Genomic DNA, 48,811 nt, shown 5'->3' with positions numbered 1-48,811 from the left:
AGGGATTTAGGCGCTATGCTGTGCCCCTTTGGAGGGGCTACGGGGAGGTTCCACCCCCTTTAATTCCCCCGCCGGCGGGGGATACTGGATGCCTAAGCATAACGACACAGAAATGTGTCCACACGATAGGATAGCTATCGGGTCCCTATTCCCGTCAAACCAAATTCAACTTCTCACTTAGGAACCTTGATACTTCATTAAAATACCGCTTGCTATTATATCCCATTACCCACTGAATGCCCTTTCCTGCATTGGTTAAAAATACCTCATCAGCTTCATTCAAAATATCTGGATTGATCTGTGCCTCAACCAGCTCAATATCATTCTCCTTTGCAAGCCGCATTACCACCTGCCGCATTACTCCTGCTATACAACCTTCATTCAGGGCAGGTGTGTATAATTTTCTGTCGTAAACAACAAACACATTACTACTCATGGATTCACAAAGAAAACCATGGTGATTCAGGATAAGTACCTCATCAAGTGCATTCTGGTTTTTGTAAATACCAGCCAGCACATAAATCATCGCATTACAGGTCTTCAGGTTAGAAAGTGCGTTAAGGGGTTTTGGAATTTCATCATATACATCAATGATGAGCCCCTTCTTATTCAGAACATACTGACTTTCATCCAATTTCTGAATTTCAAGAACATAGCCAAATTTATTCGAAACAGGGCTGTATAAACCCTCTGAATCACGAAAAACTGTTAATCTGATCCTTGCATCAGCACCCGTCCTGTTTCTTCTTACCAGTTCCTCAACCTTCTCACGGATAAACCAGGTGTCAATTAAAGAACAATTATCAAACCTGAGCAGTTTCATACCCTTTTGAATACGGTCAATATGCATTTCGGGGAACTTCAATTTCCCTTTTATATAGCGCATAGATTCAAAAAGCCCATCCCCATAGCGAAAACCACGATTGTTTGCTTTAAATATCAGTTGATCAGCAGGAAGAATACTTCCGTTAAAATTAATATACTCGACACTCATATTTATTCCTTAATGTAGTTACGCCACTTCTCAAGCACTGCACTAAAATCAGCAGGTAGTTCTGTTTCAAAGTGAACAAATTTTCGGGTAGTAGGATGAATAAAACCTAAAGACTTAGCATGCAGAGCCTGTCTGGGCATTAACTCAAAGCAATTTTCAACAAACTGCCGGTATTTATTAAAAATAGTACCCTTTAAAATCCGGTCGCCGCCATAGGCGCTGTCATTAAATAATGGATGACCGATATGTTTCATATGCGCTCTGATCTGATGGGTCCGACCAGTTTCCAGTTCGCATTCTATGAGTGTAACATAATTGAATCGCTCCAGAACTTTATAATGGGTAACCGACCATTTTCCCTTTTCTTCATCATCATACACCGCCATCACTTTCCGGTCTTTGACACTCCGACCGATATAACCCTTAATTGTCCCGGCTTCGGCCAGGTCTCCCCATACAAGAGCAAGGTATTTGCGGGTGATGCTATGATCAAAGAACTGTTTGGCAAGAAAAGTGATCGCCCATTCGTTTTTGCTTACCAGCAAAAGGCCTGAGGTATCTTTATCGATCCGATGCACCAAACCTGGCCTTCCTTCATTTCCAGGCATTTGTGGTAATTGCTGAGCATGATACACGAGCGCGTTAACCAGAGTACCTGTATAATTATTGAAACCGGGATGAACAACCATTCCGGCAGCCTTATTGACCATAATGACGTCATCATCTTCATAAATGATGTCTATCGGGATATTTTCAGGGTAAACTTCGGTATCGCGGGGCGGATGCGGCAAAACCATTGAAATGACATCGAGCGGCTTCACCTTATAGCTAGCCTTTACAACTTTCTCATTCACTAAAACATTCCCGGCATCAATGGCATTCTGAATCCGGTTGCGGGAGGTATTCTCGGTACGAATAATCAGGAATTTATCCAGTCTCAATAATGACTGACCTTTATCCACAACGATTCGCAGGTGTTCATACAGGTCCTGCTCCTCTAATTCCTGATTATCCTCTATCATGCTGCAAAATTAAATCTTTGGAGGGAAAACGCGGCATAAACCTTCATCCATATTCCCAGGTATTTAATTTTTCGTTAAATCCTGAATTAACATCTATTTAAGACCAGCTTTAAACAAAAGACCTTAACTTTATATCGAAAAGACAAATATCCTGCTTATGAAAAATTACTTCCGCTTTATTTTTATTGGCTTATTCCTGGCCCTCCCCATCCTTGCATACTCTCAGAGTGATGTATCTGGTCTCATAAAATCGAGTCCTGCGGATGCTACCAAATTAGCTCAAGCCTACTTAAAGCCTCTTTTTAAAGGCTTAGGTGTAGGATTAAACTCCGGATGGAATAATACAGCACACTCTAAAAACCTTTTGAGGTTTGATCTTCGCTTTGGGATAACAGGTGCTGTAGTCCCGCAACCTGATGAGAGTTTTGACGTGACCAAAATTGGTTTATCTAATAATGTAAGACCAACTAATCCGGCACAAACAATAAGTCCGACACTATCCGGTTCCACGAATAATACTACCCAATTAACCGTTTATGATAATAATAATCAGGCATTAGAATCATTTACATTACCGGGAGGTACAGGTGTGGGACTGATTCCAGCACCACAACTGCAAGGTACTATCGGCTTATCCAGAGGCATTGAATTAAGTGTCAGAGCGATGCCTACAGTTAAGCTTGGCAGCGATTTTGGATCTATCGGAATGTTTGGAGGAGGCCTAAAAGTTGAGCTGATTCCCTTAATTTCAGGCATGGCTGATAAAATTCTTCCATTAGATATTGCTCTGGCTGCAGGTTACACACAATTCACTTATGAGGTGCCACTAAACGTACCGGCACCTGCGAATGCTATACCATCTTCAGCAACTCAACCCAGTAATTTCTCAAACCAAAGGGTAGAAGCCAAATTCTCAGGCATCAATACTGAATTAATTTTTTCAAAAAGAATCCTGCTCTTTACCCCATTTATAAGTGTGGGTCATAATTCTGCAAAGACCGATGCGGGGATGAAAGGCAATTACCCAATAATTAATGGAGTAACCCCACTGGGACAGAGAACCTATACTGTGTTTACTGACCCTATAAATATTAAGCAAACTGATATCAGTGGATTCCGGACGAATATTGGTTTTCAGTTAAATCTTGCCTTTTTCAGGATTTACGGTTCATACAGTATGGCTGAATATAATTCATTCAATGGGGGTCTTGGATTTGGCCTGGGAAAATAGATTCAAAAATCCCTGATGATCGATCTTCCAATATACAGTCCGATTGAAGAAATATTTAACCCGCTCTTCAGCTCAAAGGGAGTTCAGCTATTCATAAAAAGGGATGACATGATTCATCCCTTCATCTCTGGAAATAAATGGCGCAAGCTTAAATACATCCTTCTGGAGGCCAAAAAACTGCAGAAAAAGCATCTGGTAACCTTTGGCGGAGCCCATTCGAACCATCTGCTTGCTGCCGCCTGCGCTGCCGCAAAATTTGGCTTTAGCTGTACAGGAATAGTCCGTGGCGAAAATGTCGAAAATGAGACTCTTTTGTTATGCAGACTTTTCGGAATGCATTTGATCTTTGAAGATCGTGAAAGTTACCGCGATAAGCCCGCCCTGTTTAAAAAGCACTTCAATAATGATCCGGAAGCCTTTTTTATTGATGAAGGCGGATCAGGACCTTTTGCCGCAACAGGCTGTTCAGAACTGATTGATGAACTTACTGAACCCTATGACCATCTCTTTTGCGCTGCCGGAACCGGCACTACCGCTGCCGGCATTCTTTCAGGTATAAACAGAAAGTCAATGGCAACAAAAATGCATGTCATTCCTGTCCTGAAAGGATCAGATTTCCTGAAACAAGAGATTGAGAACCTCAGTAATGGAGCTTCCTTTGAATTTCACTCAGAATATCACTTTGGAGGATATGCGAAAACGAGTGATGAACTGTTGAACTTTATTAAAGATTTTACTAGTTCTACCGGCATTCTGATTGATCCTGTCTATACCGGAAAATTGCTTTATTCGATCTATGATCTGATCTCAAAAGATTATTTTGTAAGGGAATCGCGGATACTTGCGGTACATACCGGAGGAATTACCGGGGTACTGGGAATGGCAGACAGATTTAAATTCTGATTGTCCAATTTCAGGCAGAATCCTCTACTATTTGTATCGATTTTTCAGGGTCAAAACAGTTACTGAAAAAAACATCAGTTGAAAAAATAGCTTTAAACGTTTTAAACCTATTTTTCGAAAAAAACTTTGCAAAACCCCTAAATTTGCTCATTTGAGCGCATTTCAGTAATTTTGAGTATATCCTAACCAATATGTATAAACTATCAGTTTCACCAGAAAAAGTTCAGGAAACACTCAGCAAACATATCCTCGCCGATGGTTACGACCTTACTTTCGACATGGAAAAAAGCAATGGTGTTTATATCTATGACACAAAATATGAGCGTACACTATTAGATTTTTTTACCTGTTTCGCATCAGTTCCTTTGGGCTACAATCATCCCAAAATGGTAAATGATGAAGAGTTTAAAAAAAATCTGATGCTGGCTGCATTAACCAATCCTTCCAACTCAGATATCTATACCACCCAATACGCTCAGTTTGTTAAAACTTTCTCCCGGGTTGGCATTCCGGATTACCTGCCCCATGCTTTTTTTATCGCGGGTGGCGGACTTGCGATAGAGAATGCTCTTAAGGTAGCTATGGACTGGAAAGTTCAGAAAAATTTCCAGAAGGGCTATACCAGGGAACGTGGACATAAGGTGCTTCATTTTGAAAAGGCATTTCATGGCCGAACCGGTTATACGATGAGTTTAACCAATACAATTCCGGATAAAACTAAATGGTTTGCCCATTTTGATTGGCCAAGGGTGAGTGTTCCATCTATTCATTTTCCGTTTACAGATGAGGGCTATGGAGATCTGAAGAAAAGAGAAGCCCTTTCTCTGGCTCAGATTCGGCAGGCTTTTATTGACAACAAGGATGATATCTGTGCCATTATCATCGAACCTATTCAATCAGAAGGTGGTGACAATCATGTTCGTCAGGAGTTTCTTGAGCAATTAAGACTAATTTCGGATGAAAACGATTGCTTTTTAATCTATGATGAAGTTCAAACAGGTGTAGGTCTCTCGGGTAAATTCTGGACACATGAGCATTTTGGGGTAAAGGCTCGTCCTGATATCATAGCATTTGGCAAGAAAATGCAGGTCTGCGGAATTCTGGTTGGAAATAAAGTTGATGAAATTGAGACCAATGTATTCAGAGTACCCTCCCGGATTAATTCAACCTGGGGCGGTAATCTGGTGGACATGGTCAGGTCTACGCGCATTCTTGAAATCATTGAAGAAGATAATTTACTGAGTAATGCCAGCATCACCGGCAACTACTTACAGGAACGTCTGCGTAAGATCTCCGAAAAGCATGATAAAATATCTAATGTCAGAGGCCGGGGTTTACTTACTGCATTTGATTTTCAGAATAAGGGTATGCGTGACAGGTTCATCACAGCAGGAATGAAAAAGAATGTAATGTTTCTTGGTTGTGGTGAAAAGTCGATAAGATTCAGACCTGCTCTGATTATTGAAGAGAAACATATTGATGAAGGATTAGAGATACTGGAGAGTATTGTTCCTTCTTTATAAAATATAAAAACGGCCGTGGAAAGTTTTCCACGGCCGTTTTTTCAATTATAAATCTGCTTTCACCTCAGATCAAATATATTGTCAATGCCCAAAAGCTTCCTGCTTGTAAATCCCTCGGCATACTCGGCATCGATAGCCTTACCTAATTCGCGGGATCGGGCCTCGATCACTTTCAGAAAAGAAGGTGAAGATATATAGGTTTCCGTTTCATCACTATCCGGATCAAAAAACTGTGTCTTGAAGGCCCGTATACATTCCATTTTTTTGTCCCAGAAAGCAGTCACATCAATAAGGATATCAGGCTTAATATACCTGTCTTGTATATACTGAAGCAATAAACGGGGTCTGAATGCATTCTGATCTTTCCCATCTATTTCTGTTCTGATTTTTGGAAGTCCGGCAAGAAAAAATGCATCATTAACCAAATCTCCCCCCTTTCCGTGGTCAGGATGCCGGTCATGCAGTGCATTACTGAATACTATCTCGGGAGTATATTTCCTGATCATCTGAATGATCTTTAGCTGATGTTCCTCATCATTTTGAAAAAACCCATCTCTCATTCCCAAATTCTCCCGGACATGTAAGCCAAGAATCTGCGTTGATTCTGCTGTTTCTGCATCACGGGTTTCAGCGGTTCCACGGGTACCTAATTCGCCACGGGTTAAATCGACAACACCAACCTTTTTGCCGGCTGCTATATATTTCAGTATGGTTCCGGAACACCCGAGTTCTGCATCATCAGGATGTGCCGCAAAAACCAGCAGATCTAATTTCATAATTTCTCTGTAATCAATAATTTGTTGATTCTCTTTTTAATTCTTGAAGAATTGGGCTTTGTGAAAGGGTAAAAAAAATCTACAGTTTCGCCCCTGGTATTAATTAGATATTTATGAAAATTCCACCTGGGTGAAGCACCAACATTTCCGTTAAGCTTCTTGTCTGAAAGAAATTTATATAGCGGATGAGCATAATCACCTCTAACCCGGATCTTTTCAAAAACCGGGAAACTCACACCATAATTCTTTTCACAAAAATCACCCAAAGCAAAGCCCTCAAGAGGTTCTTGTCCACCAAAATCATTGGAAGGGAAAGCCAGAATTTCAAAATCCTCACCCTGATAATCTTTACGAAGGCTTTCGAGTTCCTTAAGCTGAGGTGTAAAACCACATTCGGAAGCTATATTTACTAGAAGCAATACCTTACCCTCATAAATACCTAAACTCATATGCTCACCATTCAGTTTTTGAACAGTGAACTGGTAAACCGACTTTTGATTCATAAATAACTATATGAGTAATATCCTGAAGACTGAATGATGGCTTCAATATCCCTGTCTTCCTGAGGATCATAGGTATTTTTAAGGTTATTGCCAAAAATTCTTGCTATTGATTGATAGAAGAAGGCGGTGATTCCACCTTTCATATCCTTTAGCAGGTCATAACTACTGGTACCGGTTTCCCTGTCAATCAATTTGATCAATATTCCACCCTGTGTTATAGTCAGATTTTTTACCTCGCGGTTAAACATATCTTTAATTTCTCCTTCAAATGCCTTAATCATCACCCTCTTTTCCTTTCTGCTCTTTATGTTAGCCAGATTCATTTGCAACTCCTGATACTTACGCCGGGCATACATTGCATAAGGTAAAACCTTTAACACATTATACCTCAATCGGTTAAACTTAGCCTTTTCTTCAGGTGATCTGAAGAGACGGGTATCAATAACAGTAACTTCAGGTATAACGATCCAGGGAATCAATTCATTGTCCACATTTGTAATTGAAACTCTGATTGTATCTTTCGGCCCCTTTATGGTCGGGTCATTTTTATACTGGGCATATGTCATTTTTGACATCAAAACCACACAAATAATTACCGATAGCCTTAAAAATTTCATAAATTTATGATCTACAAATTTACAGCTAAATTTTGTATATTTTAATACTTAAAGTTACGTAATGTAACCCGGCAAATACACTCAAGGCTTTAAAATATAGCTATTGCATGACAAAATGAAAGAAATTGTAATCGATCTGGAGGCTGAAAAGAAGGAAATACTCAAGCGGTACCGGGCTTTATTGCGTGCGTGTAAATCGACTATGCAAAAAGGCGATAAACGCATGATCCGACTTGCGTTTGACATGGCCCTTGAAAGCCATCAGAATATGCGCCGCAAATCCGGTGAGCCTTACATATATCATCCTATTGCTGTTGCTCAAATTGCGGCCGAGGAAATTGGTCTTGGAACCACATCCATTGTCTGTGCACTCTTGCATGATGTTGTAGAAGATACCGACATAACCCTGGATGATATTGAACGTGAGTTTGGAAAGAAAGTAACCAAAATCATTGACGGATTAACCAAAATATCCGGTGTTTTCGACTATAACAGTTCTCTGCAGGCTGAAAACTTCAGAAAAATGCTTCTTACTTTGGCCGATGATGTTAGGGTAATTCTGATCAAACTCGCTGATCGCCTGCATAATATGCGGACCATGGAATTTATGCCAAGGGATAAGCAGTTAAAAATCTCTTCTGAAACGGTATATCTCTACGCTCCTTTAGCCCACCGCTTAGGCCTTTATACCTTAAAATCAGAGCTTGAAGATCTTTCCATGAAATACATGGAGCCTGTAACTTATAAGTTCATTGCCCAGCAACTTAATGAGAAAAAAGCCGAAAGGGAGAACTTTATTAGGGATTTTATTACTCCGATTAAGGATATATTAAATGAACAGGGACTTGATGCGGATGTGTATGGAAGACCAAAATCAATTCATTCCATCTGGACAAAAATGCGCAAAAAGAATATTCCTTTTGACGAGGTATATGATCTCTTTGCGATACGAATAATCCTGAATAGCAAACCCGAAAATGAAAAGTCTGATTGCTGGAAAGCCTATTCGATAGTTACCGACTTATATCACCCAAATCCTGACAGGCTTCGGGACTGGATATCTTCACCACGCGCTAATGGCTACGAATCACTACACACAACTGTAATGGGTCCCAGGGGCCAATGGGTTGAGGTTCAGATCCGTACAACACGAATGAATGAGATTGCTGAGAAGGGATTTGCAGCGCATTGGAAATACAAGGAAGAACCTAATAACGATAGCGGACTCGACCAATGGATTCATAAAGTGAGGGAACTGCTTAGCAATCCCGAGGCAAACGCTCTGGACTTTCTGGATGATTTTAAAATGAACCTCTTTTCGGATGAGATCTTCATTTTTACTCCAAAAGGTTCATTAATTCAGTTGCCGGTAAATGCCACGGCTCTCGATTTTGCATTTGAGATCCATACGGATATCGGTGCAAGCTGTATTGGTGCGAAAGTGAACCACAAACTGGTACCTCTCTCTTATAAACTACAAAATGGTGATCAGGTTGAGATAATAACCTCCAGCAAACAATCACCTAAAGAAGACTGGCTTAATTTTGTTGTTACTGCAAAGGCTAAATCAAAAATTAAATCCTCCTTAAAAGAGGAAAAACGAAAAATCGCCGAAAATGGCAAAGAAATCCTGGAGCGGAAACTTAAGTCATTAAAAGTTACCTATAATTCAGACAATTTATATAAGCTATCTTACTATTTTAAGCTTTCATCAACACTGGATCTATTTTATAATGTTGCCCAGGGTATAATTGATGTTAAACAACTCAAGGAATTCGTTGCATCTGAAAAAATCGTCGAAAATAAGCCTGAAAAAATCGAATTTGTTCCAAATGAGCAATTTAACAAGAAAGTAAAGGGAGACGACAGTGATACTTTATTAATTGGTGAAGACCTTCAGAAACTGGATTACAAACTTTCTGCTTGTTGCAACCCGATTCCGGGGGATGATGTTTTTGGCTTTGTAACTGTGGGTGATGGGATCAAGATCCATCGTACCAACTGCCCGAATGCTGCCAAATTAATGGCAAACTACGGATACAGAATTGTCAAAGCCAAATGGAATTCACAAAAGGAACTTGCATTTTTAACCGGCCTTCATATAACTGGCATTGATGATGTCGGACTGATCAATAAGATCACAACCGTAATATCCAGTGATTTCAAAGTCAATATGCGTTCGATTACAGTGGATACTGATGATGGTATTTTTGAAGGCTCGATCATGGTATATGTAAACAACACAAAACACCTGGATAACCTCATTCTAAAACTTAAGGAAGTGGTAGGAGTAAGCTCTGTGACCCGATTTGACTCTCATGACGTAGATATGGTGAAGGCCTCCTGAATTAAATGCTGAATATTCTTATTTTTTGGATAAATTTGGGCGTCATTTAATCGCACTATGCCCGGTAAAGATACAATTGCACTTGTTATAAAAATTTTTGAGGCTTATCTGGAGAACAAAAGCCTACGAAAGACTCCTGAGCGCTATGCAATCCTGGAGGAAATATATTCGCGTAACGATCATTTTGATGTGGAATCTTTGTACATCCACATGAAGAATAAGAAGTACCGGGTAAGTCGTGCCACCGTGTATAATACCCTAGAACTTTTAGTATCCTGTGATCTGGTTACCAAGCATCAGTTTGGTAAGAACATGGCACAATTCGAAAAATCCTATGGCTACAAGCAGCATGATCATATAATTTGCATTGATTGCGGAAAAGTCGTGGAATTTTGTGATCCAAGGATACAGCAGATTCAAAGTATGATGGGTGATATTCTTAAATTTGATATCAAACATCATTCATTAAATTTATATGGAAATTGCTCTCGCCTTAAAGAAGGTAATTGCGATTCATTTGTTAATAAAAGTTAATCTAAACATACCTAATACCCCCCTATTTTAAATCATGACTGTTGACGTATTGCTAGGCCTCCAATGGGGCGACGAAGGAAAAGGAAAAATTGTTGATGTCTTAAGTCCGGAATATGACTTGATCGCCCGCTTTCAGGGCGGACCAAATGCCGGTCATACTTTGGAGTTTGATAATCAGAAATATGTGCTGAATACCATTCCTTCAGGAATATTCAACGATAAAGCGATGAATCTCATTGGTAATGGTGTGGTTATTGATCCTATCATCTTAAAAAAAGAGCTTGATAACCTTAAAAAAAATGGATTTGATCCGGTTGCAAGAAAAAAAATGGTTATTGCCCGTAAAGCCCATCTTATTCTGCCAACACATCAGCTTTTAGATGCCGCATCAGAAAGCAACATGGGCGAAAGCAAAATAGGCTCGACTTTAAAAGGCATTGGGCCAACCTATATGGATAAAACCGGCAGAAATGGTTTACGTGTGGGTGATACTATGCTGACTGATTTCCGCGAACGTTATATGCGTCTGGTGAACAAACACCGCTCGATTTTATCACATTACGGCGAGATTCCAGATTATTCTGAAAAAGAAGCTGCCTTCTTTGAAGCAGTTGAATTATTAAAAGCAATTCCACAGGTTGATAGTGAGCATTTTGTGAACCAATACCTGAGGGATGGTAAAAGAGTACTGGCAGAAGGTGCGCAGGGTACCATGCTCGATATAGACTTTGGCTCCTATCCTTTTGTCACCTCATCCAATACCACCACCGCCGGTGCATGCACCGGACTTGGAGTGGCCCCTAAAAATATTGGTCATGTGATTGGTATTTTTAAAGCATACTGCACACGGGTAGGAAGCGGCCCTTTTCCAACTGAGTTGGAGAATGAAACCGGTGAAGAACTCCGTAAAATTGGACATGAATTTGGTGCTACTACAGGTCGCCCCCGCCGTTGCGGATGGATAGACCTTCCGGCATTAAAATATGCGATCATGCTAAATGGTGTTTCTGAGATGGTGATGACCAAGGCTGATGTATTAAGCGGATTTGAGACCATTTATGCCTGCACTCATTACAAATACAATGGTGAAGTGGTCGATTACATGCCATATGATATCAACGCAATCAAAGCGGAACCTATATTCGAAGCTATTCCGGGATGGAAGGAAGATTTGACAGGCATTCGAGAAATTGATCAGATTCCTGAAAAATTGAAAAACTATATCACTTATCTTGAAAAGCATCTGGGCGTACCTATTAAATATCTTTCAGTAGGTCCGGATCGCGTTCAAACCCTGACTCTTTGTTAATTCAGGAATCAGGACGTCTTCGTGGTATTTATTTGATTTAAAGCATCTATGTTAAAGGTTTTTCATACTGATGATCCGGATACTTTTAAATCAAAAGCCTTATTTTGGGCAAATTCTTTCGATACAGCCTGTTATTTTGATTCAAATAATTTTTCAGATCCCTACTCAGCATTTGGGGTATATATTGGTGCAGGAAAGGCTGCTGAATTAAGCGATTCCGGCAAGAATTCATTTGCTGCTCTTGAAGAGTTTTTGACTAAAACCAAGGGCTATATTCCGGGTTATTTTTCATATGAACTTAAGAATGAGACAGAAGATCTTATATCCGAAAATCCGGATCACCTTTATTTTCCGAAAATTCATTTTTTTCTTCCAAAGCACAGCATACTGATCAAAAACAACGAGGTCAGTATCGTCAGTGATTCTGCTGATAAGATTTGGAACTTTATTCATCAAACTTCATTAAAACAGTCTGAAGAACCGGTATCAATACCGGCCATACTCAGCAGGTTTGAGCGAAACGAATACATTCAAACAGTCCAGGAAATACAGAGGCATATTCAGAGAGGAGATATTTATGAGATCAACTTTTGCCAGGAATTTTATGTAGAAAATGCGAAAATTGATCCATTAGAAGTTTTTATTGCACTTAACAAACTATCTCCAACCCCTTTTGCCAATTATTTTAAAATAAAGGGGCAATATATTATTTCGGCTACACCTGAGCGCTTTTTGAGCCGCAGAGGAAACAAACTCATCAGTCAGCCTATCAAGGGGACATCTTCCCGTAATTCTGATGCTACGAAAGATAAAAAGCAGAAAGAAGAACTGCTAAAGGATGAAAAAGAGCGTGCCGAAAACGTAATGATTGTTGATCTGGTTCGGAATGACCTCACAAAAAGTGCAAAGCCGGGGACAGTAAGAGTGGAGGAACTATTCGGTATATATAGTTTTAAACAAGTGCATCAGATGATTTCGACGGTAGTTTGTGAAGCAGATGAAAAACTCTCGAATGCCGGAATCATTGCAAATACTTTTCCGATGGGTTCGATGACCGGTGCGCCAAAAATAAGGGCTATGCAGCTGGCAGAAAAATATGAAAGAAGCAAGCGCGGGGTCTATTCAGGTGCTGTTGGTTATTTTGCTCCCAATGGTGATTTTGATTTCAATGTAGTAATCCGAACCATCCTTTACAATGCCAAACTGCAGTATCTTTCATTCCATGTTGGCAGTGCCATTACTCTGGATTCAGATCCGGAGAAAGAATATGAGGAATGTCTAGTGAAAGGAAAGGCAATCAGGGATGTTTTGAAACAAAATAATCCCTGATTGCCAATTTTTATTTCAATTTGCCACCAGTATAATATTGGCGTGCCTCAGGTAAAAGTTTTCTGATAGCAGCAATCCTGGTTTCATCACTTGGGTGTGAACTCAAAAATTCAGGTTGGGCACCACTGCTGCTCTTAGCAGCTGCCATACGCTCCCAGAATGTTACAGCACTATCAGGATTATATCCTGCCATTGCCATAAAAATGAGCCCTAAACGATCCGCTTCACTTTCCTGATTACGTGAATATTTCAACATTGCAAGCTGGCCCCCAATACCGTAAAGTTGGCCAATTACCTGTTGGGTACCTTGTGATGCTCCACCTACTGCAGCTCCCAGAATACCGCCTCCTGCCTGAGCAAGTGTCATCTGTGAGTATCTCTCATTAGCATGTTGTGCAATAGCGTGTGCTATTTCATGACCCATAACTGTTGCAAGTCCTGCTTCGTTTTGCGTAACAGGCAAAATACCTGAATAGATTGCCACTTTTCCTCCTGGCATACACCAGGCATTAATATCCTTACTTTCTACCAGAGTAAATTGATACCGGTAATTGTACTTATCCCCGAAACCATTGGCCTGCATGTAACGGTTTATTGCCGAGGCAAGTTTATTTCCGACTGTACTGACCCGCTGAGCATCCGTACCCCTTGAGATCACTTTAGTAGAAGGATCAGAAAGAAATTGATTATAGGCATTGGCAGCTTCATTTTGTAGAGCTGCATCATCCACCAGACTTAACTGGTTTCGACCTGTAAGCGGCACCTGAGAGCAGGAAAACAGGAAGATTCCGATCGCTGCTGCGATGATCAAGTTTAATTTTTTCATGGTTAAGAATTAAATAATGTGATTAATGAGCTTTTCTTTTAAACAGATCTACTCTGGACTCTTTTCCTTTTAGAAGTCGCTCGATATTTTTTTGATGTGTAACTAAAATCAGCACACAAATACACATTCCATAAAGCAGGACAGAACGTATTGGAGATTGAAATATGAAAATAATACTGAGGGGAAATGAAAACCCTGCCATTATGGAACTCAGTGATACATATTTGAAAATAAGCAAAAATACAACAAAGGTAAGAACGCAAAGCATCGCTGCCTCCGAGTGTACTGCCAATATCATACCAAATAATGTTGCAACCCCTTTCCCACCCCGAAAACCTGCAAAAACAGGAAATAAGTGGCCTAAAACTGCAGTTACCCCAAGGGCAAGCTGATAATTCACAAATTGCACTGAATTTTGGGGGCCGGTAACCGAAAGTCCGATGAGGTATGCGAGATTGGTTGCTGTGTAACCTTTAAAAATATCGAGAAACATCACAGCAAGGCCTGCCTTTTTACCCAAGACCCTAAAAGTATTGGTCGCTCCGGCATTCCCACTGCCATATTCACGAACATCTATTCCATAAAAAGCCTGACCAATCCATACGGCTGTAGGAATTGATCCGAAAAGATATGCAAGAATCAAGGCTGAGAGCGAGTAAATCGATATCATTCTTTACAATATTACAAATTCAATCAGGTCTATAAATGAAAAAATAAATTTATTTAGGGTTTGACTGCTTTCAGGCTCATGTCCAGACTTTTAACAGAATGTGTTAATGCACCCATAGAAACATAATCAACCCCACAATTGGCATACTCTAAAACATTATCCTCTGTGATGCCACCCGAGGCCTCTGTAATGTAAGATCCATTCACCAGATTTACAGCTTCTTTAAGTAAGGAGAAACTAAAGTTATCAAGTAAGATCCTATCGATTTGACCAAACTGCATTACTTCTTTCAACTCATCCAGATTTCTCACCTCCACTTCAACCGGGATGTTAATTTTATTTTCTTTTAAGTAATCCTGAGCAGATTTTATGGCATTACCGATACCTCCAGCATAATCAACATGATTATCCTTGATCAGAATCATATCATATAGGCCGAACCTGTGATTGACCCCTCCACCTATCTTGACAGCCAATTTTTCGAGATAACGAAGTCCTGGGGTAGTTTTACGGGTATCCAGCACTTTAGTCACGGTGCCTTCAAGGATTTTTACAATCCGATTGGTGGTGCTGGCAATACCACTCATTCTTTGCATAGTATTTAAAACCAAACGTTCGGCTTTGAGGATTGAATGAACACTCCCGCTCACATAAAATGCAATATCCCCGTGCTTTACAGTTTCACCATCCTGAATGAGAATATCAACCAGAAGTTTGGTATCAACTGCCTTAAATATTTCTATGGAAACATCAATACCTGCGATAATGCCCTTGTCTTTGATCAATAGCTTTGCTTTACCGCTCTGGCCTTCAGGGATAGTTGAAAGTGAAGTATGATCACCATCGCCAATATCCTCTGCCATAGCATTCGATATGAATGGCTCTAAAATTGCTTTGTCTAAATTCATTGTAATTGGTCAGGCAAAAATAGAAATACTTAATTACAATCCTTATTCTTTATCGTTTTCTATCGTAATGGTTTTGATCAAAAATTTATTGCCATTATTTGCCATGGATATGGACACCCTTAATTTGTCCTCCTTGGATTGTAAAGAGAGCACCCCAAATTTATAATTTGAACTGGAACTAAGCCTATGAACAACTTTTACTGAAACTGGTGTGTGCTTGGAAAAAAAATCGCGAAGAATTAATTCGGCCTGTGCTTTTGAGTACTCACCTTCTTCAGAAAGTATCTCCAATTCAATCACACTTGCAAAGTACCCTGCAATCTCTTTACTGTTTGAATCCTTGAAATAGCCTGTAAGCGTATCAAAAATATCCTTCTGCTGCACCTCAGCAGGCGTAAATGAAAAAAAACAAGAAATAATACTGATGATTAGAATTTTGGCTCTCATTTTTTTTAAATAATAGTACTAAAAGTATGCCACAAAACAAAAAAAGCAAATTTATTTAATTTGAGCGTATATTTGTTTTGTGAAAAATAAAAAAGCAATTCTTCTAATTCTCGATGGCTGGGGCTACGGAAATCATGATAAATCTGATGCAGTAAGTGTAGCTAATACACCTTTTTTCGATCATTTAATTAAGACCTACCCAAACTCTAAATTACAGGCTTCAGGAGAAGCGGTTGGCCTTCCTGCCGGACAAATGGGTAATTCGGAAGTTGGGCACATGAATCTGGGAGCTGGAAGGGTTATCTATCAGGAATTAGGACGTATAAATAAAGCTGTTAAAGACAATGAACTTAATGATCACCCGGTTCTGAAGGCAGCATTCAATTATGCATTAAATGCTAACAAAAATGTACACTTCATCGGACTTTTATCCAATGGAGGAGTTCATTCTCATATTGATCATTTGAAAGGTTTATGCGATGCTGCGAAAGCCAATCAGGTAAAAAATGTATTCATTCACGCTTTTATGGATGGGCGGGATACCGATCCGGCTTCTGGCTTAAAGTTTATACAGGAATTGAATGCACATCTTGATCATTCTGCTGGAACAATTGCCTCTGCAATCGGAAGGTATTATGCTATGGACAGGGATAATCGCTGGGAACGGGTTAAACTGGCCTATGACCTTATGGTTCACGGAACTGGTAAACCAAGCAATAATATTTCAGAAAGTATACAGCAGTCATATGACTCAGGAATTAGTGACGAATTTATCGATCCAATCGTAAAAACAGACAATGATGGTATACCTGTTGGCAAAATTGAACAAGGTGATGTAGTGATCTGTTTCAATTTCAGGACAGACCGGGGCAGGGAAATTACAAGCGCTTTAACCCAGCAATCCTTTCCTGAATACAACATGCAGGCCCTGGATCTCTACTATGTAACTATGACCACTTATGATGAAACATTTAAAAATGTTCATGTAGTATTTACCAAAGATGATCTTAACCAAACCCTTGGAGCCGTCCTGGAACAAAATCATAAAAATCAGATCAGGATTGCTGAAACAGAAAAATACCCACACGTAACTTTCTTCTTCTCGGGCGGCAGAGAACGGGAATTTAATAATGAGAGAAGAATTCTGATTCCTTCTCCTAAAGTTGCGACCTATGATCTTCAACCTGAGATGAGTGCCGCACAGATCGCAGGCACAATTTGTCCCGAACTTGAAAGTGGCTGGCCGGATTTCGTTTGTTTGAATTTTGCTAATCCGGATATGGTTGGACATACTGGCATATTCAGTGCAGTAGTGAAAGCGGTTGAAACAGTTGACCGATGTCTGGAGCAAGTTGTTAAATGCGGAATAAAAAACGGTTATTCATTCATTATTCTGGCAGATCATGGCAATGCAGATTACATGATCAATGAGGATGGCTCTCCTAATACCGCACATACTACAAACCTTGTTCCATGTATCTTGATTGATGAGGACTACAAACATATCAAAGACGGAAAACTGGGGGATATAGCGCCTACAATCCTGAAATTAATGAATATTCAATCACCGGAAATAATGAGCGGTGAAGTACTGGTTTCTTAATGTACCGCAAACTATTTATTCTGCTCCTTATTTTCAATTCCTCCTGCTCAAGCCGGGAAGAAATGAAAACAAAAACAGTGTTTTTTGATATCAAAGGATTTTTTGAAGCTGAAGTTAAACGTCTGACAAGCAAAAAATCAACTGTGAATAAAAGTGTCAGGCAGAATGACCAGGCAGAAATTAAAAAGAATCTTTCTGTAGACTGGGATAATGAACTTGCTCTTTTCATTGCTTCAGATATAATTAAGCCGGCCTGGAAAGATAGTTATAAGATTAGCGGAAATAGTCTTCATTTCAACTACATAGCAATTGATACGAATCTACGCACCAGATCTGTCGAAATAAAAAAGGACCAACAGGGACGGGCTGTTTTTTTCAAAATAAAGAATCTGACCCGTAGTAAGCTCTATGAATCTTCAGAAGAACTGACTTATATTCCTGATTCTATTTACACGATAAATAAAAGTCAGAGCGTTCGGTTTCTGGGGAATAACACTTATCAGATCAGTGGGATCGTTTTAAAATAAAATATACTTTCAGGACTCCTACTCCCTGCTATCCTGAAAAGCTGATAACTTCCTGTAAATGAATACATAATAAACCATTAATACAAGGAGCCCTGTAATGAAAAATACGGTTGCCAAGGGACGTAAAGTATCATCGTAATAAAACTCTCCCAACATCCAAATGGTATTAGCCATTATCCAAAAACACACCGCCAGATTGTGATAGAATTCAGAAACTATTTTTCTGAACTTAAAAGTGATGAAAAAAGCCAGAAATAGCGTTGGGAAGATCATTATTACACCTAACACGCGCATATCCAAAACCCAACAGGTATCTTTAAGCAACCAACAGGCTATATGAAGGTTTTCGAACTTTCTGATTGATTTAAGCATCTGATAATATTCTGTAATCCGAATATCCTTAATTTTTCAATAAAAAAAGAAAACCCGGACAAGGCCGGGTTTTTCTTTACGTTCTGATAAATATTATTTCAGATTCTGAAGGTAAATCTTTGCGTCTTCTAACTGAGTAATGATATCTCTGCGGTCGGGGGTAATTGACAATACTTTTTCAAAATCTGAAATGCAGGATCTGAAAGAACCTGTTGCTTTGTTCTTGTCGTACAAGCCAGGGATCTTTTGTCCCTTAAGCACACCGTAATCCCGGTAAGCTACTGCCCTGTTCTGATATAATTTAACATCATCGGCATTCAGATCAATTGCTTTAGAAAAATCCTTGATAGATGAAAGGAGTAATTTCTCTCTATCTGAATTTGCAATACCCTTAGTATCATTAGCCATAATATTACTGGCCTTTCCTCTGTAATAATACGCACTGTTATCTGAAGGCTTTATTGCAATTACTTTATTGAAGGTATTCACTGACTCTTTATACCTTCCAGAATGATAATAAGAATACCCTAACATGTACAAGGTATTTACATCAGTTGAGTCTTTAGCAAGTGCTTTTTCAAGGTTTGAAACTGCAGCTTTGAAATCCCCGTCAATTAGAGCCTTTTGGCCCATTTTGTGGTAAGCGGTCTGAGCGAAAGCAATATTCGCTGATAAAAGAATAATTAGTAAACCTGAAAATGATCTCATTTTAATTGGTGACAGTTTAAATTCGTAAGGAATAACGATCCTTTACATTTATTATTTTAAATGTACGAATTTAGTTTCTTGATAGAAAAAAACTATGCCAATTAAATAAATTTTGTCAGAACATTTGTCCGTATATTTCTTTTTATCTGCCTATTTTAACGATTACAGTGATTTGGCACATACCTTGCACTTTTAGTTTTCAGGCTGATTTAATCGGCTTTTGAGAAAATTCAACTGTCATAATGACGTTATTAAGATATAGATGAGTAACTACGATAACTTTGATTTCAACCGCACATTGCCTTTAATCAGTGAAGATACCGAGTTCTTTCCCCTGATGTCACAGGAAGATGAGGAGGAAATGAACAATGAAGAGACACCCGACATTTTGTCGATTCTGCCTTTACGCAATACGGTATTATTTCCAGGGGTTGTAATTCCAATCACGGTTGGCAGGGATAAATCTATCAAACTGATCAAAGATGCTTATCGCGGCGAAAGGATAATTGGTGTCGTGTCTCAAAAAGATGTAGGTATTGAGGATCCTGAATTCGAACAATTAAATCAGGTCGGTACTGTTGCACTTATCATCAAAATGCTTCAGATGCCTGATGGCAACACTACGGTGATTATTCAGGGTAAACAGCGCTTTCGTCTGAATGAAGAAGTGCAGAGCGATCCTTATATCAAGGCTAGTATCCAAAAATTTGAGGAAGTCCGCCCTAAAGCTGACAAAGAATTCAAGGCTCTAATGGCATCTATTAAAGAGATGGCCATGCAGATCATCCAGCTTTCTCCAAATATTCCAAGTGAAGCTGGTATTGCTATAAAAAACATTGAAAGTTCATCATTTCTGATCAACTTCATTTCTTCCAATATGAACGCTGAGGTTTCTGCAAAACAACAGATGCTGGAAGTTGCGAATCTCCATGACCGTGCAAAAATGGTTCTGGAGCATTTAACCCAGGAACTGCAGATGCAGGAACTAAAAAACCAGATCCAATCGAAAGTGCGGGTTGACCTCGACAAGCAGCAGCGCGATTATTTTCTGAATCAGCAGTTAAAAACCATTCAGGAAGAATTGGGGGGAAATTCCCCCGATCTGGAGATAGAAAATCTGAGAGATCGTGCCGCACTAAAAAAATGGAGTAAAGAAGCAGCAACCCATTTCAATAAAGAGGTTGAGAAACTGGCCAGAATGAATCCTGCGGCAGCAGACTACTCAATACAAATTAATTATCTGGAACTTCTCCTGGACCTTCCATGGAATGATTTTACAAAGGATAATTTTGATCTTAAACGGGCTTCTAAAATTCTAGAAAAAGATCATTATGGGCTTGATAAAGTTAAGCAGCGGATCATTGAATACCTCGCTGTTCTTAAATTAAAACACAATATGAAGGCTCCAATCCTTTGTCTTGTAGGCCCTCCGGGAGTTGGTAAAACCTCTCTTGGTAAATCGATTGCGAAGGCTCTGGGCAGAAAATATGTACGTATGGCTCTTGGTGGGATAAGGGATGAAGCCGAAATCAGGGGTCATCGTAAAACCTATATCGGTGCGATGCCTGGTCGTATTGTCCAATCCATAAAAAAAGCAGGCAGTTCAAACCCTGTATTCGTACTTGATGAAATTGATAAAGTTGGAAATGATTTTCGTGGGGATCCATCATCAGCCCTCCTTGAAGTACTTGACCCTGAGCAGAATAATGCATTCTATGATCACTATGTAGAAGTAGATTATGATCTATCAAGTGTTATGTTCATTGCAACTGCGAATTCCCTGAGTTCTATTCAACCGGCATTATTAGACCGGATGGAAATTATTGAGGTGAACGGTTATACCATAGAAGAAAAAATTGAGATTGCTAAACAGCATCTTTTACCAAAACAACGTGAACAACACGGCATAAAAGCGAAAGATATTAGTCTTAAAAATCAGGTTCTTGAAAAAGTAGTCGAAGATTATACAAGAGAATCAGGAGTTCGTGGACTTGAGAAGAAAATAGGTTCATTGGTACGTGGAATTGCGACAAAAATCGCAATGGATCTTGAATACAACCCTGTAGTCAGTAAAACTGATGTAGAAACTATTCTTGGGCCCCCGATCTACGACAAGGATCTATACGAAGGCAACGAAGTTGCCGGCGTGGTAACGGGTCTGGCATGGACCCAGGTAGGCGGGGATATTTTGTTTATTGAAGCAAGTCTGAGCCCAGGAAAAGGAAAATTATCACTCACAGGAAATCTGGGTGAAGTAATGAAAGAATCTGCTACAATCGCAATGGCCTATCTTCGTGCAAATGCCAGAAAATTCAATATTGATCATAGAGTATTTGATCAATGGGATGTCCATGTACATGTTCCAGCGGGTGCTACACCAAAAGACGGTCCATCTGCAGGAATTACTATGCTGACGGCATTGACATCAGCATTCACACAACATAAGGTTAAACCTCATCTGGCTATGACCGGTGAAATCACACTTCGTGGTAAGGTATTACCGGTTGGTGGTATCAAGGAAAAGATCCTGGCTGCAAAAAGAGCCAATATCAAGGAAATAATTTTATCTAAATCCAACAGAAAAGATATTCTGGAGATCAAGGAAGATTATATCAGGGATATGCAATTTCATTATGTCAGTGAAATGAAAGAAGTTATTGACCTGGCTTTATTTAAGGATAAGGTAAAGGATGCAATTGACCTGACTGTAAAAGAAACAGCCGGAAATCACACCAAATAAATAATCTTTGCATTCATAACAGGATTAAAACTGCAATTACAGTTTTAATCCTGCATATTCGGAGCTTTTGTTGAAATTGTGCCGGAACTAGAGAAAACATGATAATAAAACACAAAGTCTTCTTAATTACTATATTGTTTGTTTTCAATGCAGCAATTTCAAACGCACAAGAAAGCTCCTATAAAAGTGAATTTGGTTTTAGAAGTGAGAACGATTCCTATCTGGCACAAGGTCAGGACCGATATTACACCAACGGACTTTTTCTAAAATTCAGAACCGCGCTTGATCAGTCGGCGCTAAAAAACCCAAAGCTAAATAAAGTCATTTGGGAACTTGAAGCCGGACAAAAAATTTATAATCCTCAAACAGGTAGCATTCTGGATCCCGATTTCATTGACCGGCCTTTTGCAGCTTACCTCTATGGAGGCGGAGCGCTCAACTTTCTTTATAATTCAGAAAGTAATCTCAAACTTAGTATTCAGCTTGGAACGATTGGCCCATCAGCAAAAGGGAAAGAAGCTCAGGAGTTGCTTCACAGCACATTTGGTTTTTATGAAATTAATGGCTGGCAATGGCAGGTTAACAATGAATTCGGGATCAATTCAACCATAGAATTTAATAAGCTGATTAAGCGGCTGGAATCCGGAAAAACAGATTTCAGCCTTAACTCCTATATCAATGTCGGAAATACTTTTGCCGGAATAGGTGCCGGAATACTTTTCCGTACTGGGACGATAAATCCACTTCATAGCTCTGCAAGCACACAAAGTACCATTTCCAATAATTCCAGTACAAAGTTTGAAAAGGAGTTTTTTTTCTACGCAAAACCTATGCTTCATTATATTGCTTATGATGCAACAATTCAGGGTGGTATGTTTATAAATGATAAAGGCCCTGCAGTATTTGATATTAAACCTGTGGTGTTCAGCCAGCAAGCGGGTGCTGTTTTTTCAAAAAACCGTTGGACAGCCGACTTCTCTGTGATATTCAAATCAAGGGAAATTAAAAGCAGTGCAAAACCTCATCAATATGGCTCATTCGCCTTATTTTACAGGCTAGGTAAGGAATAATTAATCTTTAAAATAATCCCTTCTGCTGATTTTTTTCAAAGCATTCATGTGTTTAGACTTGAGCCTGCTTTCAATTGCTGACCGTTTGGGCTTTGTAGCCTTTCTGACCGCTGGCTGATATAGGGCATTTTTGATTAATTGCTGAAGTTTTACCAAACTTTTCTGCTTATTAAGTAACTGACTCCTCTCCTCCTCAGTAATAATCTGTAATATTCCTTCTGAATTTATCCTGTTGGCAAGTTTTTGTAATAAAAATTGCTTTTGCTCATCGGTGAATAGCAAAGATGCGCTGATATTCAAATTGAGCTCCACTTTTGAGGAAACCTTGTTCACATTCTGACCGCCCTTGCCACCACTTCTTGAGGTTTTGAAGCTAATCTCCTTTAATAGATTCTTTACCGGAAATTCCATGCTCAAAATTATGGATTCCCAAATCATAAACAGCATCCTATCCAGTTGTATTTCATAAATTATATCCTCCGGAAATCGAAAGCAAATTCTATTTTTGCAGGGATGAGCAAAAACATAGTCATAGCCATAGATGGTTATTCATCCTGCGGAAAGAGTACAATAGCAAAAGCCCTGGCTAAAAAACTGCATTTTATCTACATAGATACAGGCGCTATGTACCGTGCAGTAACCCTTTATTTCCTTCGGAATAAAATTGACCTGAATGATCCTCTTGCTGTAGTAAGTGCTCTGGATAATATCCACATTAACTTTGAATACCGTGATGAACAAACTTTTGTCTTTTTAAATGAGGAAGATATTTCTGAAGAAATAAGACAAATGCCTGTATCTGAAAAAGTGAGTCAGGTTAGCGCAATCAAAGCTGTACGTACCGAAATGGTCAGGCAGCAGCAAAGAATGGGTAAATCCAAAAACATTATTATGGATGGCCGTGATATAGGTACAGTAGTTTTTCCGGATGCCACATTAAAAATTTTCATGACTGCTGATCCGCAGATTCGTGCCGAAAGACGATATAAAGAACTGATCAATAAGGGAGAAAAAGTAAGTTTAGAAGAAATATATGCAAATCTTGCCCTCCGCGATCATCAGGATACCACAAGAGAGGAAAGCCCTTTAATACAAGCCGCAGATGCAATTGTGCTTGATAATTCAACTATTGACCAGGAAATGCAGCTGGAATTTGCTTTATCCTATATAAGACCATTATTGAGCAGTAAAAATACGGAACAATAGCTCTCAATTTAATTCAAGCCTGATTTTGAGGGCAATTAATGATGAATCCCGCCATCCTTAAGGTCTAAATATCCAATATCCTCAGCCTTAATAAAAATAAAGCATAGAAATGTTTTTTATTAAAAATCTTATTTTCTACCTTTGCAGTCCGATTTAATAATCGGAAAAAGGAGATAAATTAATTAATGGCCAAAAAACTAGAAGCCGAAAAGGAGTTGACTGCTAAACAAGCGGAGCTCCAGGGCGAAGAAACCACTACGGTTAAACAAAAGGAAACCATTGAATCAGAAGCTGATTCAGTGTCGATCGAAGAGATCAAATCAAAAACACTCATCACCCCTTCCGGCGATTTCGACTGGGATGCTGATGACAAAGGGTTCGGTAATTACAGTGCTGCAGACCGTGAAAAGTATGAAGAAATGTATGCCGGCACTTTCAACTCGATCAACAAAGGCGAGATTATCTCGGGAGTTGTTGTATCGATCAACAACAAAGATGTGGTATTGAACATCGGATTTAAGTCTGATGGTCTAGTGTCATTATCTGAATTCCGTGATACACCTGACTTGAAAATCGGTGACACCGTTGATGTATTTGTTGAATCACAGGAGGATGCTAACGGACAGTTGGTATTATCCCGTAAACGTGCCAAAACTCAACGTTCATGGGAAACCATCAATGAAGCTTTGGATCAGGACAAGATCATCACTGGTTTTGTTAAGAGCCGTACTAAAGGTGGATTAATTGTGGACATTATGGGTGTTGAAGCTTTCCTTCCAGGATCACAGATCGACATCAAACCTATCCGCGATTACGATATCTATGTAGGTAAAACAATGGAATTCAAGGTTGTTAAAATCAATCATGAGTTTAAAAACGTTGTAGTATCTCACAAAGTGTTGATTGAAGACGATTTAGAAAATCAAAAAACTGAGATCGTTGCGAAACTGGAAAAAGGACAAGTACTTGAAGGTACAGTTAAAAACATTACCGATTTCGGTGTGTTCATTGACCTTGGTGGCGTAGACGGTTTATTACACATAACTGATATTTCATGGGGCCGTATAGAGCATCCACGTGAAGTATTAAACCTTGATCAGAAGATCAATGTTGTTGTTTTAGACTTTGATGACGAGAAAAAACGTATCGCATTAGGATTAAAACAATTAACTCCACACCCTTGGGAAGCATTAGATACGGCATTAGAGATCGGATCTAAAGTTAAAGGTAGAATCGTAACTGTTGCAGATTACGGTGCATTCCTTGAAATCACTCCGGGTGTTGAAGGTTTGATTCACGTATCTGAAATGTCATGGTCTCAAAATCTTCGTAACCCACAGGAATTCCTGAAAGTTGGTGACGAGGTAGAAGCTCAGGTATTGACATTAGATCGTAACGAGCGTAAAATGAGCCTTGGTATCAAACAACTTACTCCTGATCCATGGAAAAACATCGGTGAGCGCTACCCAATCGGAAGCAAACACAAAGCTGTTGTTAAGAACATGACTAATTTTGGTGTATTTGTTGAAATCGAAGAAGGTATCGACGGATTGATTCATATTTCTGATCTCTCATGGTCTAAGAAAGTTAATCACCCTAATGAATTCACTAAAGTAGGTGAAGAATTGGATGTGGTTGTTTTAGAACTTGATGAGGCTAACCGTAAACTGAGCTTAGGCCACAAACAGTTAGAAGAAAATCCTTGGGAAACTTTTGAAACCGTATTCACACTGGATTCTATCCACGAAGGTACTGTGTTAAAAGTAACTGATAAAGGTGCAATCATCGCTTTACCATATGGTGTTGAAGGATTTGCTCCTACAAAACACATGGTTAAAGAAGATGGCAGTTCAGTTAAAGCTGAGGAAACTGCAGAATTCAGAATCATTGAATTTAACAAAGACTCCAAGCGTATTGTAGTTTCTCATGCCCGTATCTGGGAAGAGGCTAAAGCTGAAGAGCGCAAAGAAGAGTTCAACGCTAAAAAGAAAGAAGCTAAAGCAACTACTACTGCCGTTAAAAAGGTAAAAGAGTCTGTTGAAAAATCAACTTTAGGTGATCTGGGTGTATTGGCACAATTAAAAGAGAAGATGGAAGGTGCGGAAAGCAAAGCCAAGAAAGCTAAGAAAACTGAAGAAGATGCAGCTGCAAGTACTGAAGTAGCAGAAGCTTCTGAAGAAAAAGCAGAATAAGCTAAATTCTTATAATCTTGAAAGCCCTGATGAAAATCAGGGCTTTTTTGTTTTATCTCATTTTTCCACCCGATAGCCATCGGTCTCAATTCTCCATTCTCCACTCTCAATTCCCCATTCCCTCTCCACACTTTATTCCATACAACAAAAACTTACCCATAAACTTTTAGCTTAATCCTTTCTGCTTTTATCTTTTTTCCCTACTTTTGCTCAAATTAAACCAAGATGCAAAAACTAACCTTGCTTGACGGTCCGAAATTCCAGATCACCATACAGCGCCTTTGCCATCAGTTAATTGAAAATCACAATCTTTTTGAAAACTCCGTCATACTCGGTATTCAGCCTCGGGGAATTTTTCTTGCAAAACGTATTGTTGAGGAATTAAAAATCAGTCTTCCTAAAGTTAAGATTGAAAGCGGAAACCTTGACATCACATTTTTCAGGGATGATTTCCGTCGTAAAGATGGATTATTGATACCCAGCAGTACAGAGATCGATTTTATTATTGAAGGTAAAAAGGTAATCCTGGTCGATGATGTATTATGGACCGGCAGAACAATCAGGGCAGCGATGGATGCATTGCAATCATTTGGGAGACCGGAAAAAGTAGAACTTCTCACTCTTGTTGACAGACGTTTTTCAAGACACCTGCCAATTGAAGCCGATTATATCGGAATTAAGGTTGACACCATCGCCTCACAGAAAGTTATAGTTAGCTGGAAAGAAACTGATCATGAGGACAAAGTTATCTTACTATCAGAAAAATAATGGCAGAAGCAATTCAAACATTAAGCACTAAACACCTGCTGGGTATAAAAGATCTCACCGTAAGAGATATTGAATTGATATTTGAAACTGCCGATACATTTAAGGATGTACTGAACAGACCCATAAAAAAGGTTCCCTCTCTACGTGATATTACCATTGCCAATATTTTCTTTGAAAACTCGACCCGTACACGCCTTTCCTTTGAGCTTGCTCAAAAGAGGCTTTCGGCTGATATAGTAAATTTCGCTGCTTCCTCCTCCTCCGTCAGTAAAGGAGAAACCCTAATCGATACTGTGAATAATATCCTGTCAATGAAAGTTGATATGGTTGTTATGAGACATCCCTACCCTGGTGCAGGAGTGTTTTTAAGCAAGCACGTTGATGCACAGATCGTGAATGCCGGTGATGGTGCGCATGAGCATCCAACGCAGGCACTTCTGGACGCATTTTCAATCAAAGAGCGGTATGGTGAGGTAAGAGGAAAAAAAATAGCAATAATTGGTGATGTACTTCATTCAAGAGTTGCACTGTCAAACATTCTGTGCCTTCACAAATTAGGTGCTGAGGTAATGGTCTGTGGTCCCAGCACTCTGATACCGAGGTATATTGAGACCTTGGGCGTAAAGGTTGAACATGACCTAATGAAGGCCTTAAACTGGTGCGATGTGGCAAACATGCTTCGTATACAACTCGAACGGCAGGATATAAAATACTTCCCATCTCTTAGGGAATACTCGATGATGTATGGTTTGAATAAGCAAATCCTTAATTCACTGGACAAGGAAATCACTGTAATGCATCCCGGCCCGATTAACCGCGGAGTGGAAATCACCAGCGATGTTGCCGACAGTAAACAGTCAATCATACTAGATCAGGTAGAAAACGGGGTAGCTATCAGAATGGCTGTCTTATATCTCCTGGCAAACCAGCGTAACAAATAATTCTATTTTTTCGATCTGATCTTTCTGATTTTTTGATCTTCAATAACATCAGTTATTATTTTTCGTTATAACTCTGTTTTCAACACATGTTAATTACTAATGTGAATAGCCTAAAGGCCTTTCCATTAAATTAGCGATAATTATTTTGGTTACTTATGCTCAGACAATACGCAATCTTCACTCTCCTGCTTACATTATTTGCTGCTCCTCTCCTTGCTCAAAATACCGCCTGGATTGAAATAAATCAGTTTTATAAAGGTGGGATAGAATTATTGGATCAGGGGAAATACGCCGCAGCATCACAACAGTTCAGTCGTGTCGGCCAATTTGAACAAACAAGCTCTGCCCGGCCAGAATCCAATCCAGACTTAAGTCTGCTGAAAGAAAATACTCAGTTCTATATTGCCTTGTGCGCACTTGAATTAGACAACAGTGATGCTGAATCGTTGTTTATTGATTTTATCGATAAATACCCTGCAAGTAATTATACAAAGCTTGCTTATTATCATCTTGGGAGATCTTATTTTACCAGGAAGAACTATCCTAAAGTAATCGAATGGTTAACAAAACTGGAGGGTAACAATATTTCGGGAAAAGAATCTTCTGAATACAGGTATAAACTGGCTTACTCCTATTTCGAGATCAAAGACAACGATAAAGCAAAACCAATATTTGCTGAACTGAGAAACGAGAAAAGCACCTATAACGAGCTTTCTATTTATTATTATGCTTACATCAGCTACCTGCAAAAAGATTACAAAACTGCTTTAACTGAGTTTGAAAGATTAAAGGGTTCAAAACCTTATGAAAGCAGCTATCCCTACTATATTTCGGCAATGTATTTTCTGGATCAGCGTTATGACGATGTTCTTAATTATGCCATACCCATATTAAAATCTACGAAACAACTTTATGAAACAGAAATGTTTCGGATAGTAGGGGCTTCATTTTTTGCAAAGTCTGATTACACCAATGCAGGTGTCTACTACAGAAGCTTTCAGAAGAACGATCAGGGCAAAACCCAGAATAATCAGGATAATTATCAGATTGGTTATACCTGGTATAAACTAAAAGATTATAAGAATGCAATTATTGAACTGGAAAAACTTGAAACAACAGATCAGTATTTCCAGAGTGGTATGATTGCTTTGGGAGAGTCATTTCTAAAGACAGGAAATAAGCAGGGCGCCAGAAGTGCCTTTTTTAAAGCCTCCAGATTAAGCTTTGATAAAAAATTACAGGAAGAAGGCTTATTCAATTATGCTAAATTATCCTATGAGCTTGATTTTCACCAGGTTGCTCTTGATGCTACCCAGCAATTTATTAAAACATACTCCTATTCAGATAAGCTTGATGAAGCTAAAATTCTTCTTGGCGAGATCTTGCTAACCACTAAAAATTACAAAGATGCAATCGATATTCTTGAGAGCATTCAGAACAGAAACAAGGAAGCCAATGCTGTTTATCAGAAGGTTACCTATTTCCGGGGACTTGAATATTATAATGAAAGGGCCTTTCAAAATGGGATTTCCATGTTTATGCGTTCAAATACCAATGTGATAGATAATGAGATTCATGCACTTTCAACTTACTGGCTTGCAGAAGCAATGTACGAGGTTAGAAAGTTTGGAGAATCTGTTGACAATTTTGAGAAGTTTATGAATCTTCCGGCTGCAAAAAGAACTGATGTTTACAATTTTGCTCATTATGCTCTGGCATATGCTGCATTTGAACATGAAAGCTATAGAAAAGCAGCAACCTACTTCAAACGCTTCCTGCAGGGAAATGAAAAAGATATCAATACAATCAATGATGCGGTGCTCCGACTTGCAGACTCCTATTTTGTACTAAAAGATTATGATGATGCTTTAGGTTATTATGACAGGATCATCTCCTACAAAACATCAAGTGAGGATTATGCAATGTTCCAACGGGGTATGATTCAGGGCTTACAAGGCCAGAATGACTTAAAAATTACTACTCATCAATTATTACTGCAGCAATTTCCGAAATCCAATTATTCGGATGATGCCGGATTTGAAATCGCATACACCTATTTTATCAAAGGCGATTACGAAATTGCTAAAACTGATCTTAGCGTATTAATAGAAAAATATCCCCGAAGCAGTTATGTGCCCAGAGCCCTATTTACCATTGGTCTGGTTGAGCTAAATCAGGATCAGGAGGAATCTGCCCTGGTTACCTTCAAGCGTGTGATTAGTGAGTACTCAACCACTGATGAAGCCAAACTGGCGCTCGAGTCCATCAAGAATATATATCTACAAAGATCAGATGCAGCAGGATTTCTGGATTACGCAAACAGCACCAGTATTGGAAACCTGAGTTCCTATGAACAGGATAATATTACGTTTCAGGCTGCAAATAACCGCTTTTTAAACGCAGATTATCAGGGTACTTTTGAATCAGTCAATGCCTACTTCGATAAGTTTCCAAAAGCCGTACACGATAAACACGCTAAATTCATCAGAGCTGAAAGTTTGGTTCGACTGAAACGCCCGGATGAGGCCATTGCTGATTATGAATATATCCTGAACGATTGGACAAGTGATTATACCGAAAGGGCACTGATGAGTATTGCCAGAATTTACATTGCTCAGAAAAAGTACAACGAAGCCATTGTCCATCTTAAAAAACTGGAATTAACCTCAGAATATAAATCAAATTACAATTTCGCTGTTAACAATCTGATGGAGGCCTATGCCAGCATGAATTTGCCTGATGAAACTCTTAAATACGTCAAATTCATAAGAGAATCTGAGAAATCATCTGAGGAAGATATTTTCAGAGCAGGCTTGTATGCCGGAAAAGCGAATCTGGCGATCGGAGATACGATTCAGGCTGTAAAGGAAATTGAAGCCATAGTAGATAGCACCCAAACTGTTACCGGTGCCGAGGCAAAATATATTATGGCAGAACTCCAGTATAAAAAACGTGACTACAAAAAATCACTGGCTACTGCATTTGATCTAACGAATAAAATGCCATCTCATGATTACTGGGTTGCAAAAACCTATATCCTTATCGCTGATAACTATGTAGCAATGAAAGATATTTTTCAGGCAAAGAGCACCCTACAAAGTATCATTGAAAATTATGAGAATAAGGAAGATGATATTCTGACTCTGGCTACAGAAAAGTTGGATTTACTGAATAAACGCACTAAATAATGAATACAAATACATTTAAATATACTCTGTTCTTAAGCCTATTTAGTTTATCGGTACTGACCAGTGCGCAGGACAAAAAAGATCAGACTTCCCCGGCTCAGCAAGCGCCTGCCGGTGGAACACTTATCGAAGAAATTGAGGTTGTAAGGCCTTATAAACCTGTTCTGGCTGATGCTGTTAAAATCAGAAGGAATCCCGATATGAATAGAGTGGCGGCATTTAAACCCGTACTTACCTATAATATCATCGATAAAAAACTGGATTTAAATACCAATATTAAAGAGTTACAGGCACAGAAAATGGCAGATGAGCCTGCAGTTGTTCTGGTTAATAACTATGCAAAAGTTAGTGCGGGAAATTTCAATACGGCTTTGGGTGAGGTCTATATCAATACCGGCAGGGATGAAGCCTTGCAAGGCGGAGCATTTTTTAAACACCTTTCACAGAAAGGCAATCTAAGTATGCAGCAATTTTCGAAACAGGAATTCGGCTTGTTTGGAAGATCAATAGCCGATGACTATTCACTAAGTGGAAGATTGATTTACGACAGAAATGCGACTAACTTTTATGGCTTTGACCCGGCTTCTTCGATCCCTGCCGATATGAGCAAACAACGCTTCAGCACAATCGGTGCAGAAGCTGAGATAGCAAACAAGTATTCTGAGTCTTCATTATTCAATTATTCTGCTAATATCAATGCTTATCAATTCAGTAATATTGATGATGCCCGCGAAAGTTCAGTTTTGCTGCGGGGCTCCCTGAATAAGGCTGTGAAACAATCCAACATAGGTGTAAACGCTTCAATAGATATGACCTCTACAAAAGATCTTGCATACAAGGTCGGAAACAATATCCTGCGAGCCAATCCCTATATAAAACTTAAAGCAAGTGGTTTTAATCTGGATCTTGGAGTAAATATTGTACAGGAATTTGGCACCCAATCGAGACTTAATATTTTCCCTGCAGTCTCTGCTGAACTCCCAATAATAGAGGGATATGCTACCCTTTTTGCTGGTGTTAACGGAGATGTTTTAAAGACAAGTCTGAGAGAGCTTGCCTTTGAGAATCCTTATCTGAATAAAAATATCGCCATAAAAAATTCCCTGGAGAAAATGAATGTGTATGGTGGTGTAAAAGGAAATGCCAGTGCTGAATTCGGATATAAAATAATGGCCTGGTACAAAACAATGGAGGACCTTCAATTATTTGTAAATAGTCCGGTACTTATAAACAGATTCGAAACCATTTACGATAACGGACAAAGTAAAATTCTTGGCCTTGAAGGCGAAATCAATATAAAAGCATCAGAATTCCTGAATATGACCGCTAAGGCTCAACTATTTGATTATACTCTTGCTACAGAGCAGGAAGCCTGGTTTAAACCAAAACTCCGGCTGATGTCAAATGCCCGGTTCCAAATAAACCGGAAAGTTATCATAGATGCGGAAGTGTTAATTCAGGAAGAAATCTATGGCAGGGTAAATGGCACTGCCCCTGGAACATTTACCTCCAAAAGCATAAATGGATTTATTGACCTGAGTGCAGGTGCAGAATATAAGGTGAATGAAAAATTTGGAGTTTATATACGGGCCAATAATCTTACCGGCCAGTCCTATCAAAGATTTATGTATTATCCAAAGCTGGGCATGAATGTTCTGGGCGGAATAAACTATGCGTTCTGATGCATTTTTTGGCTAATGAAAATTAAAAATTAACTTTACCCCTCAATGGAGATCGGACTTTACATCGCAGAATTGTTAGGTGAGCAGGATGAAGTAAGCGTCGCTGGTTTAGGTACTTTTTTTAAAGAAAGAGTTGCCGGTACATTTGATAAGCATAGTAATTTATTTTACCCACCCTCCTATCATTTATCTTTCAAAAAAGATGTTTTCAGCTTTTCAGGACTGAGTGAATATATCAGCATGAAGAGAAGTCTTAGTATTTCTTCATCTGAAGAACTGATCAAAAAATTCACCGAAACTATTTTGGATGTACTGAACGGATCAAATGCAGTTGAAATTAATCACCTTGGAAGCCTTTATAAAATAAACGAGCAACTGACTTTTAAGCCTTCGGATAGTTTTGGAATTGCTGATAAATTTTATAGTTTAAAACCAATTCCTGAGCTTAATGTTACTGTTGTTTCCCTGCCAGAAAAAGCTTTTAAAGCAGAACTTACAGAAAGTAAATTCCGGATTGAAAATAACGAAGCTGAAGAAGAAATATACGATCAGGCACCTAAAGCCCGGCTTGTGCCTATTCTCCTTATCGGTTTCCTGGCAATTATTGCTGCCCTGTTTGCCTTATTCTATTTTGACAAGAGTTTCAATCATTTTGTAAAGGATAAACTATATCCTAAAGTTAAACCTGCGGCGGTAATTGAACCAATCATCGATACAACTGCTGCTGCTTCAGTTGTATTAGATAGCATTGAACCGCTTGATAGTAGCGGGATCAAAAAGGCTGCAATACAGGAAGAAACCAAAGGTAATTCTGATTCGAAACCAGTGGATCCATCACTTGAGGAAAAAATTCCGGCAGCTAAGCAGGATATTAGCTACGAAATAATAGTTGCTGCATTTTCAAGAAAAATTGATGCCGAAACGTATATCAAACAGATGAATTCAAAGGGTATTAAAGCAAAAATAGTTGAAAATTTACCCGGAAAGATGCTCAAGATCAGCCTTGGGACATTTACCGAAGAAGAGGCGGCTACCCTTGAACTTAATCGTATTCAAAAAGAGATAAATAAAGATGCCTGGATAGCCAGGGTTAAACCGTTAAAAAATCCATAAGAATGTTACTACTGCAAATTGACACATTAAACGCCCTAGCTGATACAGCAGCTTCTACCATTCAAACAATGCCAACCAGTGAAGAATTAAGATTCATTGAGCTACTTTTCAAAGGCGGCTGGGTAATGTTGCCACTCGCGCTTCTGGCCTTCATGGGTCTGGTTATTTTTGTGGAACGTTATTTAACCATCCGCAAGGCCTCCAAAGACGAGATGAATCTTATGCTACAGGTCAAGCAGAGCGTTAAATCTGCCAAGCTTGATTCTGCACTGGCCATTTGCAGAAACAGCAACACCCCTCTGGGAAGAATACTTGAGAAAGGTTTGCTACGTATCGGAAGGCCAATTAAGGATATTGAAGGTGCCATCGAAAATGTCGGTAAACTGGAAGTATCGAAGCTGGAAAAAAACATAAGCATACTTGGAATCATTGCCGGAATTGCACCAATGCTTGGTTTCGTTGGTACAATTATTGGTGTAATTACCATCTTCCATGAGGTCTCTGTAAAGGGAATCATTGAGATTGGCACCATATCAGGTGGTCTTTATGTGAAAATGATCACATCAGCCACCGGACTGATTATCGGTATTATTGCCTACGTGTTATATCATATATTGAATATTATGGTAGACCGGATTATTCTGAAAATGGAGACTGATGCCATTGAATTTATTGACTTGTTAGAGGAGCCTGGCAAATGAATCTAAGAAAACGACAAAGAGGGAACGTTGAGGTTCACACATCAGCATTGAATGACATTATGTTTTTCCTGCTGCTGTTCTTTCTACTGGCGTCAGCCGTTGCAAACCCCAATGTGGTTAAGTTATTTTTACCAAGATCCAATTCAGGACAATCCATTCCACAGAAAACGATCAATGTTTCGATAACAAAAGACCTGGAATATTATGTTGAGAAAAAACAGGTGGATGCCGCAAATTTGTTTCAAAGTATAGAGACATATCAAAAGGCAGCTCCTGACTTAACCATCATACTGTACGCTGATCGCACGATAGCAATTGAAAATGTAATCGAATTGACGGATATTGCAAATAAGCTGAAGGTAAAACTTGTTTTAGCTACAGAAACAAAAAAATGATCGAATACCGCCGACAGGAAGAAAATAATTACCCGAAAGCATATGCCATTTCTACCGGTATAATGCTTGCTTTTTTGGTGATTAGCTATTTTATTGTTGCCAGCCGTGTTGAGCCGGATACTGGTACAGGAGGAATAATTGTAAATTATGGTACTTCTGAGTTCGGCATGGGGGATGATTATATGAGCGTTGAAGAGCCCTCTACCTCTCCTGATGCCAACAGTACTTCACCTGATAAGGTAATCATGGAGAATACTACATCGAACGAATCCAATTCGGAAGTTTCAGACAAAACAATTGCTACCCAGGATAACGAAGATGCCCCCGAGGTGATAACAAAGGAAAAGAGTAGTGCTAAAGCACCCGCTGTTACTACCCCTGCGAAAGAAAATAAACCTGTAGTTAATCAAAATGCCCTATACAAAGGGAAGAAAAATGACGGGTTGGGTAAAGGCGATGGAACAGGAACAGTTGCAGGAAACCAGGGAAGTACTAATGGTGATCCTTTATCGCCCGATTATGGTGAAGGAGGTTCAGGTAATGGCCCCTACAGCCTGGATCTGAAGAGCCGTAGATTCACCAATCTTACACCACCTAAAGATAGCGGACAGAAATATGGCCGGGTAGCCGTACGGATTTTTGTTGATAAAAATGGGGTTGTTGTAAACGCAATTCCCGGAGTAAAGGGTACAACCTTATCTGATAAAGAAATATGGGAAAAATGTCGCCTCGCAGTCATTGGATCTTCATTGAATAAGCTTGAATCAGCACCAGAGGTGCAAATTGGAGTAGTAATGTTCAATTTCAAGGTAAAATAAGTCCATCAATATAGGCTAATCAATGAATATGCCTGAAAACACTACTGGTAATTTTAGGCCTCAAGGCGACTTTGATTCTTACTCAGATGTGATTTCCTATTTATATTCCCGTCTTCCTATGTTTTCGCGCCTGGGTGCTGATGCAATAAAGGCAGATCTGATCAATACCGAAAAATTTTGTACCCATCTTTCTGAACCTCAGAATAAATTTAAATCGGTACATATTGGCGGAACCAATGGAAAGGGCTCTTCATCACATATGTTAGCCGCAATCCTTCAAACAGCCGGTTATAAAACCGGTTTATACACCTCTCCGCATCTTAAAGACTTCCGGGAACGGATCCGCATCAATGGTAAAATGATCTCAGAACAGGAAGTTTTGGAATTTGTGAATGAAAATTATGAATTTATAGAAAATCTTGAGCCATCCTTTTTTGAAGTAACTGTTGCGATGGCATTCCACCATTTTGCTGTCAATGAGGTAGATATTGCAATTATTGAGGTAGGATTAGGCGGAAGGCTGGACTCAACCAATGTGATCCATCCTGAGCTTTCCCTGATCAGTAATATCGCTTTCGACCACATGAATATCCTGGGCAATACCCTGCCTCTTATCGCCGGAGAGAAAGCCGGGATCATAAAAAAGGGAGTACCTGTAATCATTAGTCAGAAACAGGATGAAGTAGCAGATGTTTTTATCAAAAAGGCAGCAGAGCAGCAATCGAAAATCATATTTGGAAGCGAAGAATGGTTAATAAAAAAGAGTAGTTCTCAACAAAATTTACCTGAATTTTTAAAAGTAGATATCAGTCAAAAAAACAATACAATTCCAGCCTGTTTCAGCTTTGAGTCAATCGAATTAGACCTGACAGGAACCTACCAGTTAAAAAACCTTGGAGGTGTTTTAAGCGCTGTAAAGCAGCTGAGGGAGTTTGACTATCAAATCTCCGATCAGAACATTTTTGAGGCTCTGAGGCAGGTAAAGGCCTTGACAGGACTAATGGGACGCTGGCAGATATTACAGGAAGCTCCTTTAATAATCTGTGATACCGGACACAATGAAGACGGGATCAGGGAAGTGCTGAAAAATATTGAACAGAGCTCTTTTGACAGGCTTCATATGGTTATTGGAATGCTGCGTGATAAGGACAGCTCCGGAATTTTGAAAATGCTTCCTGAAAATGCCACATATTACTTTTGTCAACCTGATTTACCCAGAGCAAAGCCGGCAATTGAGCTGAGTGAAGAGGCCAAAGCATATAATTTGCATGGGGAATATTATACTTCTGTATGTGATGCCCTGGACGCAGCAAAAAAATGTGCAGGAAAGAATGATCTGATCTTTGTTGGCGGCAGTACGTTTGTAGTCGCCGAGGTAGTTTAACCATTCGCATAAATCCCTAAGTATCCAGCTCCAATAATTAACGTCCTGATTATGGATTATTCAATATTTTATCATCAAATGAGATATAAACTCAAAGCTGATTATAAGTTTCACTCAAAATCTATACCGGGACCAGTGGCTGGATCTTGTATTCAAAAATCGCAATCAGGCCTATGGCGCATATGAATTGAGAAAAAACAATGCCAGGACTACGGTTAAAGCTTTCTTATGTGCTGTTGGACTCTTATCTATTCTGGTAATTACTCCCTGGCTCATTCATGTGTTATCCAAAACTAATCCGGTCGCAGGGAATAATGAACAGATAAAGATCATAGAAGTAAACCTTCTTTCCAGAATTAAGGAGTTAAAACCTGAAACAAAGCAAATTACAAAAACCCCATCCAAACCTGTAAAGCATAAAAGTATTCAATATGCAAAAATGAATGTAGTTCCTGAAAATCAGGCTGAATCTGATATTCCTACAAAAGAGCAGTTGAATGAGGCTGTGATCAGTACAACGAATAGTAATGGAGAAGAGAGCCTGAATTTAAACCCTATTGAAATTCAGGAAGAAACATCAAATACAACAGGAAGCTCAGCTCCAGCCAAGAATATGGAACTCCATACCCTGGATGGCATTGAAAACTATCCTGAATTTCCCGGTGGTCACTCAGCATTTATCAAATTTCTGAGCAGAAACTTAAAATACCCTGAAACTGCAGTTGAAAAGGGAATTGAGGGTAAGGTTCTGATAAGCTTCATTATTGAAAAAAACGGCAGGCTTTCAAACATTAAAATCCTGCGTGGAATTGGTTATGGATGTGATGAAGAAGCAATCAGAGTGCTTGAAAAATCTCCTGAATGGAAACCAGGAATTCAAAACAAGCAAAAAGTGAGGGTAGCTTATACACTACCCATTAATTTTAGCTTGCCATAATTTAATATTTTTTGCAATAAATTTTAATGTGCCAGATAGCCACCGTCGATCGGATAATCACTCTGCCGTATTGATCTTCGAAATAGCTGCAATTCCATGTTCTTCATTCAAGCATTTTGGTACCCGCTTTTGCATACAAAATTGCCAATACTTTTAAAATTATACCCCTTTCTTATCAAAAGCTTTCCACATGTAAAAAACAGGAACACCGGTTAATACAACAATCAGACCGGGCCATGTGAAATTAGGCTTATAGATGATTAGCAGGGTACAAAAGCAGATCCCCATCACAATGTAAACAGCAGGAAGGAAGGGATATCCAAACGCTTTATATGGCCTCTCCGCATCCGGACGTTTTACCCTCAAAATATAAATGCCAATAATAGTCAGAACATAAAATATGACAACCACAAAAGAGATCATATCCAGAAGGTCGCCATACCTGCCACTCAGACAAAGTGCTGATGCTACCAGGCATTGCAGCCATAAACCGAATTCAGGTACGGCATGCTTATTTAATGATGCTGTTTTCTTAAAAAACAGACCATCATTGGCCATGGTATGGTAAACTCTGGCTCCGGCAAGAATTAATCCGTTATTACATCCAAAAGTGGATACCATGATCATTAATGCAATAATTACAGTACCTATATTACCAAATATTACACTTGAGGCTGCAACAGCAACCCTGTCTTTATCTGCTGTTGCGATCTCCTGTAAGGGCAAAACCGCCATATAAACCAAATTCGCAAGAACGTAAATAATGGTAACAATCAGGGTACCCAAAAATAAGCTGAACCCGATATTCCGTTTGGGATTTTTTACCTCACCGGCAATAAAGGTGATATTATTCCAGGCATCACTGCTGAAAATAGAACCTACCATTGCTGCCGCCACAGCACCTAAGGCCGCCACCAGTGTATACGATTCAAAAGTTCCGTCAACATTCAATTTTTGCATACTCCAGGCATTCACCCAATTAGCCTCCCATATATCGGGTTTGAGCATGATGAAACCGAAAATGATCAAACCAAATAAACTCACAAGCTTTGTCAATGTAAAGGAAGTCTGAATAATTTTACCTCCTTTTACTCCCTTGGTATTTATATAGGTCAGCAAAATAATAATTACAATGGCCAGAACCTGCGCGGGTGACACTGTTATTGAACCAAGACTAAATAATACGATATCCTCACTAACTGCAGGCCAGAGATAGGCTGTGAATTTAGAAAATGCAACCCCTACGGCAGCGATAGTACCGGTTTGAATCACTGCAAAAAAACTCCAGCCATACAAAAAGCCAACCAGCGGATTATAAGCTTCTTTTAGATAAACATATTGTCCCCCCGCCTTAGGAAACATGGAACTTAACTCCCCGTAGCTTACAGCTGCAATCAATGTCATCAAACCTGTGATCAGCCATACGGCAATAAGCCATCCTGCAGAACCCACATTTCGTGTTATATCAGCAGTTACAATAAAAATACCTGATCCGATCATACTTCCTGCAACCAGTAAGGTTGCATCCAGCAGACCAAGCTCACGCTTCATTTCATTTTGCTCTAATGTTTCATTCATACTATTTATAAATTTGATTTCAGATTAAACTTACATTAAAAAAATACCTCATAACCAATTAATTTAACTCAAATCAAATTATTCTTAAAAAACATAAAAAAAAACCATAATAATTATAAATAAATAATGGACGTAACTGCCTCATAATCAATCGATATTCAAATAAGTGTTAATAAATCATACTGAATATCACAACATTATGAATTTCTGTATTTGATTAATAGAATAAGCCTGCTATTTTTGCCGTTCGTAAAAGAAAAAATATCAATAATAAATAGAGGTTTCTATGGAGTTTTTACAAAACAATTTAATTTATTTAATACCTGCAATGGGTGTTTTCGGTATTATAGTAATGGCCATTAAATCGGCCTGGGTTACTAAACAGGATGCCGGAGATGAAAACATGCAAAGACTTTCAGGTTATATTGCAGATGGTGCCATGGCCTTTCTGAAAGCTGAGTGGAAGGTTCTGGGATATTTTTCAGTTATAGCAGCAATATTGTTAGCCTATTCCGGGACCCTGGTCGAAACTTCAAGCTGGGTAATTTCAGTTTCTTTTGTTATCGGTGCGTTTACTTCTGCCCTGGCAGGTTATATAGGAATGAAAATCGCCACTAAGGCAAATGTTCGTACCACCCAGGCTGCACGTACAAGCTTAGCTAAAGCACTGCAGGTTTCTTTCACTGGTGGTAGTGTTATGGGAATCGGAGTTGCTGGTCTGGCTGTTTTAGGTCTTGGAAGCTTATTTATTGTTTTTTACAACATGTATGTTGTAAATATGGGTGGCAGTGTGAATGGAAAAGAGATGGAAAAAGCTCTCGAAGTTTTAGCTGGTTTTTCACTTGGTGCAGAGTCAATTGCATTATTTGCTCGTGTTGGTGGGGGTATTTATACTAAAGCAGCCGACGTTGGTGCTGATCTTGTGGGTAAAGTTGAAGCTGGTATTCCTGAAGATGATGTAAGGAATCCGGCTACAATCGCTGATAACGTTGGTGATAACGTTGGTGATGTGGCTGGTATGGGTGCCGATCTATTCGGATCATATGTTGCAACTATATTGGCTACCATGATCCTTGGCCGTGAAATTGTTTCTATCGATAAATTCGGGGGAATTGCTCCTATATTATTACCAATGCTTATTGCAGGTCTGGGTTTAATATTATCAATAGTTGCCACTACATTCGTTAGAATCAGTAAAGAAACAGACAGCGTTCAGAATGCTTTGAATATGGGTAACTGGTCTTCAATTGTCTTAACTGCTGTGGTTTCTTTCTTTGCAGTAAAATGGATGCTGCCTGAGGGAGAAATGTTTATGAGCAGAGATATGGTTGGTGGTGTATTAAAAGAGGGAGCTATTTCCTTTACCAGTATTGATGTATTTTATTCCATAATTGTTGGACTAGTTGTCGGAACTCTAATGAGTTTGATCACTGAATATTACACAGCAATGGGTAAACGCCCGGTGCTTAGCATAATTAAACAATCTTCAACAGGTCATGCTACTAATATAATTTCTGGTTTAGCTGTTGGAATGGAATCAACAGTTGCTCCAATACTTGTACTTGCTGCTGGTATCTACGGATCTTTCTATTTCGCTGGTTTTTATGGAGTTGCAATTGCTGCCGCAGGAATGATGGCAACTACAGCAATGCAATTATCTATTGACGCTTTCGGTCCGATAGCAGATAACGCAGGTGGTATAGCAGAAATGAGCGGATTACCTCCTGAAGTTAGAGATCGTACAGACAACCTTGATGCGGTTGGTAATACTACTGCTGCAACCGGAAAAGGTTTTGCTATCGCTTCAGCTGCTTTAACTTCACTGGCTTTATTTGCCGCATTCGTTGGGGTTGCAGGTATCGATCATATTGACATATATAAAGCAGACGTTCTTGCAGGTTTATTTGTTGGAGGAATGATTCCTTTTATATTCTCAGCACTTTGTATCTCAGCCGTTGGCAGAGCTGCAATGGATATGGTGAATGAAGTGCGCAGACAGTTCCGCGAAATTCCCGGAATCATGGAATACAAAGCTAAACCTGAGTACGAAAAATGTGTTGCTATTTCAACCAAAGCATCCATTCGTGAAATGATGTTACCGGGAGCTATCGCTCTGATCGTTCCAATCATCATTGGTTTTTCTTTTGGTCCTGAGGTTTTAGGCGGACTATTAGCAGGTGTTACCGTTTCTGGTGTACTTATGGGTATGTTCCAGTCCAATGCAGGTGGTGCATGGGATAATGCAAAGAAATCATTTGAAAAAGGTGTTGAGATCGATGGTGAGATGTACTACAAAAAATCGGAACCACATAAAGCCTCTGTAACCGGTGATACAGTGGGAGATCCTTTCAAGGACACTTCCGGTCCATCGATGAACATTCTGATTAAACTGATGTCCATTGTTTCCCTGATTATTGCTCCGCACATTTCAGCAGGCACTTCACATCAGGTTAAAGTTGAGGTCAGAAAAGAAATGAAGATCATCAATACTGTTGACCAATCTGGTAACACAGTAACTGATACTTTAATCAACAAAACTGATACGATCAGCAGATAATTAAAAGGATAAAAAAAGCAGAAGGGGTTTTATTAAATTTCTTCTGCTTTTTTGGTTTAATAAGATTTGTTAAACCCAACAAATATGAATGATTCTGAATACATTCAGCCATTCATATACAGGTTTCATAATTCCGATTAAATTAATTACGTTTGAAATCTTTAAAACCACAAACCATATAAACTAAACCAATTCATATGTTCCACAAAAAATCCATTGAACAGTTAATGTTCGAATCCAATGAAACGGGTGCAGGCACATTAAAACGTTCACTAAGTAGTGTTAATCTGGTTGCGCTTGGAATTGGTGCAATTATTGGCGCCGGCCTATTTTCATTAACTGGAATAGCCGCGGCAGAGAATGCAGGACCGGCAGTAACCATTTCATTTGCCCTTGCCGCGTTTGCCTGTGCATTTGCGGGTTTATGCTATGCGGAGTTTGCATCTATGATACCGGTTGCAGGTAGCGCCTATACCTATTCTTACGCAACAATGGGTGAATTTATGGCCTGGATCATTGGATGGGACCTTGTTCTGGAATATGCCTTAGGTGCTGCTACCGTTGCAGTAAGCTGGTCGAGGTACCTGCTTGAATTACTACATAAATACAATATCAATCTACCACATGAATTCATTGTATCCCCATGGGAAACTATGAAACTCGGTGATGGAACTGTTATCGAAGGCGGACTGATCAATCTTCCGGCAATTTTCATTGTATGTGTATTATCATTGGTTTTGATCAGAGGAACCCAGGAATCAGCAACCATGAATAACGTGCTTGTTATTCTTAAAGTTGCAGTAGTATTAATGTTCATTACTTTAGGCTGGAGTCACATCAATCCTGAAAATTATGTTCCTTATATTCCTGAGAACACAGGTAAATTTGAAAATTTCGGATGGACGGGTATTTCAACCGGGGCAGCCGTAGTATTTTTTGCCTTTATTGGATTCGACGCAGTTTCAACAGCGGCACAGGAGGCAAAAAATCCACAGAAAGGAATGCCGATCGGAATTCTGGGTTCATTGATTGTTTGTACTATTCTGTATGTATTATTTGCCCATGTAATGACAGGGCTGGTTAATTACAAAGACTTCGCAGGCGATGCAAAGCCAGCTGCAACAGCTTTTGCAATGACAGGATATACCTTTTTACAAGACGCATTAATTATTGCGATTCTGGCGGGTTATACCTCCGTGATATTAGTGATGCTGATGGGACAATCCAGGGTATTTTATACCATGGCTAAAGACGGCTTGCTGCCAAAGTTCTTTGCTGCGGTTCATCCAAGGTTCCGTACACCCTGGAAAACCAATTTATTCTTCCTTGTTTTTGTAAGTCTTTTCGCAGGTCTTGTTCCGGTTTCTGATCTGGGACATATGGTAAGTATAGGTACACTATTCGCTTTCACGCTGGTATGTATCGGGATCATGGTATTGCGTAAATCATTACCGGATGCAGTTCGACCGTTCAGAACTCCATTGGTGCCATTTGTGCCGGTAATGGGTATCCTTGTTTGTATTTATCTGATGTATTCTTTACCTACAGAAAGCTGGATCCGTTTATTTATTTGGATGGCGCTTGGTGTAATCATATACTTTATATATGGTAAAAAACACAGTAAGGTTCGTGAGTTAAGGGATGGAAAAATTGTTGAGAAGGACAAAGAATAAACAAATCAAATAAAAAGCAAAAAGGTTTCGGATTTCTCTGAAACCTTTTTGCTTTTTATCTAATTTTAAATAATCAGTACCGGCAAATTACAGTGATGGAAAATTTCAACTACAAGCAGATTCTCTCAGTAACTATGATCTTATTTGCGATCATAGATATTCTAGGATCTATTCCCGTTGTAATCTCACTGAGAAATAAGGTCGGACATATACAGTCTGAGAAAGCTTCAATTGTGGCACTTCTGATCATGATATTATTCCTTTTTATCGGGGATGAAATGCTGAAAATTATTGGGCTTGATGTCTCTTCATTTGCCATTGCAGGTTCTGTAGTCATTTTTATTATTGCGATGGAAATGATATTAGGGATCAACTTTTTCAGGGAAGATGTACCTGAAAGTGCTTCAATAGTTCCATTGGCATTTCCATTGATAGCAGGCTCAGGAACACTGACAACGCTCCTATCCTTAAAATCAGAATATGCAACACAAAATATAATCGTGGGTATTATTCTGAATATTTGCTTTGTTTACATCGTTCTGAAAAACACGATTTATCTCGAAAAACTTCTTGGGAAAACCGGACTGAATATCATGCGTAAAGCTTTCGGAATAATTCTTTTGGCTATTGCGATCAAGCTTTTCAGAAACAATACCGGTCTTTAATTTGGGGACTCCTGATTTGGCCTCACCCTATTTTCGTTTGTACTTCACGCAGAGTTTTTGCTATCCCTCTCCAATTGGAGAGGGATACTGGAACAGTACAAAAAGCAGTCCCGTACAAAGGGTGAGGCTTAGAACTTGATTAGTCGCGCAACAAACATAGTATCTGCTTTGTTCTCGTAACCTTTAATTAGCTCATAACCCTCGAGTTGCATCCCATGATCTTTTTGCAGCCAGCTAATTATTTCCTCATTCTCCTCCCTGAAAACTGAACAGGTAATATAAATAAGTGGCTTCCCCTGCTTCAGGTACTTGATCACATTAGCGGCGATAGTCATCTGAAGATTCTGAAATCCCCGGATCTTATACTCTTCAAACTGACTGATCATTTCTGGAGTTCTGCCCCAGGTTCCTGAGCCAGTGCATGGTGCATCCAGAATGATTCCATCAAATTCATAATGATGAATCTCAGGGTCTGCGTTCTTTGTCAGATCGATCAGTTTCTTTTGATAGGTTCTGAGCCCTGCAGCAATAAAACGCTCATCCAGATTTTCCAGGACACTCTCACGAATATCTGAAACCAAAAGTTTAATATCGGGTTGCTCTGAAAACAATAATAATGACTTGCCTCCTGAAGCTGCACAGGCATCCCACCAATGCTCATACCGATTAGGTTTGAAATAACCTGCTGTTTTTTGTGAAGATAAATCCTGTACTTCATAAGGCTTCACCGGAAAGCTATTATCAGGAAACAAGGTATTCAGATTCGTTCCATTTGGCAGAGCTACCGTGTGCTCAGCAATCATACTGAAGTCAATACTGCTCTCCTCAAGTGTTTTTAGCACCCAGGAAACTGCCTGAGGATGTATTCTGATAAACAGATCGGGTTGAACAAAAAATGAACGCAGAAAGGCTCCTTTATCAATTCCATCCGACAAATGTTCTGTAAATGGAAATACTTCATCCATTGTCAATCCTTCATTTAATGAAGTATTGCTTATTTTTTCATCGACTGTCCAATAAATTTTCTCATTCAAATCAGGACGAAAATGATGAAGAAAGGGGTCATCTACTGATGTGCAAAGAAACTCAGCAAGAAATAAGCGTTGTTCAACCGACTTGTCGGCTACCGCCCTCCCAAGTCTGAAATAATTATACAACAACCTCGAGGCTGAACGACGATCATTGGAGCCCATCTGTTTATTCCTTTTAAAGAATTCAGGAAGAAATTTGGCAAGAGGTTTATCAGCCGGAAACGTCTCATAAACCCGCATAAAAGTCCTCAATTGCTGCTCTGCTCTCATTTTACAGGCTGTAATTCAAAATTCTGATATCTTAAAAGCATTAAACCTGTATTCCTGTATCCATATTTAGGATCCTTCACGAAACGAAACTCATTATGAAGTCCGGTGTAAATCTCCTTAACCAGGTAATCTGCATACTGCTTGTCATACTTTTCGATCAATGATCCAAAATAGTAAGCAGTATCAAAGCCTTTAAAGGAATATTCTGATGGTTCCAGCCCAAATTCATCACGATATCTGGCAACAAAGTTTTTTACATTCTGAGCCTTATAATTCACAAAATAGGACGCACTTATACGGGCATTCAGAGCTTGCATCTTCTCGGGACTAAGATACCTGGCCTTAATCCAGTTCGGATGTCCAAAAAGCTCAATCCTATACTTCTGATTCTTTAATTTATATAGCTTGTCAATGGCAGGCAGTAAAAATGCCCTGTCGGATGAAGCAACTATAACCAGATTGTTTTTAGTGGTGCTCAGGTACCCTTCAATTCCAATCGCATTAGGGCGTTCTATTACACGAAATTTAGATCCTGATAATTCGAAAAGTGATCTCTTGATATAATTCGAAAACCGCGCGTCCTCAGTTCTTTGGGTATTGATCAAAAGGACTTGAACCAGTTCAGGTTTATACTGGCTGATGATAAATTCAGCAATTTTCCTTCCATGCTGATCGATCGAATTATTGATGCTTACGAGATTAGGATCATTAAATTCTGAAGGCATTGATGCTGCAAGGGGTGAAATCTGTAGGGTTTTACCTAAATCCGAAAATTCCGAAAATGTCTTGATACCATCCGGAAATATGGGACCAACAATCAGATCCTGGTTTTTAACTGACCCAGACATGGCAAGGTTAACTATTTGTGTCTCCTGATTCCGGGTATCAAATACCTGCAGATTGTAATTATGTCCCCCGGAACTAAGCGAATCCAGTCCGAGCTTAAAACCCTGGTAAAAATCTATTGCCAGATCAGCCCTACTCAGGTCACTTTTACGGGATGTTTTAAGATTCAAGGTATTCAGCTGAAATGGCAGAAGAAGTACAATTGAATGATCAATATTCTTTTTGACTGGTTCTTCAACCTTAGGCGTAACTATTTCGACCGGTACGGGTTTTTCAGCCGGTTTGGTAGGAATAACTTTTTTTGAGCATGCTGAAAGAAAAATCAGTATGCATATTACGATCAGATAATTATTCCCACTCAATCGTTGCAGGTGGTTTGGAACTAATATCATACACAACTCTGTTAATTCCTTTTACATTGTTAATTATTTCATTCGAAATTTTAGCCAGAAGATCGTAAGGCAAATGACTCCAATCGGCAGTCATACCATCCACAGAGCTTACTGCCCTCAAACAGATTACATGTTCGTAGGTACGCTCATCGCCCATCACACCGACTGATTGTACTGGTAAAAATATTGCGCCAGCCTGCCATACCTTATCATACCAGCCCGAAGATTTTAAATTACTGATATAAATTGCATCAGCTTCCTGAAGAATTTCCACTTTCTCAGGCGTAATATCATCCAGAATACGAATTGCAAGACCCGGTCCAGGGAAAGGATGCCTGCCCAAAAGAGCTGCGTCCATTCCTAAAGTTTTACCAACTCTTCTCACTTCATCTTTAAATAAGGTATTTAATGGCTCAACTACCTTAAGTTTCATAAAGTCGGGTAAACCGCCTACATTATGATGGGATTTAATGGTAGCAGAAGGGCCCTTTACAGAAACCGATTCAATCACATCCGGATAAATCGTACCCTGTCCGAGCCATTTTACATCCTGCACTTCATGCGCAGCATCATCAAATACCTCAATGAAAACCCTACCGATGGTCTTTCTTTTAGCTTCGGGGTCTTTGATGCCGGCAAGCTGGCTAAGGAATCGATCCCCGGCTCTCACACCACGTACATTCAGACCCATATGCTGATATGAATCGAGTACCTGATCAAATTCATCCTTACGTAACAAACCATTATCAACAAATATGCAATGAAGGTTTTTTCCAATCGCCTGATGAAGCAAAACTGCAGCAACAGATGAATCTACCCCACCGGATAAGCCTAAGATCACTTTATCATCCCCTATTTTTTCTTTCAATGAAGCAATAGTGGTTTCTATGAATGCATCCGGAGTCCAGTCCTGGCTACAACCGCAAATATCCACCAGGAAATTTTCAAGAAGCTGCTTCCCATCAGTGCTGTGAGTTACTTCAGGGTGGAATTGAATCCCGTAAACATTGGTATTTTTGATATGATAAGCAGCTACCTTAACTGAATCAGTACTCGCGATAATTTCAAAATTATCAGGAATCGAGGCAATGGTATCGGCATGAGACATCCAGGTTTGAGAACCTTTAGAAATATTTTTAAACAGTGGATGTGTATGGTCGATATAATCGAGACAAGCTCTTCCATATTCACGTGTTGATGAGGCCTTTACCTCACCTCCGGAAGTATAGGCTATGTATTGTGCACCATAACAAACGCCAAGGACAGGAAATTTAGCTTGCAAATCCTGATAATTGATCTGTGGTGCATCAGCCTGCCGTACAGAATATGGACTCCCTGAAAGAATAAGGCCCTTAACTGCAGTGTCAAATTCCGGAAGATGATTGAATGGGTGTATCTCGCAGTATACGTTTAGCTCTCTGACTCTCCGGGCAATAAGCTGTGTGTATTGCGACCCGAAGTCAAGAATGATGATTTTTTCTTGCATGGGCAAAGATAACTTTTTTGTACAGAGGC

Annotated in this window: 42 protein-coding genes; 26 read left to right on the top strand and 16 right to left on the bottom strand. The window is 39.3% G+C overall.

Annotated features, from left to right (window positions below):
* Nucleotides 1–154: 154 nt before the first annotated feature.
* Nucleotides 155–994: an aminotransferase class IV gene (locus Q8M41_RS08275; protein ID WP_305364782.1), complete on the bottom strand. Its 840-nt coding sequence runs from the start codon at nt 992–994 to the stop codon at nt 155–157.
* Between the two features lie 2 nt (nt 995–996).
* On the bottom strand, nt 997–2,016 hold the full coding sequence (locus tag Q8M41_RS08270; RefSeq protein WP_305364781.1) for an RluA family pseudouridine synthase: 1,020 nt from the start codon (nt 2,014–2,016) through the stop codon (nt 997–999).
* Between the two features lie 157 nt (nt 2,017–2,173).
* Here Q8M41_RS08270 and Q8M41_RS08265 point away from each other — a divergent pair, with 157 nt between their 5' ends.
* The 3 genes from Q8M41_RS08265 to lat all read left to right on the top strand — a co-directional run bounded on the left by Q8M41_RS08265 (nt 2,174) and on the right by lat (nt 5,673).
* A complete protein-coding gene (locus tag Q8M41_RS08265; RefSeq protein WP_305364780.1) occupies nt 2,174–3,247 on the top strand; it encodes a DUF6588 family protein in 1,074 nt (357 codons plus the stop codon).
* Nucleotides 3,248–3,262: 15 nt separating this feature from the next.
* Entirely contained in the window at nt 3,263–4,150 is an 888-nt protein-coding gene (locus Q8M41_RS08260; RefSeq protein ID WP_305364779.1) for a 1-aminocyclopropane-1-carboxylate deaminase/D-cysteine desulfhydrase, read from the top strand.
* 191 nt (nt 4,151–4,341) lie between these two features.
* Nucleotides 4,342–5,673 (top strand): L-lysine 6-transaminase, encoded by a 1,332-nt coding sequence (gene lat / locus Q8M41_RS08255; RefSeq protein ID WP_305364778.1) that lies wholly within the window; start codon nt 4,342–4,344, stop codon nt 5,671–5,673.
* Nucleotides 5,674–5,732: 59 nt separating this feature from the next.
* Here the strand turns inward: lat and bshB1 are convergent, their stop codons facing one another.
* From bshB1 to Q8M41_RS08240, 3 genes are read right to left on the bottom strand one after another with little or no spacing between them, the layout of a single operon-like run.
* Nucleotides 5,733–6,449 carry a bacillithiol biosynthesis deacetylase BshB1 gene (bshB1, locus tag Q8M41_RS08250; protein ID WP_305364777.1) on the bottom strand — a complete coding sequence of 239 codons (717 nt, stop codon included), beginning with the start codon at nt 6,447–6,449 and terminating at the stop codon, nt 5,733–5,735.
* On the bottom strand, nt 6,446–6,952 hold the full coding sequence (locus tag Q8M41_RS08245; RefSeq protein WP_305364776.1) for a glutathione peroxidase: 507 nt from the start codon (nt 6,950–6,952) through the stop codon (nt 6,446–6,448). The genes bshB1 and Q8M41_RS08245 overlap by 4 nt, the downstream gene beginning before the upstream one ends.
* A complete protein-coding gene (locus tag Q8M41_RS08240; protein ID WP_305364775.1) occupies nt 6,949–7,569 on the bottom strand; it encodes a DUF4294 domain-containing protein in 621 nt (206 codons plus the stop codon). The genes Q8M41_RS08245 and Q8M41_RS08240 overlap by 4 nt, the downstream gene beginning before the upstream one ends.
* A 115-nt stretch (nt 7,570–7,684) precedes the next feature.
* Between Q8M41_RS08240 and Q8M41_RS08235 the strand changes: the two genes are divergently transcribed.
* Genes Q8M41_RS08235 through Q8M41_RS08220 form a run of 4 tightly spaced genes read left to right on the top strand, consistent with a single transcriptional unit; the run spans nt 7,685 to nt 13,088 of the window.
* Nucleotides 7,685–9,916, top strand: a complete 2,232-nt coding sequence (locus Q8M41_RS08235; RefSeq protein WP_305364774.1) for a bifunctional (p)ppGpp synthetase/guanosine-3',5'-bis(diphosphate) 3'-pyrophosphohydrolase — start codon at nt 7,685–7,687, stop codon at nt 9,914–9,916.
* Between the two features lie 57 nt (nt 9,917–9,973).
* Entirely contained in the window at nt 9,974–10,450 is a 477-nt protein-coding gene (locus Q8M41_RS08230; protein WP_305364773.1) for a Fur family transcriptional regulator, read from the top strand.
* Between the two features lie 34 nt (nt 10,451–10,484).
* A complete protein-coding gene (locus tag Q8M41_RS08225; RefSeq protein ID WP_305364772.1) occupies nt 10,485–11,759 on the top strand; it encodes an adenylosuccinate synthase in 1,275 nt (424 codons plus the stop codon).
* A 48-nt stretch (nt 11,760–11,807) separates the two neighbouring features.
* The gene (locus tag Q8M41_RS08220) at nt 11,808–13,088 is read left to right on the top strand and encodes an anthranilate synthase component I family protein (protein WP_305364771.1); all 1,281 of its coding nucleotides are present in this window, start codon (nt 11,808–11,810) and stop codon (nt 13,086–13,088) included.
* Between the two features lie 10 nt (nt 13,089–13,098).
* Here the strand turns inward: Q8M41_RS08220 and Q8M41_RS08215 are convergent, their stop codons facing one another.
* From Q8M41_RS08215 to Q8M41_RS08200, 4 genes are read right to left on the bottom strand one after another with little or no spacing between them, the layout of a single operon-like run.
* Nucleotides 13,099–13,914, bottom strand: a complete 816-nt coding sequence (locus Q8M41_RS08215; protein ID WP_305364770.1) for a M48 family metallopeptidase — start codon at nt 13,912–13,914, stop codon at nt 13,099–13,101.
* Nucleotides 13,915–13,936: 22 nt separating this feature from the next.
* Nucleotides 13,937–14,584: a glycerol-3-phosphate 1-O-acyltransferase PlsY gene (gene plsY, locus Q8M41_RS08210; protein ID WP_305364769.1), complete on the bottom strand. Its 648-nt coding sequence runs from the start codon at nt 14,582–14,584 to the stop codon at nt 13,937–13,939.
* Nucleotides 14,585–14,637: 53 nt separating this feature from the next.
* The gene (gene nadC, locus Q8M41_RS08205; protein WP_305364768.1) at nt 14,638–15,492 is read right to left on the bottom strand and encodes a carboxylating nicotinate-nucleotide diphosphorylase; all 855 of its coding nucleotides are present in this window, start codon (nt 15,490–15,492) and stop codon (nt 14,638–14,640) included.
* A gap of 42 nt (nt 15,493–15,534) precedes the next feature.
* The gene (locus tag Q8M41_RS08200) at nt 15,535–15,939 is read right to left on the bottom strand and encodes a DUF4783 domain-containing protein (protein ID WP_305364767.1); all 405 of its coding nucleotides are present in this window, start codon (nt 15,937–15,939) and stop codon (nt 15,535–15,537) included.
* Between the two features lie 79 nt (nt 15,940–16,018).
* On the opposite strand from Q8M41_RS08200, the gene gpmI reads away from it, so the two are divergent.
* Complete coding sequence (gpmI, locus tag Q8M41_RS08195) at nt 16,019–17,542, top strand: 2,3-bisphosphoglycerate-independent phosphoglycerate mutase (protein ID WP_305364766.1); 1,524 nt, start codon at nt 16,019–16,021, stop codon at nt 17,540–17,542.
* A 62-nt stretch (nt 17,543–17,604) separates the two neighbouring features.
* The gene (locus Q8M41_RS08190; protein ID WP_305364765.1) at nt 17,605–18,069 is read left to right on the top strand and encodes a hypothetical protein; all 465 of its coding nucleotides are present in this window, start codon (nt 17,605–17,607) and stop codon (nt 18,067–18,069) included.
* 18 nt (nt 18,070–18,087) lie between these two features.
* Here Q8M41_RS08190 and Q8M41_RS08185 read toward each other — a convergent pair whose 3' ends face one another.
* Nucleotides 18,088–18,441 carry a hypothetical protein gene (locus Q8M41_RS08185; protein WP_305364764.1) on the bottom strand — a complete coding sequence of 118 codons (354 nt, stop codon included), beginning with the start codon at nt 18,439–18,441 and terminating at the stop codon, nt 18,088–18,090.
* 93 nt (nt 18,442–18,534) lie between these two features.
* Nucleotides 18,535–19,149, bottom strand: coding sequence for a tetratricopeptide repeat protein (locus tag Q8M41_RS08180; RefSeq protein WP_305364763.1), 615 nt, complete (start codon nt 19,147–19,149; stop codon nt 18,535–18,537).
* Between the two features lie 262 nt (nt 19,150–19,411).
* On the opposite strand from Q8M41_RS08180, the gene lon reads away from it, so the two are divergent.
* Together lon and Q8M41_RS08170 are read left to right on the top strand one after the other, a co-directional pair.
* Entirely contained in the window at nt 19,412–21,889 is a 2,478-nt protein-coding gene (lon, locus tag Q8M41_RS08175; RefSeq protein WP_305364762.1) for an endopeptidase La, read from the top strand.
* 98 nt (nt 21,890–21,987) lie between these two features.
* Nucleotides 21,988–22,959 carry a lipid A deacylase LpxR family protein gene (locus Q8M41_RS08170; RefSeq protein WP_305364761.1) on the top strand — a complete coding sequence of 324 codons (972 nt, stop codon included), beginning with the start codon at nt 21,988–21,990 and terminating at the stop codon, nt 22,957–22,959.
* Here the strand turns inward: Q8M41_RS08170 and arfB are convergent, their stop codons facing one another.
* Entirely contained in the window at nt 22,960–23,370 is a 411-nt protein-coding gene (arfB, locus tag Q8M41_RS08165) for an alternative ribosome rescue aminoacyl-tRNA hydrolase ArfB (protein ID WP_305364760.1), read from the bottom strand. It lies immediately after the preceding gene.
* Between the two features lie 102 nt (nt 23,371–23,472).
* On the opposite strand from arfB, the gene cmk reads away from it, so the two are divergent.
* The 12 genes from cmk to Q8M41_RS08105 all read left to right on the top strand — a co-directional run bounded on the left by cmk (nt 23,473) and on the right by Q8M41_RS08105 (nt 38,284).
* The gene (gene cmk / locus Q8M41_RS08160; protein ID WP_305364759.1) at nt 23,473–24,165 is read left to right on the top strand and encodes a (d)CMP kinase; all 693 of its coding nucleotides are present in this window, start codon (nt 23,473–23,475) and stop codon (nt 24,163–24,165) included.
* Nucleotides 24,166–24,350: 185 nt separating this feature from the next.
* Nucleotides 24,351–26,357 (top strand): 30S ribosomal protein S1, encoded by a 2,007-nt coding sequence (gene rpsA, locus Q8M41_RS08155; RefSeq protein WP_305364758.1) that lies wholly within the window; start codon nt 24,351–24,353, stop codon nt 26,355–26,357.
* 225 nt (nt 26,358–26,582) lie between these two features.
* Entirely contained in the window at nt 26,583–27,125 is a 543-nt protein-coding gene (pyrR, locus tag Q8M41_RS08150) for a bifunctional pyr operon transcriptional regulator/uracil phosphoribosyltransferase PyrR (protein ID WP_305364757.1), read from the top strand.
* Complete coding sequence (locus Q8M41_RS08145; RefSeq protein WP_305364756.1) at nt 27,125–28,066, top strand: aspartate carbamoyltransferase catalytic subunit; 942 nt, start codon at nt 27,125–27,127, stop codon at nt 28,064–28,066. Before pyrR ends, Q8M41_RS08145 begins: the two co-directional genes overlap by 1 nt.
* Nucleotides 28,067–28,221: 155 nt before the next feature.
* On the top strand, nt 28,222–31,254 hold the full coding sequence (locus tag Q8M41_RS08140; RefSeq protein WP_305364755.1) for a tetratricopeptide repeat protein: 3,033 nt from the start codon (nt 28,222–28,224) through the stop codon (nt 31,252–31,254).
* Nucleotides 31,254–32,936, top strand: coding sequence for a TonB-dependent receptor (locus tag Q8M41_RS08135; RefSeq protein WP_305364754.1), 1,683 nt, complete (start codon nt 31,254–31,256; stop codon nt 32,934–32,936). The genes Q8M41_RS08140 and Q8M41_RS08135 overlap by 1 nt, the downstream gene beginning before the upstream one ends.
* A 45-nt stretch (nt 32,937–32,981) precedes the next feature.
* Nucleotides 32,982–34,049, top strand: a complete 1,068-nt coding sequence (locus tag Q8M41_RS08130; protein WP_305364753.1) for an SPOR domain-containing protein — start codon at nt 32,982–32,984, stop codon at nt 34,047–34,049.
* 2 nt (nt 34,050–34,051) lie between these two features.
* Nucleotides 34,052–34,750 (top strand): MotA/TolQ/ExbB proton channel family protein, encoded by a 699-nt coding sequence (locus Q8M41_RS08125; protein ID WP_305364752.1) that lies wholly within the window; start codon nt 34,052–34,054, stop codon nt 34,748–34,750.
* Complete coding sequence (locus Q8M41_RS08120; protein WP_305364751.1) at nt 34,747–35,145, top strand: biopolymer transporter ExbD; 399 nt, start codon at nt 34,747–34,749, stop codon at nt 35,143–35,145. Before Q8M41_RS08125 ends, Q8M41_RS08120 begins: the two co-directional genes overlap by 4 nt.
* A complete protein-coding gene (locus Q8M41_RS08115) occupies nt 35,142–35,963 on the top strand; it encodes an energy transducer TonB (RefSeq protein WP_305364750.1) in 822 nt (273 codons plus the stop codon). Before Q8M41_RS08120 ends, Q8M41_RS08115 begins: the two co-directional genes overlap by 4 nt.
* A 28-nt stretch (nt 35,964–35,991) precedes the next feature.
* A complete protein-coding gene (locus tag Q8M41_RS08110; RefSeq protein ID WP_305364749.1) occupies nt 35,992–37,347 on the top strand; it encodes a folylpolyglutamate synthase/dihydrofolate synthase family protein in 1,356 nt (451 codons plus the stop codon).
* A gap of 187 nt (nt 37,348–37,534) precedes the next feature.
* The gene (locus tag Q8M41_RS08105) at nt 37,535–38,284 is read left to right on the top strand and encodes an energy transducer TonB (RefSeq protein ID WP_305364748.1); all 750 of its coding nucleotides are present in this window, start codon (nt 37,535–37,537) and stop codon (nt 38,282–38,284) included.
* A 159-nt stretch (nt 38,285–38,443) separates the two neighbouring features.
* Here the strand turns inward: Q8M41_RS08105 and Q8M41_RS08100 are convergent, their stop codons facing one another.
* Nucleotides 38,444–39,862, bottom strand: coding sequence for an APC family permease (locus Q8M41_RS08100; RefSeq protein WP_305364747.1), 1,419 nt, complete (start codon nt 39,860–39,862; stop codon nt 38,444–38,446).
* A gap of 286 nt (nt 39,863–40,148) precedes the next feature.
* Between Q8M41_RS08100 and Q8M41_RS08095 the strand changes: the two genes are divergently transcribed.
* The 3 genes from Q8M41_RS08095 (at nt 40,149) to Q8M41_RS08085 (ending at nt 44,757) form a co-directional block, all read left to right on the top strand.
* The gene (locus Q8M41_RS08095) at nt 40,149–42,419 is read left to right on the top strand and encodes a sodium-translocating pyrophosphatase (protein ID WP_305364746.1); all 2,271 of its coding nucleotides are present in this window, start codon (nt 40,149–40,151) and stop codon (nt 42,417–42,419) included.
* A 197-nt stretch (nt 42,420–42,616) separates the two neighbouring features.
* A complete protein-coding gene (locus tag Q8M41_RS08090) occupies nt 42,617–44,092 on the top strand; it encodes an amino acid permease (RefSeq protein WP_305364745.1) in 1,476 nt (491 codons plus the stop codon).
* Nucleotides 44,093–44,187: 95 nt separating this feature from the next.
* On the top strand, nt 44,188–44,757 hold the full coding sequence (locus tag Q8M41_RS08085; protein WP_305364744.1) for a MarC family protein: 570 nt from the start codon (nt 44,188–44,190) through the stop codon (nt 44,755–44,757).
* 128 nt (nt 44,758–44,885) lie between these two features.
* On the opposite strand, the gene Q8M41_RS08080 is transcribed toward Q8M41_RS08085, so the two are convergent.
* Genes Q8M41_RS08080 through guaA form a run of 3 tightly spaced genes read right to left on the bottom strand, consistent with a single transcriptional unit; the run spans nt 44,886 to nt 48,782 of the window.
* On the bottom strand, nt 44,886–46,058 hold the full coding sequence (locus Q8M41_RS08080; RefSeq protein ID WP_305364743.1) for an RsmB/NOP family class I SAM-dependent RNA methyltransferase: 1,173 nt from the start codon (nt 46,056–46,058) through the stop codon (nt 44,886–44,888).
* Nucleotides 46,055–47,296, bottom strand: coding sequence for an ABC transporter substrate-binding protein (locus tag Q8M41_RS08075; RefSeq protein WP_305364742.1), 1,242 nt, complete (start codon nt 47,294–47,296; stop codon nt 46,055–46,057). The genes Q8M41_RS08080 and Q8M41_RS08075 overlap by 4 nt, the downstream gene beginning before the upstream one ends.
* On the bottom strand, nt 47,253–48,782 hold the full coding sequence (guaA, locus tag Q8M41_RS08070; RefSeq protein WP_305364783.1) for a glutamine-hydrolyzing GMP synthase: 1,530 nt from the start codon (nt 48,780–48,782) through the stop codon (nt 47,253–47,255). The genes Q8M41_RS08075 and guaA overlap by 44 nt, the downstream gene beginning before the upstream one ends.
* Nucleotides 48,783–48,811 lie beyond the last annotated feature (29 nt).

This window comes from Daejeonella sp. (genome assembly GCF_030684675.1).
GTDB lineage: Bacteria > Bacteroidota > Bacteroidia > Sphingobacteriales > Sphingobacteriaceae > Daejeonella.
This window is presented reverse-complemented; position numbering and strand designations above follow the sequence as displayed.

Coding starts and splice junctions, on each gene's coding strand:
- bshB1 (WP_305364777.1), bottom strand. CDS start 6,449: ATGAAATTAGATCTGCTGGTTTTTGCGGCACATCCTGATGATGCAGAA.
- Q8M41_RS08180 (WP_305364763.1), bottom strand. CDS start 19,149: ATGAGATCATTTTCAGGTTTACTAATTATTCTTTTATCAGCGAATATT.
- Q8M41_RS08185 (WP_305364764.1), bottom strand. CDS start 18,441: ATGCTTAAATCAATCAGAAAGTTCGAAAACCTTCATATAGCCTGTTGG.
- Q8M41_RS08115 (WP_305364750.1), top strand. CDS start 35,142: ATGATCGAATACCGCCGACAGGAAGAAAATAATTACCCGAAAGCATAT.
- cmk (WP_305364759.1), top strand. CDS start 23,473: ATGAGCAAAAACATAGTCATAGCCATAGATGGTTATTCATCCTGCGGA.
- Q8M41_RS08260 (WP_305364779.1), top strand. CDS start 3,263: ATGATCGATCTTCCAATATACAGTCCGATTGAAGAAATATTTAACCCG.
- Q8M41_RS08135 (WP_305364754.1), top strand. CDS start 31,254: ATGAATACAAATACATTTAAATATACTCTGTTCTTAAGCCTATTTAGT.
- Q8M41_RS08095 (WP_305364746.1), top strand. CDS start 40,149: ATGGAGTTTTTACAAAACAATTTAATTTATTTAATACCTGCAATGGGT.
- Q8M41_RS08275 (WP_305364782.1), bottom strand. CDS start 994: ATGAGTGTCGAGTATATTAATTTTAACGGAAGTATTCTTCCTGCTGAT.
- Q8M41_RS08170 (WP_305364761.1), top strand. CDS start 21,988: ATGATAATAAAACACAAAGTCTTCTTAATTACTATATTGTTTGTTTTC.
- Q8M41_RS08240 (WP_305364775.1), bottom strand. CDS start 7,569: ATGAAATTTTTAAGGCTATCGGTAATTATTTGTGTGGTTTTGATGTCA.
- Q8M41_RS08100 (WP_305364747.1), bottom strand. CDS start 39,862: ATGAATGAAACATTAGAGCAAAATGAAATGAAGCGTGAGCTTGGTCTG.
- Q8M41_RS08235 (WP_305364774.1), top strand. CDS start 7,685: ATGAAAGAAATTGTAATCGATCTGGAGGCTGAAAAGAAGGAAATACTC.
- Q8M41_RS08120 (WP_305364751.1), top strand. CDS start 34,747: ATGAATCTAAGAAAACGACAAAGAGGGAACGTTGAGGTTCACACATCA.
- Q8M41_RS08130 (WP_305364753.1), top strand. CDS start 32,982: ATGGAGATCGGACTTTACATCGCAGAATTGTTAGGTGAGCAGGATGAA.
- guaA (WP_305364783.1), bottom strand. CDS start 48,782: ATGCAAGAAAAAATCATCATTCTTGACTTCGGGTCGCAATACACACAG.
- rpsA (WP_305364758.1), top strand. CDS start 24,351: ATGGCCAAAAAACTAGAAGCCGAAAAGGAGTTGACTGCTAAACAAGCG.
- Q8M41_RS08140 (WP_305364755.1), top strand. CDS start 28,222: ATGCTCAGACAATACGCAATCTTCACTCTCCTGCTTACATTATTTGCT.
- Q8M41_RS08125 (WP_305364752.1), top strand. CDS start 34,052: ATGTTACTACTGCAAATTGACACATTAAACGCCCTAGCTGATACAGCA.
- nadC (WP_305364768.1), bottom strand. CDS start 15,492: ATGAATTTAGACAAAGCAATTTTAGAGCCATTCATATCGAATGCTATG.
- Q8M41_RS08110 (WP_305364749.1), top strand. CDS start 35,992: ATGCCTGAAAACACTACTGGTAATTTTAGGCCTCAAGGCGACTTTGAT.
- Q8M41_RS08090 (WP_305364745.1), top strand. CDS start 42,617: ATGTTCCACAAAAAATCCATTGAACAGTTAATGTTCGAATCCAATGAA.
- lat (WP_305364778.1), top strand. CDS start 4,342: ATGTATAAACTATCAGTTTCACCAGAAAAAGTTCAGGAAACACTCAGC.
- Q8M41_RS08225 (WP_305364772.1), top strand. CDS start 10,485: ATGACTGTTGACGTATTGCTAGGCCTCCAATGGGGCGACGAAGGAAAA.
- Q8M41_RS08230 (WP_305364773.1), top strand. CDS start 9,974: ATGCCCGGTAAAGATACAATTGCACTTGTTATAAAAATTTTTGAGGCT.
- Q8M41_RS08270 (WP_305364781.1), bottom strand. CDS start 2,016: ATGATAGAGGATAATCAGGAATTAGAGGAGCAGGACCTGTATGAACAC.
- Q8M41_RS08075 (WP_305364742.1), bottom strand. CDS start 47,296: ATGATATTAGTTCCAAACCACCTGCAACGATTGAGTGGGAATAATTAT.
- Q8M41_RS08215 (WP_305364770.1), bottom strand. CDS start 13,914: ATGAAAAAATTAAACTTGATCATCGCAGCAGCGATCGGAATCTTCCTG.
- Q8M41_RS08190 (WP_305364765.1), top strand. CDS start 17,605: ATGAAAACAAAAACAGTGTTTTTTGATATCAAAGGATTTTTTGAAGCT.
- Q8M41_RS08220 (WP_305364771.1), top strand. CDS start 11,808: ATGTTAAAGGTTTTTCATACTGATGATCCGGATACTTTTAAATCAAAA.
- Q8M41_RS08080 (WP_305364743.1), bottom strand. CDS start 46,058: ATGAGAGCAGAGCAGCAATTGAGGACTTTTATGCGGGTTTATGAGACG.
- Q8M41_RS08200 (WP_305364767.1), bottom strand. CDS start 15,939: ATGAGAGCCAAAATTCTAATCATCAGTATTATTTCTTGTTTTTTTTCA.
- Q8M41_RS08245 (WP_305364776.1), bottom strand. CDS start 6,952: ATGAATCAAAAGTCGGTTTACCAGTTCACTGTTCAAAAACTGAATGGT.
- Q8M41_RS08145 (WP_305364756.1), top strand. CDS start 27,125: ATGGCAGAAGCAATTCAAACATTAAGCACTAAACACCTGCTGGGTATA.
- Q8M41_RS08085 (WP_305364744.1), top strand. CDS start 44,188: ATGGAAAATTTCAACTACAAGCAGATTCTCTCAGTAACTATGATCTTA.
- Q8M41_RS08265 (WP_305364780.1), top strand. CDS start 2,174: ATGAAAAATTACTTCCGCTTTATTTTTATTGGCTTATTCCTGGCCCTC.
- plsY (WP_305364769.1), bottom strand. CDS start 14,584: ATGATATCGATTTACTCGCTCTCAGCCTTGATTCTTGCATATCTTTTC.
- pyrR (WP_305364757.1), top strand. CDS start 26,583: ATGCAAAAACTAACCTTGCTTGACGGTCCGAAATTCCAGATCACCATA.
- lon (WP_305364762.1), top strand. CDS start 19,412: ATGAGTAACTACGATAACTTTGATTTCAACCGCACATTGCCTTTAATC.
- arfB (WP_305364760.1), bottom strand. CDS start 23,370: ATGGAATTTCCGGTAAAGAATCTATTAAAGGAGATTAGCTTCAAAACC.